The sequence below is a fragment of the Mesorhizobium waimense genome (genome assembly GCF_003601975.1).
Classification (GTDB): Bacteria; Pseudomonadota; Alphaproteobacteria; order Rhizobiales; family Rhizobiaceae; genus Mesorhizobium; species Mesorhizobium waimense.
On the sequence record NZ_QZWZ01000015.1, the window covers coordinates 108811 to 165047 of the forward strand.

Annotated in this window: 57 protein-coding genes and 1 pseudogene (2 of these 58 only partly in view); 25 read left to right on the forward strand and 33 right to left on the reverse strand. The window is 64.0% G+C overall.

Annotation, left to right across the window (positions count from 1 at the left end; genetic code table 11):
* The 3 genes and pseudogenes from D3227_RS20005 to D3227_RS20015 all read right to left on the reverse strand — a co-directional run.
* Positions 1-264, reverse strand: a pseudogene (locus D3227_RS20005) (amidohydrolase family protein) (it extends 790 nt beyond the left edge of the window).
* Between the two features lie 554 nt (positions 265-818).
* Positions 819-1292, reverse strand: a complete 474-nt coding sequence (locus D3227_RS20010) for a GFA family protein (protein WP_120016025.1) — start codon at positions 1290-1292, stop codon at positions 819-821.
* Between the two features lie 21 nt (positions 1293-1313).
* Positions 1314-1856, reverse strand: coding sequence for a cysteine hydrolase family protein (locus D3227_RS20015; protein ID WP_120016095.1), 543 nt, complete (start codon positions 1854-1856; stop codon positions 1314-1316).
* Positions 1857-2050: 194 nt separating this feature from the next.
* Between D3227_RS20015 and D3227_RS20020 the strand changes: the two genes are divergently transcribed.
* Entirely contained in the window at positions 2051-2533 is a 483-nt protein-coding gene (locus D3227_RS20020) for an Imm8 family immunity protein (RefSeq protein WP_120016026.1), read from the forward strand.
* On the opposite strand, the gene D3227_RS20025 is transcribed toward D3227_RS20020, so the two are convergent.
* From D3227_RS20025 to D3227_RS20035, 3 genes are all read right to left on the reverse strand, one after another.
* Complete coding sequence (locus D3227_RS20025) at positions 2534-4594, reverse strand: amidase (protein WP_120016027.1); 2061 nt, start codon at positions 4592-4594, stop codon at positions 2534-2536.
* A gap of 36 nt (positions 4595-4630) precedes the next feature.
* Positions 4631-4996 carry a hypothetical protein gene (locus D3227_RS20030; RefSeq protein WP_120016028.1) on the reverse strand — a complete coding sequence of 122 codons (366 nt, stop codon included), beginning with the start codon at positions 4994-4996 and terminating at the stop codon, positions 4631-4633.
* A 308-nt stretch (positions 4997-5304) separates the two neighbouring features.
* Positions 5305-6882, reverse strand: a complete 1578-nt coding sequence (locus D3227_RS20035) for a WD40 repeat domain-containing protein (protein WP_120016029.1) — start codon at positions 6880-6882, stop codon at positions 5305-5307.
* A gap of 480 nt (positions 6883-7362) precedes the next feature.
* Between D3227_RS20035 and D3227_RS20040 the strand changes: the two genes are divergently transcribed.
* From D3227_RS20040 to D3227_RS20055, 4 genes are all read left to right on the forward strand, one after another.
* Positions 7363-7458, forward strand: coding sequence for a lasso RiPP family leader peptide-containing protein (locus D3227_RS20040; protein ID WP_120016096.1), 96 nt, complete (start codon positions 7363-7365; stop codon positions 7456-7458).
* A gap of 80 nt (positions 7459-7538) precedes the next feature.
* Complete coding sequence (locus D3227_RS20045) at positions 7539-7640, forward strand: lasso RiPP family leader peptide-containing protein (protein WP_120016030.1); 102 nt, start codon at positions 7539-7541, stop codon at positions 7638-7640.
* 77 nt (positions 7641-7717) lie between these two features.
* Positions 7718-7813 (forward strand): putative RiPP precursor, encoded by a 96-nt coding sequence (locus D3227_RS20050; protein ID WP_120016097.1) that lies wholly within the window; start codon positions 7718-7720, stop codon positions 7811-7813.
* Between the two features lie 68 nt (positions 7814-7881).
* Positions 7882-7974, forward strand: a complete 93-nt coding sequence (locus D3227_RS20055; protein WP_120016031.1) for a putative RiPP precursor — start codon at positions 7882-7884, stop codon at positions 7972-7974.
* 6 nt (positions 7975-7980) lie between these two features.
* Here the strand turns inward: D3227_RS20055 and D3227_RS20060 are convergent, their stop codons facing one another.
* The 7 genes from D3227_RS20060 to D3227_RS20090 form a co-directional block, all read right to left on the reverse strand.
* Positions 7981-9180: a hypothetical protein gene (locus D3227_RS20060; protein WP_120016098.1), complete on the reverse strand. Its 1200-nt coding sequence runs from the start codon at positions 9178-9180 to the stop codon at positions 7981-7983.
* A gap of 165 nt (positions 9181-9345) precedes the next feature.
* Positions 9346-10116: an exodeoxyribonuclease III gene (locus tag D3227_RS20065; protein ID WP_120016032.1), complete on the reverse strand. Its 771-nt coding sequence runs from the start codon at positions 10114-10116 to the stop codon at positions 9346-9348.
* A 7-nt stretch (positions 10117-10123) separates the two neighbouring features.
* A complete protein-coding gene (locus D3227_RS20070) occupies positions 10124-10768 on the reverse strand; it encodes an alpha/beta hydrolase family protein (RefSeq protein WP_120016033.1) in 645 nt (214 codons plus the stop codon).
* Between the two features lie 53 nt (positions 10769-10821).
* Positions 10822-11925 (reverse strand): tetratricopeptide repeat protein, encoded by a 1104-nt coding sequence (locus tag D3227_RS20075; RefSeq protein WP_120016034.1) that lies wholly within the window; start codon positions 11923-11925, stop codon positions 10822-10824.
* A 14-nt stretch (positions 11926-11939) separates the two neighbouring features.
* Positions 11940-12845 carry a non-homologous end joining protein Ku gene (ku, locus tag D3227_RS20080; RefSeq protein ID WP_120016035.1) on the reverse strand — a complete coding sequence of 302 codons (906 nt, stop codon included), beginning with the start codon at positions 12843-12845 and terminating at the stop codon, positions 11940-11942.
* 383 nt (positions 12846-13228) lie between these two features.
* Positions 13229-15721 (reverse strand): DNA ligase D, encoded by a 2493-nt coding sequence (gene ligD, locus D3227_RS20085; RefSeq protein WP_120016036.1) that lies wholly within the window; start codon positions 15719-15721, stop codon positions 13229-13231.
* Between the two features lie 46 nt (positions 15722-15767).
* Positions 15768-15992, reverse strand: coding sequence for a hypothetical protein (locus D3227_RS20090; protein WP_120016037.1), 225 nt, complete (start codon positions 15990-15992; stop codon positions 15768-15770).
* 182 nt (positions 15993-16174) lie between these two features.
* Here D3227_RS20090 and D3227_RS20095 point away from each other — a divergent pair, with 182 nt between their 5' ends.
* Positions 16175-17182 carry an aldo/keto reductase gene (locus D3227_RS20095; RefSeq protein ID WP_120016038.1) on the forward strand — a complete coding sequence of 336 codons (1008 nt, stop codon included), beginning with the start codon at positions 16175-16177 and terminating at the stop codon, positions 17180-17182.
* Between the two features lie 25 nt (positions 17183-17207).
* On the opposite strand, the gene D3227_RS20100 is transcribed toward D3227_RS20095, so the two are convergent.
* The 6 genes from D3227_RS20100 to D3227_RS20125 all read right to left on the reverse strand — a co-directional run bounded on the left by D3227_RS20100 (position 17208) and on the right by D3227_RS20125 (position 23669).
* Entirely contained in the window at positions 17208-18098 is an 891-nt protein-coding gene (locus tag D3227_RS20100; RefSeq protein WP_120016039.1) for a ribokinase, read from the reverse strand.
* The gene (locus D3227_RS20105) at positions 18095-18970 is read right to left on the reverse strand and encodes a MurR/RpiR family transcriptional regulator (protein WP_120016040.1); all 876 of its coding nucleotides are present in this window, start codon (positions 18968-18970) and stop codon (positions 18095-18097) included. Before D3227_RS20105 ends, D3227_RS20100 begins: the two co-directional genes overlap by 4 nt.
* Entirely contained in the window at positions 18967-19881 is a 915-nt protein-coding gene (locus D3227_RS20110; protein ID WP_120016041.1) for an ABC transporter permease, read from the reverse strand. The genes D3227_RS20105 and D3227_RS20110 overlap by 4 nt, the downstream gene beginning before the upstream one ends.
* Positions 19882-19943: 62 nt before the next feature.
* Positions 19944-21485, reverse strand: a complete 1542-nt coding sequence (locus D3227_RS20115; RefSeq protein WP_120016042.1) for a sugar ABC transporter ATP-binding protein — start codon at positions 21483-21485, stop codon at positions 19944-19946.
* An 81-nt stretch (positions 21486-21566) separates the two neighbouring features.
* Positions 21567-22619: a sugar ABC transporter substrate-binding protein gene (locus D3227_RS20120; protein ID WP_120016099.1), complete on the reverse strand. Its 1053-nt coding sequence runs from the start codon at positions 22617-22619 to the stop codon at positions 21567-21569.
* 48 nt (positions 22620-22667) lie between these two features.
* The gene (locus D3227_RS20125) at positions 22668-23669 is read right to left on the reverse strand and encodes a sugar phosphate isomerase/epimerase family protein (RefSeq protein ID WP_120016043.1); all 1002 of its coding nucleotides are present in this window, start codon (positions 23667-23669) and stop codon (positions 22668-22670) included.
* Positions 23670-23997: 328 nt separating this feature from the next.
* On the opposite strand from D3227_RS20125, the gene D3227_RS20130 reads away from it, so the two are divergent.
* Positions 23998-24495: a GNAT family N-acetyltransferase gene (locus tag D3227_RS20130; RefSeq protein ID WP_120016044.1), complete on the forward strand. Its 498-nt coding sequence runs from the start codon at positions 23998-24000 to the stop codon at positions 24493-24495.
* A gap of 14 nt (positions 24496-24509) precedes the next feature.
* Here D3227_RS20130 and D3227_RS20135 read toward each other — a convergent pair whose 3' ends face one another.
* Together D3227_RS20135 and D3227_RS20140 are read right to left on the reverse strand one after the other, a co-directional pair.
* Complete coding sequence (locus D3227_RS20135; protein WP_120016045.1) at positions 24510-24755, reverse strand: hypothetical protein; 246 nt, start codon at positions 24753-24755, stop codon at positions 24510-24512.
* 175 nt (positions 24756-24930) lie between these two features.
* On the reverse strand, positions 24931-25635 hold the full coding sequence (locus tag D3227_RS20140) for an SDR family oxidoreductase (protein ID WP_120016046.1): 705 nt from the start codon (positions 25633-25635) through the stop codon (positions 24931-24933).
* Between the two features lie 120 nt (positions 25636-25755).
* On the opposite strand from D3227_RS20140, the gene gcvA reads away from it, so the two are divergent.
* Positions 25756-26649, forward strand: coding sequence for a transcriptional regulator GcvA (gene gcvA / locus D3227_RS20145; RefSeq protein WP_120016047.1), 894 nt, complete (start codon positions 25756-25758; stop codon positions 26647-26649).
* Positions 26650-26679: 30 nt separating this feature from the next.
* Here the strand turns inward: gcvA and D3227_RS20150 are convergent, their stop codons facing one another.
* The gene (locus D3227_RS20150) at positions 26680-27780 is read right to left on the reverse strand and encodes a flavin-containing monooxygenase (protein WP_120016048.1); all 1101 of its coding nucleotides are present in this window, start codon (positions 27778-27780) and stop codon (positions 26680-26682) included.
* 302 nt (positions 27781-28082) lie between these two features.
* Positions 28083-29510 carry a LuxR C-terminal-related transcriptional regulator gene (locus tag D3227_RS20160; RefSeq protein ID WP_120016050.1) on the reverse strand — a complete coding sequence of 476 codons (1428 nt, stop codon included), beginning with the start codon at positions 29508-29510 and terminating at the stop codon, positions 28083-28085.
* A gap of 169 nt (positions 29511-29679) precedes the next feature.
* On the opposite strand from D3227_RS20160, the gene D3227_RS20165 reads away from it, so the two are divergent.
* Together D3227_RS20165 and D3227_RS20170 are read left to right on the forward strand one after the other, a co-directional pair.
* The gene (locus tag D3227_RS20165) at positions 29680-29937 is read left to right on the forward strand and encodes a DUF1127 domain-containing protein (protein ID WP_245451808.1); all 258 of its coding nucleotides are present in this window, start codon (positions 29680-29682) and stop codon (positions 29935-29937) included.
* 228 nt (positions 29938-30165) lie between these two features.
* Positions 30166-31371, forward strand: coding sequence for an NAD-dependent formate dehydrogenase (locus tag D3227_RS20170; protein WP_120016051.1), 1206 nt, complete (start codon positions 30166-30168; stop codon positions 31369-31371).
* Here D3227_RS20170 and D3227_RS20175 read toward each other — a convergent pair.
* Positions 31355-31846: a LuxR C-terminal-related transcriptional regulator gene (locus D3227_RS20175; protein WP_245451809.1), complete on the reverse strand. Its 492-nt coding sequence runs from the start codon at positions 31844-31846 to the stop codon at positions 31355-31357. The genes D3227_RS20170 and D3227_RS20175 overlap by 17 nt on opposite strands.
* Positions 31847-32059: 213 nt before the next feature.
* Here D3227_RS20175 and D3227_RS20180 point away from each other — a divergent pair, with 213 nt between their 5' ends.
* The 8 genes from D3227_RS20180 to D3227_RS20215 all read left to right on the forward strand — a co-directional run bounded on the left by D3227_RS20180 (position 32060) and on the right by D3227_RS20215 (position 39661).
* Positions 32060-32368 (forward strand): hypothetical protein, encoded by a 309-nt coding sequence (locus D3227_RS20180; RefSeq protein WP_147377638.1) that lies wholly within the window; start codon positions 32060-32062, stop codon positions 32366-32368.
* 303 nt (positions 32369-32671) lie between these two features.
* Complete coding sequence (locus tag D3227_RS20185; RefSeq protein ID WP_120016053.1) at positions 32672-32887, forward strand: hypothetical protein; 216 nt, start codon at positions 32672-32674, stop codon at positions 32885-32887.
* A gap of 64 nt (positions 32888-32951) precedes the next feature.
* Positions 32952-34499 (forward strand): winged helix-turn-helix domain-containing tetratricopeptide repeat protein, encoded by a 1548-nt coding sequence (locus D3227_RS20190; protein WP_120016054.1) that lies wholly within the window; start codon positions 32952-32954, stop codon positions 34497-34499.
* Complete coding sequence (locus tag D3227_RS20195; protein WP_120016055.1) at positions 34496-35098, forward strand: DUF922 domain-containing Zn-dependent protease; 603 nt, start codon at positions 34496-34498, stop codon at positions 35096-35098. Before D3227_RS20190 ends, D3227_RS20195 begins: the two co-directional genes overlap by 4 nt.
* A gap of 183 nt (positions 35099-35281) precedes the next feature.
* Positions 35282-36364: an ABC transporter ATP-binding protein gene (locus tag D3227_RS20200; protein WP_120016056.1), complete on the forward strand. Its 1083-nt coding sequence runs from the start codon at positions 35282-35284 to the stop codon at positions 36362-36364.
* Between the two features lie 38 nt (positions 36365-36402).
* Entirely contained in the window at positions 36403-37728 is a 1326-nt protein-coding gene (locus tag D3227_RS20205; RefSeq protein WP_120016057.1) for an ABC transporter substrate-binding protein, read from the forward strand.
* 192 nt (positions 37729-37920) lie between these two features.
* Positions 37921-38772, forward strand: a complete 852-nt coding sequence (locus D3227_RS20210) for a carbohydrate ABC transporter permease (protein WP_425374531.1) — start codon at positions 37921-37923, stop codon at positions 38770-38772.
* Between the two features lies 1 nt (position 38773).
* Entirely contained in the window at positions 38774-39661 is an 888-nt protein-coding gene (locus D3227_RS20215) for a carbohydrate ABC transporter permease (RefSeq protein WP_120016059.1), read from the forward strand.
* Positions 39662-39726: 65 nt separating this feature from the next.
* On the opposite strand, the gene D3227_RS20220 is transcribed toward D3227_RS20215, so the two are convergent.
* Positions 39727-40146 carry a VOC family protein gene (locus tag D3227_RS20220; protein WP_120016060.1) on the reverse strand — a complete coding sequence of 140 codons (420 nt, stop codon included), beginning with the start codon at positions 40144-40146 and terminating at the stop codon, positions 39727-39729.
* Positions 40147-40359: 213 nt separating this feature from the next.
* Here D3227_RS20220 and D3227_RS20225 point away from each other — a divergent pair, with 213 nt between their 5' ends.
* From D3227_RS20225 to D3227_RS20240, 4 genes are all read left to right on the forward strand, one after another.
* On the forward strand, positions 40360-41565 hold the full coding sequence (locus D3227_RS20225; protein WP_120016061.1) for an MFS transporter: 1206 nt from the start codon (positions 40360-40362) through the stop codon (positions 41563-41565).
* 132 nt (positions 41566-41697) lie between these two features.
* The gene (locus tag D3227_RS20230; protein WP_120016062.1) at positions 41698-42333 is read left to right on the forward strand and encodes an ankyrin repeat domain-containing protein; all 636 of its coding nucleotides are present in this window, start codon (positions 41698-41700) and stop codon (positions 42331-42333) included.
* Positions 42334-42743: 410 nt separating this feature from the next.
* Positions 42744-43418, forward strand: coding sequence for an outer membrane beta-barrel protein (locus tag D3227_RS20235; RefSeq protein WP_120016063.1), 675 nt, complete (start codon positions 42744-42746; stop codon positions 43416-43418).
* A 292-nt stretch (positions 43419-43710) separates the two neighbouring features.
* Positions 43711-44403 (forward strand): outer membrane protein, encoded by a 693-nt coding sequence (locus D3227_RS20240; RefSeq protein ID WP_120016064.1) that lies wholly within the window; start codon positions 43711-43713, stop codon positions 44401-44403.
* A gap of 132 nt (positions 44404-44535) precedes the next feature.
* On the opposite strand, the gene D3227_RS20245 is transcribed toward D3227_RS20240, so the two are convergent.
* From D3227_RS20245 to D3227_RS20260, 4 genes are all read right to left on the reverse strand, one after another.
* Positions 44536-44838: a DUF1330 domain-containing protein gene (locus D3227_RS20245; protein ID WP_120016065.1), complete on the reverse strand. Its 303-nt coding sequence runs from the start codon at positions 44836-44838 to the stop codon at positions 44536-44538.
* A gap of 15 nt (positions 44839-44853) precedes the next feature.
* Positions 44854-45324 (reverse strand): GNAT family N-acetyltransferase, encoded by a 471-nt coding sequence (locus tag D3227_RS20250; protein WP_245451810.1) that lies wholly within the window; start codon positions 45322-45324, stop codon positions 44854-44856.
* A 494-nt stretch (positions 45325-45818) separates the two neighbouring features.
* Positions 45819-46433, reverse strand: coding sequence for a LysE family translocator (locus tag D3227_RS20255; protein ID WP_120016067.1), 615 nt, complete (start codon positions 46431-46433; stop codon positions 45819-45821).
* Positions 46434-46502: 69 nt separating this feature from the next.
* Positions 46503-48794, reverse strand: coding sequence for a cation:proton antiporter domain-containing protein (locus tag D3227_RS20260; protein ID WP_120016068.1), 2292 nt, complete (start codon positions 48792-48794; stop codon positions 46503-46505).
* A 178-nt stretch (positions 48795-48972) separates the two neighbouring features.
* On the opposite strand from D3227_RS20260, the gene D3227_RS20265 reads away from it, so the two are divergent.
* From D3227_RS20265 to D3227_RS20275, 3 genes are all read left to right on the forward strand, one after another.
* Entirely contained in the window at positions 48973-49161 is a 189-nt protein-coding gene (locus D3227_RS20265) for a hypothetical protein (RefSeq protein WP_120016069.1), read from the forward strand.
* A 295-nt stretch (positions 49162-49456) separates the two neighbouring features.
* A complete protein-coding gene (locus D3227_RS20270; protein ID WP_120016070.1) occupies positions 49457-51676 on the forward strand; it encodes a sensor domain-containing diguanylate cyclase in 2220 nt (739 codons plus the stop codon).
* A 341-nt stretch (positions 51677-52017) separates the two neighbouring features.
* Positions 52018-52749 carry a DUF2270 domain-containing protein gene (locus tag D3227_RS20275; RefSeq protein ID WP_120016071.1) on the forward strand — a complete coding sequence of 244 codons (732 nt, stop codon included), beginning with the start codon at positions 52018-52020 and terminating at the stop codon, positions 52747-52749.
* 89 nt (positions 52750-52838) lie between these two features.
* Here the strand turns inward: D3227_RS20275 and D3227_RS20280 are convergent, their stop codons facing one another.
* From D3227_RS20280 to D3227_RS20295, 4 genes are all read right to left on the reverse strand, one after another.
* Positions 52839-53573 carry an ATP-dependent DNA ligase gene (locus D3227_RS20280; RefSeq protein ID WP_245451811.1) on the reverse strand — a complete coding sequence of 245 codons (735 nt, stop codon included), beginning with the start codon at positions 53571-53573 and terminating at the stop codon, positions 52839-52841.
* 198 nt (positions 53574-53771) lie between these two features.
* The gene (locus D3227_RS20285) at positions 53772-54110 is read right to left on the reverse strand and encodes a slr1659 superfamily regulator (RefSeq protein ID WP_120016072.1); all 339 of its coding nucleotides are present in this window, start codon (positions 54108-54110) and stop codon (positions 53772-53774) included.
* Between the two features lie 18 nt (positions 54111-54128).
* Positions 54129-54689, reverse strand: a complete 561-nt coding sequence (locus tag D3227_RS20290; protein ID WP_208646401.1) for a slr1658 superfamily regulator — start codon at positions 54687-54689, stop codon at positions 54129-54131.
* Positions 54690-54691: 2 nt separating this feature from the next.
* On the reverse strand, positions 54692-56237 hold the 3' portion of the coding sequence (locus D3227_RS20295) for a SpoIIE family protein phosphatase (RefSeq protein WP_120016103.1). Its footprint extends 821 nt past the window's final position; the window shows 1546 of its 2367 coding nt (coding positions 822-2367); the start codon falls outside the window, past its right edge; the stop codon is at positions 54692-54694.

Consider the following 56237-nt stretch of genomic DNA (forward strand, 5'->3'; position numbering starts at 1 on the left):
AGGATCGTCTCCAGATGCTTCAGGCCGACCGAGCCATCGACCATGACATGGCTGCGCATGGCAAGACTGCCATTGCCGATGCAGAGCTCGAGCTGGTTTTTTGCGCGCTCCGCCATCGGTGCGGCGGCGGCGAGGTTCTGCGCCTGGATGGCGACACGCTCGCGCACGCACGTCAAAACCGTCGGTGCACGGGATGTCCGGACGCCAGGCGTCGCCATAAAACGAGGTGTCGAGATGGATGTGGCCCTCGACGAAACCGGGCACGACGAGCTGCCCGCCGAGGTCGATGGCGGCGGTGGCTTGCGTGTTTTTGCCGGCAGGCGTGATGGCGCTGAAGCGCCCATCGGTGACAGTAAGGTCGACCAGTGCGCCATCGGCCAGCCTTGCGTTCAGGAAAATCGTCTGCTCGGTCAACGGCGCTATCCATCGGTTGAAGCGCCAGTCGTCGCCGCTCGGTCGAAGGAGGTCAATGCGGGAAAGGAGAGAAAGTGTTTCTCGGTAAGGCTGGTGGCAAGCGACACAAGCCGGCGCAGCGCTTCCCTTCTCCCCTGTTGTGGGAGAAAGGAAAGCGCCAGTCGGCCCCGGCCGAATCCATATTATGCCCTCCGCATATTCCGCTTTCGCGGAAGTTTCGGCGGACCGGCAATGTGCGATGCTGTTATTGCGGCGGTACGAGCCGCCCTGGTCGACGCGAGCTCAGAGCACACCCCAACATGCGCCCCCGCAGCCGCGTCGACCACGGCAGGCCCGCGCCCCCATCAGGCAATATGTGGTGGCAACCACTCCTGCTCCGTCGGCACCGGCGCGACCAAACGCGATCAGCCGGCGGAGCCGCCCGTCACATAATTTTGGGCAAACTCGGCCGTCAGCGCCTCATACTCTTCCATCGCCGGCAGCGCCGCGTGGCTGTGCACGGCGGGTGTTGTTGCCCATGGCAGCTTCTCGTTGGTCCAGGTCTCGATAAAGGGCGTGAACCATGCTGGATCGTCGAGCATGGTCGGGCGCAGATTGACGAACCAGTCGAGCCCTTCGGGCCGCGTGAACATCCAGCTCATGCAATGCGGGCAGAAGAAATGGCGCGAGGCGCCGTGCAGGCCGCCGATTACCGGCCCGCCCTCAGTGACTTCGAAGCCATCGGAGGGGATGGCGGCGCTCAGCGAATAGGCGCTGGCCGACATCGACTGGCAGCCGGTGCAATGGCAGGCCATGGTGAGCAAGGGCGGCGCGGAGATTTTCAACCGCACGCGCCCGCAACGGCATCCGCCTTCGGCCGGCAGAGTCAGGCGTGACAAGGTGGGCCTCCTCGGGTTGCCTCAGGCGCCCGTCAGCGCCTTCGTCGTCACCAGCGAGACGCCGGCCTGCGTGAAGGCGGCGTTGTGGCGGGCGATGATCTCAGCAGCGGTCTCGCCAGGCGTGTCCAGTGTGGAATGGGCGTCGGAAACCACGGTGACGCCGAGCCCTTCGGCAAAGGCACCCTTCACCGTCGCGGCAATGCAAAAATCGGTCTGTGCGCCGACGAGCACGACCTCGCCAGCGCCCTGCCCGGCCACCCATTCACCAAGGGCTGAATTGCTGAAGGCATTACCGACGTTCTTGGCAAAGGTCGGCTCGTCCCCGGCCTGGCCAAGCGCCGGCCACACCGGCCAGCCCGGCTCACCCGGTGCCAGCGGATCGCCAGCCGGCCCGTCATGCCTGACAAAGGCCACCTTGCGCGCGCTCCGCCTCGCCCAGTCGATCAGCGCACGGGCGCGGGCAACCATGCCGTCGGCATCATGGATCGGCGGCTCGAAGCGGCCGTCGAACATGCCGGTCTGGAGATCGATTACGATGAGGGGAGCGAGCCCGGGTTCTGACATGGGCGCGAACATAGCGTGGAGGGCGGGAGGGTCAAGGACGCACGGGTGCGGATGCTGCGAGCGCTGGCAATGCAGCGTGCGAGCGCCACTTTTCGACTGAGGCTTGCGCGTCGCAACGGATGGATGGCAGTCGTCGATTGCCTGGCTGAAAATTGGTCATTACCTTGCGGCGATTGCAATTCGCAAAGACGCCCATGTCAAACATCGTCTATCCATGTCGGCTGAGATTAAGAGGCGTTAGCGCAAGGAACCTCGGCCCAGGATCGAGAAGCGGTCATTCCGTTCCGGAAAGCCTGATCCGAGAAGGCTATACCGAACAGGAAATCCACTCCGGCGCGAAAGTTTTGGATAGCGAGAAAATACTGGAACATTGGAGGCCGATAAACCCCAAGAGCTTTGCTCTGGGACTGTCCTTGGCAATCGGATGGGACAAGGATGTTGGAAGCGACTACTTCGAGGTTTACGTCATCGCCAACCAGCTCAGAGACCAGATAAATCTCGACAGTCGCGCGGTCATTTTCGCAGAAGATTTTGACTGGCCCGGTCTCAGGCAGAGCCTCCTCAACATCCTAAATAAATGCGAGGGACAAACATGGAAAGAAAGCGTCCGCGAATTACGAAAGCATTTCGAATGGGAATATGACGGAATGGCCGAATACGAGTCTTGGCTCAAATAGCTACCCAATGCCGCCGGTCACCATATAGGCACCTGCGGTGCGCCCATCCTGCAGGCACACGGTGGCGGTGACGATCGAGCCGTAGGAACCGCGCCAGACGCTGTGGAAGCCGCGATGCGTCTCCGCCGGGACCAGGACACGCCCGCTGTAGCGCGCTCGGTCTCGCCGCAGCGTCACCGCCTCGCCATTGACGTGCACCTTGACATTCACGGCTTCCAGCGCAGTGCCGCCGGCTCCGGCTGCGCCGGCATCGATGTCCAGCGCGACAGTGATTTCATCGTTGCCGCCGTGGCTCGTCTCGGCTGCAAGCGAGATGGCGAGCGGCGCCTCGCCGGGTCCGGTGACAGAGCCCCCCTCGCCCGTCCAACTGGCACCCGCCGGCGCCACGAACACATCGTCGGCCAACGCCGGCGTGCGCGGCGGGCTTGTGCGGCGGGCACCTGAGCGCTCGAAGTCGCCGGCCATGCGAAGCAGCTCCACATCGCTGCAGGCCTTGCCGGCGAAGGTGAGGCCGACGGGCATGCCGATATCGGCCATCGTGCCCATCGGAACGGTGACGGTCGGGATGCCGAGGTGACGCCAGACCAGATTGCCGTTGGCGACCCAAGTGCCATTGCGCCAGGCAAGGGCTGCCGAGGCCTCGTTGACATCGGCATCGGCCGGCCCGACATCGGCCACGGCCGGCAGCACCACCGCGTCGAGGCCTTGCTCGTCGAGCCAGTCCTCGAAGTCGATCCGCCGCGTCGCCTCCAACCACTTCAGGCCCGCTTCCAGCGTTGGGATGTCGGCGAAGGGCGTGAAGCCCAGCTTCGCCCGCTCGACATACTCCGCCAGGTCGAAACCGTCGTCGCCGTAGCGGTCCGGCAACGTGCCCGGCGGCTGCGGGAAAGTCTTCGGACCATCGACCGACGCCAGATCGGGAATGGCCGGATCGGCGTTGGCGCGCAAAAAGTCGTGCCAGGCAAAGATGCAGAGATCCCAGATCTCGCGCTCGGCGAACTCTTGCGGCACCAGCCCGCGCTCGACCATGGTTTTCGCACCCGGGCGGTCGCGCTCGTAATTGGAGACAACGGGAAAATCGACCTCGACTATCGTTGCGCCGAGCCGCTGCAGATCGCGCGCCGCCTGCTCCCAGAGATCAAGCACCGAGGCGCGGGTTTCGATCGGCTTGGTGGCTTCCATATCCCGGCCGATATACATCCTGGGCACGCCGAGCTGCTTGCCGCGCAGCGAGCCTTCCAGCTCAAGCGCGGTGTAACTTTGCGGCCGCACATCACTGGTCTTCGGTAGTGCCACCCAAGGCTGCGCGCGCCAGAAATCGCCGCGCGTCTCCGCGTCGTCGGCGACGATCACGTCGAGCAGTTCCAGCATGTCCGACACCGAGCGCGTATGCGGCACCACCACATCCATGGTCGGCACCAACGGCCAGTTGCCGCGCACCGAAATGACGCCGCGCGACGGCGTATAGGCGACCAGCGCGTTGTTGGAGGCCGGCGCCCGGCCGGACGACCATGTCTCTTCGCCGAGCCCGAAAGCGGCGAAGCTTGCGGCGGTCGCCGTGCCCGAACCGTTGGACGATCCGGAGGCGAAGGCCGCGGTCAGGTAGTCGGCGTTGTAGGGGCTTTCGGCGCGTCCATAGACGCCGCGCTGCATGCCGCCATTGGCCATCGGCGGCATGTTGGTCAGCCCGATCAGCACCGCGCCACCGGCGCGCAGCCTGGCAATGGTGAAGGCGTCCTCATTGGCGACGAGATGCTCGAAGGCAGGCGAGCCATCGGCCACCGTCAGGCCGCTGACCTTGTAGCTGTCCTTGGCGGTATAGGGGATGCCGTCCAGCGGCCCGAGGGTCGCGCCCTCGCGGCGGCGGCGGTCGGACGCAGCGGCTTCCTCGAACATTGCGGGGTTGAAGACAGGCACGGCGTTGAGCGCGATGCCATGGCGGTCGTAGTGGGCAATGCGCCTCAGATAGGCGCCGACCAGCTCGACGCTGGTGACGGTGCCGGCTTCCAACGCGCGGCGCAGGTCAGCGATCGAGGCTTCGACAAGGTGGAGGTTGGTCATTTGGAAACGCACCCGAGGATAACTGCTCACGAAACATCAAAGGGCTTTCCGCAACTGCCCTTTGCGTTCGATCCACCAGTCGTTCTGCCAATCTTCGTAGCCGAGAAGCAAGCCCTCCATTCTTTCGAGAGCCTCGCTCCAACCTGTTTGGGCGGAGACTTTCGACAAGAGCAGAAATGCGTCTATCCGCCACTCTTCTCCGGGAAGGGAAAAGAACGCGCGTCTCCATCCCTGGAAACCAGGGAAGCGAGCCCGCTCGGCCTCGGTGAACGGCGTATCGATGAGGCGATGGGTGAGCCGGCCGGATCGAACAAAAGGATCGAAGCGGCCAAGGGTTTCAGACAGCCATTGCGCCGGATAGGCGTCATAAAATACCGCCAGCGGCTTGCGGCCATGCAGCATCAGCGGCAGCTCGAAATGCGTATGAATGAGATACGGGACCTCACGGATTGGATGCCAGGACTCGATGCGGTTAAACCTCGGGTCAGGTTCGCAGGGTGGAATGCATATCGCGCCCAGCGTTTGGAGGTCTCCCGGTTCCAATTCCCATGAGCCAGATAACGGCGTGCCGTTGCCGCATTCGAGAACTATGCGAAGTTTTCCCAGATCAGGGATGTGTATCCGAGCCCTCCGCAACCGGCGAACCGATCCTCGGGTCAATCTCTTGCAAAACAAAATATCTGAACTCTGCCGTATCGCTCACGAGCCTCTCACTCCGGCGCGCCGGCAAACAGGACCACGCCGTCGCCGCCGGCTGCCGGCCAGTCGCGGATGGTGCGGTCGTAGCCGCCGGTGAGCAGCGTGCCGTCGGCGGCGAAGGCGACCGAATAAAGCGGCCCGGTGTCCGGATCGAACTCGGCAATCTCGGCGCCGGTGTCCATGCTCCAGATCCGCGCGGTGCCGTCGAGCGAGACCGAAGCCAGCCGCTTGCCGTCGGAGGACAGCGCGATTTCATAGACGGTGCCGGAATGGCCCTCGAAGCGGCGCACCTCCTTGAAGGTGTCGAGATCCCAGAGCTTGATCGCGTAGTCGCCGCTGCCGGTCACCGCATGGTGGCCGTCGGCGGTGAAGACGGCGCCATAGGTGCCCTGCTCGTGGCCGTGCCAGCTGCGCAACTGCTTTCCTGAAACGATGTCCCAGAGCTTCAACTCGCCGTCGATGCTGCCCGAGATGGCGCGCGTGCCGTCAGGCGAGACGGCCACGGAACTGACCGACCAGTCGTGGCCCGGCAGCACATGCAGCACACTGCCCTTGTCGATGTCCCAGACGATGACGCTGCCGGTGTCGTGCCCGCTGACGGCCAGCTTGCCGTCCGGACTGATCGCCAGGTTCCTGACGCCACCATTCGTACCTGAGGCAAAAACGTGCAGCACCGCCCCATCCGAAAGCTGGCGCAGCACAATCTCGCCGTCGTCGCCCGCGGTCATTGCCCGCTTGCCGTCGGGCATGAACAGCGCCGTGCGCGCCATGTCCTTGTGGATGCCGAGGTCGCGGATCAGCCGCTTGCCGTCGATGTCCCAGAGCTTGATCATGCGGTCGGTGCTGGCGCTCATGATCTCGTGCCCGTCGGCCGATACCGCCAGCCAGACCACGGCGTCGCGATGGCCGTCGGGCTGGGTGGGTTGCGGCGGCGCGGATGGTGGCGGGGGTGCCACGGTTTGTGGCGGCGGAGCGGCCTGCGGCGGCGCAGGTGCCAGTGCCGTCTTTGGCGGTTCTGTTGGCGGCGGTGCCGGAGCAGCGGGCAGCGGGGGAACCGGTGCCGGTTCGGCTGAAGGCGGCGCCTTGGCGGCTTGCTCCGGTGGCGGAGTGACTGGTGCTGGAGCGACTGGCGCCGGAGCGGGCGTGGCGGGCGGCGGGCTCACCGGCTGCGGCGGAGCGCTGGCGACGTCCTTTGGCTCGCCGGGTGCCGGCACCTCCCCGCCCGTGCGCCATGGACCGAACTGGTCGGCCAGCAGCGCCAGCACGGCGAGCATAGGCACGGCAACGAAAACCAGGCGCAGGCGCGGCCTGCCTGAAACCTGCACCTCCGCCGCCCGGCCGAACAGCGGCGCGCCGGCTTGCCGGCCCGGCCGGCCCGGCAACAGGCCTTGCCAGAACAGCAGCGCACCGAGCGCGCAGACCAGGGCCGCCGCCAGGAATGCCGCGAGCCGCAGGGACGCCGCATCCGCCAGCGGATGTGCCAGGCGGCTCAAGGCGAAACTGCCCGGGAGCAGGTACACATGCGCCAGGCAGGCCAAGGCAACGGCCAGCACAAGAAACGCCAGCAGCCTGTCGACAGACCTGTTCATCGGTTTCCCCCGCCGCGGCGGCTTGCCTCCCCCCGCGGGAAGAAAGCGACATCAACATCCTAGCCGAGCTCGGCGCGAAGGCTAGAAGCAATCCCAGGAAAAGTGCCTAGCGGTTCTCCGTCCGGAATTGCGTAAAAACAAATACTTAGAGCGGGTCGACGATTCAATCAATTCAATCAAAAGCTGAATCGGTCTAAGCGCCGGAAATTGCAAGATCGGGGATAAATATGTCTCGATCAGGGAAGCCATTGCGGGCCTGATGCTTTCGGGAAAGATCTTGGAACCACAGATCTATGCGGTCGAAGCGCGAATATCCGAATGCGCGACGCGCTGCTGCCTGTGTCTTTCGCGTCACTCCGCACCGGCGTCGAGAGCAGAAATGCCGACTTCTTCAAGAATAGAGGACAACAGCGGCCAGCATGGTTGACAGGAAACACGAGTCTGACATTATCCGCGCGGGATATTCTGGAGAGTTCGATCATGAAGAAGACCTATGAGAAGCCGGTGCTTGTCAAAAAGGGCAGGCTTTCCGCGATCACCGCCGACAACGGCGCCTCTGGTCCGGTTCCGGGCTGATCTCAGCCGGCCAGGCACTCACTCATGATTGACAGAGGGCAGCCCGACATTGTCGGGCTGGGAATCTTGGAGCGTTGGGCATGAAAAAAACCTACGAGAAGCCGGTGCTTGTCAAAAAGGGCAGGCTTTCCGCGGTCACAGCCGCCAACGGTGCTTCCGGCCCCACCGGGCCCGCAGGCTAATTTCGGCAGGCCAGACAGCATCCTTGATTGAGCGAAGATGGCAACCTGACTGCATAGTATCCTTGGAGGACCTGGACATGAAAAAGACCTATGAGAAGCCGGTGCTTGCCAAGAAGGGCAGGCTTTCCGCGATCACTGCCGTCAACGGTGCTTCCGGCCCAACGCCACAATAATCTAGGCAGCCGTGACTAACGATGACGGCAAACCGACATTGTCGGCATAGATTTTGGAGAGATCAGGCATGAAAAAGACCTATGAGAAGCCGACGCTTGTCAAGAAGGACAGGCTTTCGGCGATCACGGCCAATGGCGCGCTCTCGAACCCGACACCCTGATTGATCTCAGAAGACCAGAACCAGGTCATCCACGACAAGCTGCCAATGGTGCCTGGTCGACAGGCGAACCCGCGTCACCGCGTTGAGCAGCGGGGCGTAGTGGCACGGCGTCAGCGCCGACAGGACGATCTCGTCGCTGCGCAGCAATTCCTCCCCTAGCCAGCTTTCGACCAGCGCAATCTCTCCCTCGCATGCCAGCCACGCGGCGGTCAGCATCACCGAGTGAAAGCCGAAGGGGCGATCGCGGCCGAATTCGGCCGGATGGCCGCTGCTTGTGTAAGCGATGTGATCGCCGGAAACGTTGCCGTTGACGTAACCCTCGCTGTCCCTGGTGTTGTCACGCGACATGGCGTTGAGATTGCGCCAGTCGAGCCCAGCATGGCCGCAGGGGACCTTGCGCAGGCTGCGCTTGGTGACGTCGTCGAAGCCGATCGCCCGCAGGGCTGCGTCCGGCGCAACGGAGCCGGGCGACAGCAGACCGAGATCGGTCGGATAGGATGACAGCGCCAGCCGCCGGTCGAGGCCGCCGCCGGAGATCTCCACCGCATCGGCCCCACCTGCGAGATCGACGCGAAAGGACGTGCCCGGAGCCAGCGTCCGGCTTTCGAGAACCTCGCCCTCGTTGCCCATCACCGTAAGCGTCGCTTGCGCCGCCGCCTGCATCCTGCCCGCCAGGTGGCGGCCGGGCACAAGGCCGACCGGCGTCGGCAGGCCATCGCCGGCGAGGCCTACAAGGGATTCGGGGGCGGCGTGCAGGCGTATCGACTGGTTCTCGTTGGCACCGCTGGCCCGCCAGCCCGGCGGCACGGACACCGAAAAGCGGTACAGACCTGGCGCACGCAGCGCGGTCCGGCGCCGCTTCGTCGACATGGTGAAGTTGGCGAAGCCGCCATTGTTGCTGCGTGCCGCCTTGACGAAGACGCCACGCTCGTCGAACAGCCGCACCATGATGCCGGCAATCGGCCGGTCGGCGAGGCCGTATTTGCCGTCGCCATCGACATCCATATAGACGAAGGACGAGAAGTTGAGCGTGCTGGTGGTGCTGGGGCCCCAGCGCGTGCGCACGGCATAGTCGTTCGCGGGATTTGCCCGGCGCCGGGCGATCTTACGGTCACGCGCCTGCCGCAGCAGCAAGGCAAGCAGCGCGGCGGCGGCGAGGACCAAACCGGATGCGATGAAAATTGCGGTCAGGCCGATGTCAAGCAAGCCCGGCACCTCTCGGCGGGGATGTGTCGGATTTGGCGAATAGGCTAGGCATCGTTGCGATCCGTGGTGGCGCTTTGCCTGCAACCTAACTTGGCATGTGGCTGCTGGACAGATGGCACCTCCCCTTCTCCCCTTGCTTGTTGTGGGAGAATGGAGGCGTCTCCCTCACCTCACCTCCACCCACGCCGGGGCATGGTCACTGGCGCCATCCTCGCCTCGCACACCACGGTCGATGCCGGCGGCGGTGAGCCGGCGCGCCAGCTTCTTGGACAGCAGTATGTGATCCAGCCTGAGCCCCGCATCGCGCGGCCAGCGGTTGCGGCGATAATCCCAGAATGTGTAGAGCGTCTCCTTCGGATGCTTCTTGCGTAGCGCATCAAGCCAGCCCTGGTCGAGCAGCCGCTGGAACGACGCTCGGCTTTCCGGCTGCACCAGCGCGTTGTCGTCATAGGAGCGGGTCGGGTAGATGTCGCGCGGTTCGGGCACGATGTTGTAGTCGCCGACCAGCGCCACGGGCAGGCCGGTGTCGAACAGTTGCTCGGCATGCGCTTCCAGCCTGGCGTGCCAGGCGAGCTTGTATTGGAATTTCGGGCCGGGCTGCGGATTGCCGTTCGGCGCATAAAGGCAGGCAATGACGATGCCGCTGACCGCCGCCTCGATGTAGCGGCTCTGCTTGTCGCCATCGTCACCCGGCAGGATATCGCGGGTCAGCACCGGTTCCGAACCGCGCGCGAGAATGGCCACGCCGTTCCAGGTCGGCTCGCCCTTCCACACCGCACCATAGCCGGCTGCGGCAAGCGCCGAGCGCGGAAACTGCGTGTCGCGCGCTTTCAGCTCCTGTAGGCAGACGATGTCAGGCTTTGCCGCGGCGAGCCAGGCCAGCAGGTTTTCCAGCCGGCTGTTGATGTTGTTGATGTTGAAGCTGGCGATTTTCATCGGCGGGTCAGGAAGCGATCCGCGCCGCCCACGTCCTCGCCGTCTCCGCCAGCGTCTTCAGATGATCGGCGGTGGAAAAGCCGGAGATGCTCTTGCGCGGCTTGAGGTCGTGGTCGCCGTCCTCCAGCCACAGCACCTCGATGCGGTCGGAAAGATCATAGGTAGCGACCTCGTCCGGCGTGCCGAATTCATCGCGGGTGCCCTGGAAGATCAGTGTCGGCGTCTTCAGGCCGGCGAGATGTTTTGTGCGCAACTGCGTCGGCTTGGCCGGCGGATGGAACGGATAGCCGAGGCAGACGAGGCCCGAGATGTCGCCCTTGGCAAACATCTCGTCCGCGACCATCGAAGCGACGCGCCCGCCCATCGACTTGCCGCCGATGATCAGCGGACCGGTGACGCCCTTGGCCCGGAGGTCGGCAATGGCCTTGATGTATTCGGGGTTCACCGTCTCGGCGCGCGGCGGCGGCTTGCGATGGCCGAAGCGGCGGGCGGCCATGTAGTGGAACTCGAAGCGCGCGACGCGGAAGCCGGCCGTGCTGAGCGCCTTGGCGGCGGCGGCCATCGAGGCCGAATCCATCGGCGCGCCGGCGCCATGCGCGAGCAGGATGGTGACCGGGGCGGTGTCGTGGCCGTCTACGAGAAAATATGTCATGGGGCGCTCCAGCCTTGGTTACCCCTTCTCCCCTTGTGGGAGAAGGGAAGTCGTCACCCCGTCGTGCGCGCCAGCTGCAAATCGACAAACTGTATCCCCTTGGCCGCCATGCGCGCCCATTCGGAACTGGCGTCGAGTTCGAGATAGCGCGCCCAGTTCCGCCGCGCTTCGATAAGGTTGCCGGCATCGAACTCCAGCCGGGCTAGGTTGAACACCGCATCGGCATAGGTTGCATCCAGCGCAATCGCCTTTTGCAGATGCCGGCGCGCGGAGGCCAGTCGGCCCTCGTCGCTCATCAGGCCCGCGAGGTTGAACCAGGCCTCGACGAAACCGGAGTCGAGTTTTATCGCGCGGGCATAATCATGTGCTGCCTCGGCCATTCGGCCGGCGCCGCGCAGACAGTTGGCGCGGTTGAAGGCGGCGATGGCGTCGCTCGGGTCGATGGCGAGACAGCGCTGGTAAAGCGCGGCCGCATCGTCGTGCCGGCCCTCCTCTTCCGACGCTTCGGCATCCGCAAAAAGCTCCTCAAGCGTGTCGTCATCAGGAGACCCGAGATCGAACAGCAGCTGCCCGTCGAGTTCGCTTTGGCCGCCTTCGAGATAGATTGCATCCGAGCGCCCATACTGCGAGCCGACATTGAGCGATTTGGCGGTGAGCGAGGCGACCGGGCCGGAGCGGTGCACCGAGCGCGCGATCGCGCCCCATGACGCGCCGCCTGATATCAGACCGGCATATTTGCGGGCGAGGATGAGGTCGCGGAAAGAGTATGGCTCGCCATCATGCTCGAAAGCGTCGAAGAGCGAGAGCAGGTCGAGATCGGCCGCTCCGAGCCTGGACTGGTCGAGAAGAGACTGCCGCGACAGTGCCGAAGCCTCCGACGCCTTCATCAGGCCGAGCAGGCGTAAAAATCCATTCTCGCTGGTGAGCGCGCGGCCGGCGGCGCGCTCGGCCAGGACGCGGCGCTCGATTTCGGCGTCGCCGTTCTTGGTGGTCGCGGCCTTGGCGAGCTGCGCGCGGCCGAACACGACATGGGTTGTGCGCCGGGTGACGCCGCGCCGCAACTGGCCCTGCCGGCGCTCGACCTCGCGCGTGGCGAGCCTGAGCGGAAACGCCACCAGCGCGCCGATGGTGCCGAAGACGGCACCGGGTGGAATCATACCAGTGGGCGCCGTCACCCTTTGCTCTTGCCGACGGCCTTCAGAAGGTTGGCCTTCAACGGGTTTTCCTTGGCAGCACCTGCCTTGGCCTTGGCGGCCGGTTTCGCCTCGTCATCGGCCTTGCTCTTCGACTTGGCAGGCGGCTTGGCCTGCTGCGACAGGCTGGCCTTCAGCGCATCCATCAGGTTGATGACGTTGCCGCGCTCGGGCGCCGCCGCGATGATCGGCTTGTGGCCCTTCAGCTTCTCGCGGATCATCGCCATCAGCGCGATCTCATAGCGGTCCTCGTAGTTCTTCGGATCGAAGGTGGTTTCCTTCTGCTTGATCAGCGCTTCGGCAAGCTGCAGCATTTCGGGATCGGGCTTGCCGGCCGGAATGTTGCCGAAATATTCAGCCGTGCCGCGCACTTCGTTCGGGTTCCTCAAGGTGCAGACGAACATGCCGTTCTCGCGCGCGCCGACCGTCACCACGCGCTCGCGACTGGACAGGACAAGGCGGGCGATCGCCAGCTTGCCGGACTTGCGCATGGCTTCGCGCAGCACGGCAAAGGTTTCCTCGGCCATGGCGCCATCCGGCGCCAAATAATAGGGTGCGTCCTGGTAAATGACGTCGACCTCGTCCTCGTCGACGAACGCTTCGATGTTCATCGTATGGTTGGATTCGATCCGCACCGCGTCGAGGTCGGTATCATCGATGATGATGTACTGCTTGTCCTCGTATTCGTAGCCCTTGACCAGGTCCGAGCGCTCGACCAGGCCGAGTTCCGGATCGACCGGCTTCATGTTGATGCGGTTGTGCGTCTTCTTGTGCAACTGGTTGAAGCTGATGCGTTCGCTCGCGCTGGTGGCGGGGTATAGCCGCACCGGACAGCTGACGAGGCTGAGCTTGAGGTAACCTTTCCAACTTGCCCTGGGCGCCATGAAACACTCCTACGCGGCCATGCACTGACAGTTACTGCAGCGCTTTCGTCCGAAGGACGAATGGCACTACGGAAATCCTACACCGAGCCTCAAGATACCGGCAAATCCCTAGCGAAATCTTCCATCTCGCCTGAGGGGTCGACTGAAGGCCCGGCAGCGGAGAATAATTCAAATTGTCCAGACCGTCGATGGAGTTGGAGCAGGCCCTCCTCGCCCCCGCCAGAGCGGGGGAGAGGTGGCTCGGCGAAGCCGAGACGGAGAGGGGGAATGGCGCAAACCGATGTCCGGGTGGATTCAAGGAAACCACGGTCCATCCGCTGGCGCAGCCCCCTCCCCGTCCGCTACGCGGACACCTCTCCCCCACTCTGTGGGGGCGAGGAACCCTAGTTCTGCAAGGTGGGCAAATCCCTGGCAAACTCATCGATCTCGGCCCAGGGATCACCCGAGGTCGCAAGCAGGCCCGGCAGCGATGCATAGTTCAAATCCTGCGGCGCATCGATCGACTCCAGATCCGTCCAGCTCACCGGGGTCGAGGCCGGCAGATTGGTGCGGGCGCGCAGCGAATAGGGTGCTGCCGAGGTATGGCCGCGCGCGTTGCGGTGGTAGTCGATGAAGATGCGTCGCTTGCGGTTTTCCTTGCCCATGGTGGTGGTGAAGGTGTCGGGCGCGGTGCTGGCCAGATGGGTGGAGATGGCGCTGGTCGCCTGGTGCAGTTTCTTCCAGTTCTGCTTCTGCGTCACCGGCACCGTGATGTGGATGCCGCTGCCGCCGGACGTCTTGGCGAAGGGCACCAGCCCCAGCGCCTCCAATCCGCCCTTGATGTGCACGGCGGCCTCGACCACCTCGCGCCAGGCAATCCCCTCGCCCGGATCGAGGTCGAACACGATCTGGTCGGGCTTGTCGAGTTTCGTGCGATGCGTGCCCCAGGTGTGGAACTCGACGACGCCGAACTGAGCCAGCGCCAGATAACCCTTGGCATCTTCCACCGACAGATAGGTTTTGGTCTCGCCCTCTGAATTGATCGACTCGAACACAGCCACCGAGGGCGGCATGCCGGTGAAGGCGTGTCGCTGGAAGAAGCAGTCTTTTGGCAGGCCGGTCGGGCAGCGCACCAGTGACACCGGGCGTCCGATGATGTGCGGCAGCATGAAGTCGCCGACCAGCGCGTAGTAGACGGCGATGTCGAGCTTGGTCGGCCCGGTCTTGCCGAACAGCCGCCGCTCGGGGTTGGTCACCCAGATGGTGGCGAGGTCGGCTTCCGAGATCAGCAGCTTGCGCTTGGCCGAGACCGGCGTCGACAGGCCGACATCCCTGAGGCCACGGAAGACACCGTGGCGCAGCGCATTGTCCGCCGTGCGGTTGGCGTAGTGGATGCGAGCCGACAGCAGCGGCCGCACCCAGTTCATCTCGCGCATGATCTCGCGCGGCACGCCCTCCGGCGGCGTGGCGCCTGCGGTGAGCGGCTCCAGCCGGGCGAGCAAGTCTCGTGCCGTCTCGGCATCGAAGCCGGTGCCGACCTTGCCGCGATAGTGCAACTCGCCGTCCTCGAATTCGGCCATGCCCAGCGCGGCCAGCCCCTCGGCCGCATCGGAGGTGGTGTAGCCGGCAATGATGAAATCGCCCTTTTGCAGCGCCTTGACCTTGGTCCAGCTCTTGGTGCGGCCGCTCTGATAGGTGGCGCTGGCGCGCTTGGAGACGACGCCTTCCAGCCCAAGTTCGGAGGCTTGGGCATAGAGCCCCTGCCCGTCGCCCTCGACATGGTCGGAGAACTGGATGGCGGAGTTGGCGCCGAGGCCGGCGAGCAGTTGCGCAAGCAGCGCCTTGCGCCTGGCGAGCGGCGCTTTCCTGAGGTCCCAGCCGTCGAGATAGAGCAAATCGAAGGCATAGAAATGCAGCTTGTTGCCGGCGCCTTCAGCCAGCGCATCCTGCAGCAGCACGAAACGGCTGATGCCCTTGGCGTCGAGCACGACAATCTCACCGTCGATGATGGCATCGCGGCACGGCAGCTTTGCGAAAGCGTGCGGCAGGTCGCCATAGCGCTTCGTCCAGTCGATGCCGCCACGGGTGATCAGCCTGACTTGCCTGTCCGCCAGATGCGCCGCGGTGCGATAGCCGTCGAATTTGATTTCGTGCAGCCAGGCCTCGCCAGTGCGCTCAGCAGGATCGTCGCTGCCAGGCGGTTTTGCCACCTGTGTCGCCAGCTGCGGCTCGATGCGCGCAGGCGCCGGCCCCTGCACGGCGCCGGGCAGCGCGCCGGGTTTCAGCAACAAGGGCTTTGCGGGTTTGCTCACCGGCTTCGGCACCGCCACCAGTTCCTCGATGCGGCGGCCGGATTTGACGCTTTCCGGCCGCTCGCTGAGAATGTCGAGCCTGGTGTCGGCGGCGAGGTCTCGCTCCTTGAACAGCAGCCAGTTTTTCTTGCCCTCGTCCTCGCCGGGCTTGGGCTTCAGCCTGGTCAGCATCCAGCCGCCATTCAGCTTGTCGCCGGCGAGGCGGAACTTGAAGGCGCCGGTGTGCAGGCTTTTTTCGACATCGTCCATCGGCGCCCAGGTGCCGGTATCCCAGACGATCATCGGGCCACCGCCATATTCGCCTTCGGGGATGACACCTTCGAAGTCGATATACTCGAGCGGATGGTCCTCGGTCTCAATCGCCAGGCGCTTGTCGGCCGGATTGAGCGAAGGCCCGCGCGGCACCGCCCAGCTCTTCAGGACGTCGCCGACCTGTAGGCGCAGATCGTAATGGTCGGCGGTCGCGTGGTGCTTGTGGACGACAAAGCGGTTGCCTTCGCCCGAGACTAGCCCGCCCGCCGGCTCCGGCGTTTTGGTGAATTCGCGCTTGGCGCGATAGGCCCTCAGTTTCGGCGGCGTGGTCATCCGGGCATGCTAGGCGGGATGCAACGGCTGCTCAATCGCCAGCGGCTCAATCGTCGGTGGCCGGCGTCAGTTCGAGTTCGGCAGGTGACAAGCCCCTTTGCAGTTGGCTCAGCCGGAACTCGTCGACCCAATAGGCCTCGCCGTCGACCAGCACGCGCGCCTGATAGGTGCCGCCGGAAAAGCTCTGCGCGGTGACGTAGACCTTGTGGCGATCGAGCGCCTTGCGCACCGCGGCGCGCTTGGATTTCTGGGCAGTGACAGGACTTGCCATCGGCTCACTCTTCACACGCGGCCGCCATGGGCGGTCTCCATTAGGATGGCGGAGAGCGGCGATTGAGTCAATTTGCGAGGCGGCTACGCGCGATCTCCCCTCTCCGCGCCTTCGGCCGGCTGGACGCCAGGCAGGCGGCCCCTATAGTTTTCACCGAGATACTTTTCTCCGGAGACAAGCAGATGACCCTCGGCACACACAAACTCGGCAGCCAGGGGCTGCAGGTATCGGAGATCGGCCTCGGCTGCATGGGCATGAGCCAGTCCTACGGGCCGGCCGACGAGGCGGCGTCGATCGCGACGCTGCACCGGGCCATCGAGCTCGGCTGCACCTTCCTCGACACGGCGGAAGTCTACGGCCCCTATGCCAATGAGGAACTGCTCGGGCGGGCACTGAAGGGCCGTCGCCATGAGGTGACCATCGCAACCAAATTCGGCTTCCGCATAGAGAACGGCAAGCAGGTTGGCACCGACCGCGACAGCCGGCCCGAGCATATCCGCGAGGCGGTGGAGGGCTCGCTCGGCCGGCTCGCCACCGACCATATCGACATTCTCTACCAGCACCGCGTCGATCCGGATGTGCCGATGGAGGACGTGGCCGGCGCGGTCGGCCAGTTGGTCGCCGAGGGCAAGGTGCGCTTCTTCGGCCTGTCGGAGGCGGGCGCGGCCAACATAAGCCGCGCGCACGCCGTGCATCCGGTGTCGGCGGTGCAGAGCGAATATTCGCTGTGGGAGCGCAACCTGGAGCCGGAGATCATGCCGCTGCTGAAGAACCTCGGCATCGGCTTGGTGCCGTTCGCGCCGCTCGGCCGCGGCTTCCTCGCCGGCGACGTCAAGCGCGCGGAGGACTACCCCGAGGGCGATTTCCGGCGCGGCGACCCGCGCTACCAGGGCGCCAATTACGACGCCAATATCGCGGCGGCCTCAACGGTGCGCGACATCGCCGGTGTAAAAGGGGTCAAGCCCGGGCAGATCGCACTGGCCTGGCTGCTGTACAAGGGCGATGATTTCGGCATCGACATCGTGCCAATCCCCGGCACCAAGCGGCGACAATATCTGGAGGAAAACGTCGCGGCGGCCGCGATCGAACTCGATGCCACAGAAATGCTGGCACTCGACGTGGCGCTGGCGCCAGGCAAGGTGGCGGGACCGCGCTACGGCGAGCGGACCATGACGATGATCGATCGGTAGGATCAGGCGAGCGCCGCCCAGTCCCTTACCGCTCTCCTTCCGGGGTCGCCACGAGCCGCGCCGCGGCTTCATTGGCGGCAGTGATCGCTGCTTGCACAGGTTCTCCACGAGCAAGTGCCGCCGCAAACGCGCCAACGAACTCGTCACCGGCGCCATGGGTGCTGACGACCTTCACCGGAATGCCTGCCAGCGCGTACGCGCCACCGGTGCGGTCGCAATAGGCGACCCCCTCCCCGCCGGCGGTGACGATAGCGGCCGGGTAGGCGTCGACCAGCCGGTGTGCCGCTTGCGCCGCGCCGTCCAGCGTGTCGACGACCGGCACGCCGGCCAGGAATTCCGCCTCGATGGCGTTGACGATGACGATGTCCAAAAGCGCGATCAATTCGCCCGACAGTTCGCGGGCCGGGGCGGCGTTCAGAACGATACGGCCGCCGGACGATTTCACGGCGCGGGCGGCGGCGACGTTGGCGGCTTCCGGTACCTCGTTCTGCAACAGCAGCACCGAGGTTTCTGCAATCGTTGTGCGGGCGGCGGCGATGTCCTGTTCGCCCAAGGTGAGATTGCTGCCCGAGACGATCACCGCGCCATAGTCGCCGCTTGCGTCGAAGATCGCGACGCTCATGCCAGAGCCGACGCCGGGCGCGGCCCGCACGAAGCGACGGTCGACACCGGCGCAGTCGAGATTGGTGAGGAGCGCCTTACCGAAATCGTCATCGCCGACGGCGCCGATCATCGCCGCGCACACGCCGGCCCGCGCCGCCGACACCGCCTGGTTGCCGCCCTTGCCGCCACATTTTGGCTGCCAGGCGTGGCCGGTCATCGTCTCGCCCTTGCGCGGTCGGTCGGGCGCATCGACCATGATGTCGTAATGCAGGCTGCCGAAGACGGTGACCAAAGGCGTTGTCGACGGCGTCATGTGCCCCGGTCTTTTCGTTTCGATGTCACTGCCGACATGGTGCGGCCGAGATTGCGCTCCGCCGCCTGGTAGTCGCGCTGCGCGACCGCGACGAACAGCGCGTCGAGGATGTTGAGCTGGGCAATGCGCGCGGCCGCGTTCTCGCCCATCAGCGGCGAGCCCTGCGCCGTCGAGCACAGCACGATGTCGGCAATCTGGGCCAGCGGCGAATTGTCGTAATTGGTGATGGCCAGCGTGCGGGCGCCGCTCTTCCTGGCAAGCTGGATGGCGTCGATGACAGCTGACGTGTTGCCGGAATGCGAGAAGCCGACGGCGATATCGTCGGCGCCGAGCAGCGAGGCCGACATCAGCATCATGTGCGAGTCGTCGTAGACCGAGGCGCGGATGCCGATGCGCAGGAATTTGTGCGAGACGTCGCGCGCGATTTGCGCCGAACCGCAGACGCCGTAAAAGTCGCGGTTCTTCGCGCGGTAAAGCAGATCGGCGGCGCGGTCGAAATCCTCCATGTCGAGGATCGCCAGCGTTTCCTCCAGCGCCTGGATCGAGGTGCGGAACACCTTTTGCACGATCTCGGCCGAGCTGTCGTCGGCCGACAGCTCCTGATGCATCTCGGCGGTCGGTAGGCGGCTGTACTCGTAGACGGCGGTACGGAAGTCGCGATAGCCGGAAAAGCCGAGCTTCTTGGCAATCTTGACCACCATCGCCTCCGAGACGCCTGCCTCCTCGGCAATCTGCTTGAGCGGAATGGTGTCGTCGAAGCCGCGCCGGCCGAAGACAGTCTCCACCACCTTCGCCTCCAGCGGGGTGAGATGCGGCATCATCATGCGGATGCGCGGTCCTACTGCTTTCAGATCCAAGCTGCTCAAGGTCATCCACGTCCCCTCGTCACGCGATCGATAAGCATCGCGGCGAGGATTATAAGGCCTGTTGCCAGGAGCTGATAGAAGGACTGGACGTTCATCAGCGTCAGACCGTTGCGCATGGTGCCGAGGATGACGGCGCCCAGAATGGTGCCGACGACGCTGCCCTTGCCGCCCATCAGCGAGGCGCCGCCTATTGCCGCGGCGGCAATCGCGTCGAGCTCCCAGAGATTGCCGAGGATGGGCTCGGCTGCACCCAGCCGTCCGATCAGTATCTGCGCGGCAAGGGCCGCCAGAAGTCCCGATATCATGTAGGCGGCGATCTTGGTGCGGGCGATCGGCACGCCGGCGATGTAGGCGGCCTCCTCATTGCCGCCGACGGCAAGCAGATACTCACCGAATGGCGTCTTCTTGAGGATGATCCAGGCGATCAGCGCAACGACGGCAACGATGATGACCGCCAGCGGCAGACCGAACAGCGAGCCGTTGAAGATGGCGCGGAAGCCGGCAGGCAGACCAAGCACCGGATTGCCGCCGGTGTAGATCAGCGCCAGCGCCCGGTAGGTGCTCAGCGTTCCCAGCGTGACGATGAAGGGCTGCAGCCCGACATGGGCGACGAGCACGCCGTTGAGCAGGCCGCAGGCAAGGCCGATGGCGAAGCCTGCGGCGATAGCGAGCGGAAACGCCACGCCGGCGACCAGCATCGAGGCCGAGATGACGGCCGAAAGTGCCGCCGTCGGCCCGACCGAAAGATCGATGCCGCCGGAGATGATGACCAGCGTCATGCCGAGCGCCAGGCAGGCGTTGATGCTCGACTGCTGCAGGATGTTGATCAAATTGCGCTCGGCGAAGAAGCCCGGCACCAGCGCGCCGAAGACGGCGAGAATGACGATAAGGCCGATCAACGTGCCAGCGTCGCGCATGGAAAATCGGTGCAGGAAATCCGCCTGGGCCGCGTTGCTGTATTTTCCGATATGTCCGTCATCTACTGCCTTGCCTGCGGTCCGGCCGAGCTGCCCGCATGGACCTGGCCGTTCTGCATTTTCGTTTGGGGTATGGCGTGCGCCGCGATCGCCTGTTCGCTGAGGCTTGCCCGGTCGAGCTCGGCGGCCACCGTGCCGTCGCGCATGACCAGCACGCGGTCGGCAAGCCTGATCACCTCGGGAAGCTCCGACGACACGACGACGACTGAATGGCCCTCGGCGGCGAGTTCCTCGATCAGGCGGTAGATCTCCGCCTTGGCGCCGACATCGATGCCGCGCGTCGGCTCGTCGAATAGAAGGATGCGGGTCCCTGCCGCGAGCCAGCGGCCGATGATTGCCTTCTGCTGGTTGCCGCCACTGAACAGGCGGATCGGCCGGTCGAGCAGGAACGGCCTGAGATTGACCCGTTTCATCTTCTCGGCCGCCACCCGTTTCAGGCGGCGATGATCGATGACGCCGCGCGGCGCGAACACGCCCATCGAGGCCAACGCCATGTTGCTGGTGATGGAGCGCAACGGCACGATGCCTTCGCGTTTGCGCTCCTCCGGCACCAGGCCGATGCCGGCGGCGATGGCGTCGCGCGGGCCGGAAAACCTGACCGCCTTGCCGTCGATCTCGATGGTACCGGACGACGCACGGTCGGCGCCGGCCAAGAGCCGCAGCAGCTCGGTGCGACCCGAGCCGACCAGGCCGGCAATGCCCAGCACCTCGCCGCGATTGAGGTTCAAGGACACGTCGTGCACCTTGGTCGCCGAGGCGAGCCCGCGCACGCTGAGCCTGACAACGCCGGTGGCGTGAGCTCGGTGCTGTTCCTGGGCAAGCTCGCGGCCGACCATCATGGCGACGACGGATTTTTCCGACACTTGCGCGAGATCGACGGAACCGACCACCGCACCATCGCGCATGATGGTGGCGCGCTTGCAGATGCCGAACACCTCGTCCAGCTTGTGCGAGACATAGACGACCGCGACTCCCTCACGTGCAAGCCCGGCAATGACCTTAGCCAGGCGCTCGAATTCGCTCGGCGTCAGGCTCGATGTCGGCTCGTCCATGGCGACGATCCTGGCGCGGTCGAGCAGCGCGCGGGCGATCTCGACAATCTGCCGCTGCGCCACCTTCAGGCTGCCGAGCGGGGCTGCCGGATCGATCGATGGGTCTATTGCCGCAAGGGCGGCGGCGGCGCGGCGCTCCTGCTCGCTTCTGGCGACAAAAATGCCGCCGCGCGTCAGCGGATGGCCGAGAAACATGTTCTGGGCGACGCTGAGGCGCGGCACCTGCTGCAGTTCCTGATGGATCATGGCGACACCGGCGGCGCGCGCCGCGACCGGGTTGTTCAGCGTCACCGGCTGGCCGTCGATCAGCACGCTTCCCGCTGTCGGCCGGTAGACCCCCGACAGGATGCGCAGCAGCGTCGACTTGCCGGCGCCGTTCTCGCCAAGCAGGCCATGGATCTCGCCGGCGCCGACCGAGAAGGACACGTCGTCGAGGGCCCGCACGGCAGGAAACAGTTTGGAGATACCTGCGAATTGCAGCCGGGGTGACATTGGTCCATTCTCCGGGCAAAGGTATCAGCCGAGCGAAAATGCTCTGGCCGACACCCCGCCGCCCTGCCCTGTCTTTTTGTGCTACTGGCCGACGGCCGCGTCCTCGAGCAGTGCCTTGCGTGCATCGGGGCCGGAATAGCGGTCGGCATTGTCCTTGGTGATCAGCGCCTGCGGCGTGGCGACGACGCGCGGCAGCTTCTGCCCAGCGACGAGACGCAGCGCCGTTTCCAGCGCCACCTCGCCGGTCAGCACCGGGAAGCTGTCGACAGTACCGGTCAATTCGCCGGCGCGGATCGAGGCATAGGCGTCGGAGATGCCGTCGGTGCCGAACACGGCGACCTTGTCCTGCAGGCCGGCGGCCTTGACCGCCTCGACGATGCCCAGCGCCATGCCGTCATTGTTGGCGTAGAAGCCGATCAGGTCGGGGTGCTGCTGCAGGATGTTGGTGGCCGCATCATAGGAGGTCTGGCGGTCCCAGTTGCCGGGCACGCTGGCGACGACCTCGAACTTGCCTCCTTCGGTAATGGTGGTCTTGAAGCCGTCGGTGCGCTGGACAGAGGCATAGACGCCGGCCTGGCCCTCGACGATGGCGACCTTGCCACCATTCGGCCGGTTCTTGATGAACCATTTGGCGACGCGCACGCCATTGTCGCGCTGGACATTGCCGACATAGTGCTCGGCCTGCGGGATGACGGCGTCATTGACGTTGACAACCGGCACATTGGCGGCCTTGGCCTGTTCCATGATCGGCTGCAGATTGGAGTCGGTCTGCGGCGAGACGAGCAGCACATTGTAGCCCTGCGTCACCAGGCCCTCGGCGATGGTGAGCTGTCCGAGCTGGTCGCCCTCGCTTTGCGCCGCCTGATAGACGACCGGCACGCCGACGCGGTCGCCGAACACCTTGTAGCCCTCGCCCAGTGAGCGCCAGTATTCGTTGGTCAGCGTCTTGGAGACGGCACCGGCCTTGGTGCCGTCGGGCAATTTGGGGAACGCGCCGAACTTTGCTTCCAGCTGCGACCAGTCGATGCGGTCCTTCTCGGTATCGGAATTGAGCGGCGCAAGGTCGGCAGCAATGGCCGAGCCGATGGACAAAGCCATCAGGGCAGCGGTGGCGGCGGCAAGCAGAAGTTTCATGGTCATTCCTCCCTTGGTGAAAAACGGCGTATGACGACGCCGGGCGCTTCAGGTGACTCCGGGCGTGTCGCGCCCAAGCATGGCTTCCTGGACGATGGCCTGCGAGGTGACGGCATCCTGGCTCGCGACGGCGGCGGACAGGCGGTTGTCTTTCTCGAGGCGCTCGACGACGCCGAGCATGCGCTTGACGGTGGCGATGTTGACCTCGCACTCACGCACCGGATCGAGCCCGGTCATGTCGGGGAATGTGTCGAAATAGATGGCGCCGGCGTAGCCGTCCCGATGGATCTGACGCAGCAATTCGATCGTCTGCAACGTGTGCACCGCGCCGACCATCAGGCCGTCATCACGCTTGGCGTAGCCGTCGTTGAGGTGAACGCCGAGCAGCTTGCTGTGGCGGGCAATGAGGGCGGCGGCGAAGGCCGGCTGTTCGTCGGCATAGAGCACATGGGCGAAGTCGAGCGTGACGCCGAGATTGGCCAGGCCGACATCGCGGATCGCCAGCAAGGTCGTCGCAGCGTCCGGCATCAGCGAGTAGGAGCGCGGCTCGTTCGGCTTGTATTCCAGACTGATCTGGCAACCGGGATCATGCGCCGCCACTTCACGAATCCCATCGATTTCGTGTTGCCAGAGCGTCGCATAGTCGGCCTGGAAGGCATAATCGAAGCCATCCTGCCCGAGCCACAGCGTCATCAGGCTGGCGCCGGCTTCACGCGCTGCGTCGATGCCGGCCTTGGTCAGGTCGATGGCTTCGCGGCGCACCGCCGGGTCCGGATTGGTGAAGGCGCCGAGCTTGAAAGCCGGATTAGAGTAGTAGCGCATGGCGAAGCCATTGATGGAAAGCCCGATATCGCCCAGTTTCCGGGCAATTTCTGTTGGCTTTTCACCGACATGGTCGGGAAAGTTGAGGTCGAGGTCGGTGAGCCCTTCGACCTTGGCCGCGCGCGCCGCCATCTGCATCAGCGACGGCTTGCCGGCAAGGCCGGGCCATTCTGCCTCGGGCCGCGAGGCAAAGGAATTCAGACGAGTGGCAAAGCGGTTCGATGTCATGGGTGGCCTTTCGGTTGCGATGCTTCACATAGTTACGGATTTTTGTAAAGTATTATTTCGAGAGACGCGAACGGCATGCACCCCGCGCTATCCCCTCTCGGGGAGATTGGCAGATTCGGCGCTGTGCGGCTGTGGCCCCACGGTTCTTGCGAGATCCCCTGCCCCTGGCTAGCATCCCCGGGCTGACGTCGAGCGGAGGAGAACATCGCGGCGAACCGGGCGGCGTTGCGTCCTACACGCAAGGCATCTGATCCTCATCTTCGCCATCGCTGGCTGACGTCGCGCGTGCGGCGGTGAATTTCGAGGCGACCCGAGACAGGAGCTGGCAATGAACCGGATCAGGGCGATGACCGAACAGGACGTGACGCCGGTGTCGCGGCTCTTGGGCGACTCCTGGCGGCGTACCTACGCGCCGATCATGGGCGCCGAGACCACGGCACGGCTGTCGGACGACAAACATGCGCCGGAGCGACTGGCGGCGGAACTCAAGGACGACAACAAGATGTCCTTCGTGGCGGAACGGCCCGACGGCTCGATCGCCGGCTACGCGATGGCGGCGATGGACGAAAAGGGCGACGTCATGCTCGACCGGCTGCACGTCGACAAGAGCGAATTCGGCTCGGGGCTGGCGACAGACATGCTGCATGCGGTGCTTGCCGCCCATGCGGGTATTGCGAGCATTGCGCTGGAGGTGATCGAGGGCAACGACCGGGCGGTAGCCTTCTACCGCAAGCACGGCTTCGAGATGGTCGAGAAGCGGGAAGCTGCGCATGGCGTGGCCGGCCATGCCTCGCTAATCATGCGCAGGCCGTTGTCGAGGGCGTAAGGCCGCCCACTGCCCTACTCAAACCCCTGTGCCGCCGGTGCCATCGGCCCATCTTCGTCCTCCGGCACTTCGAGAATCTCTATCAGCCGCGCCACCCTGGCGTCCGGCAAGGGATGGCCCTCGTTGACCAGCGCCTCGTCGGCGCCGATCCAGGCGAAGGCTTCGCGCAATTCCTCGAGACTGGCGCCGGTCAGCGCGATGTCGGCGATGACGGCCTCGTCCACAGGCCCCAGAACCGAAATGATGTCGTTGCGTGTCATGGTGTCCTCCGTGTCCGATGCAAGAGTGCCGGTTACGACGCCATGGTGCGCTCCAACCGGAGATCGGCATCGGGATAGATCTGCCACGGGATGGAATCTGGGTCTCGGTTTCGGGCCGACAACCACCAATTCGATATTTGCCGGTTTGCCGAACCGAACCGGCGGGCCGAAGCCGTCAGACCGCGCGGATGATGCCGCCGTCGACGCGGATGTTCTGGCCGGTGATATAGCCGGCGCCGTCCGAGGCGAGGAAGGCAATCGTCGCGGCGACCTCCTCCGAAGTGCCGTAACGCTGCATCGGCACACTGTCGCGCCGCTCCTCGGTGGCCGGCAGGCTGTCGATCCAGCCGGGCAATACGTTGTTCATGCGCACATTGTCGGCGGCATAGGTGTTGGCGAAGATCTTGGTGTAGGCAGCAAGGCCGGCGCGGAACACGGCCGAGGTCGGGAACATCGGGCTCGGCTCGATGACCCATGCGGTCGAGATGTTGATGATGGCGCCGGCCTTCTGCTTGACCATATGCGGTGCGACGATGCGCACCGGCCGGATGACGTTCATCAGATAGACGTCGAGGCCGGTGTGCCACTGCTCATCTGAAATCTCGAGGATCGGCGCGCGCGGCCCGTGCCCGCCGCTGTTGACCAGCACGTCGATGCGGCCGAAGCGTTCGAGCGTCAGGTCGGTAAGGCGCTGCAGATCTTCGTTCGACTGGTTGGAGCCGGTGACGCCGAGGCCGCCAAGTTCTTTCGCCAGCGCTTCGCCCTTGCCCGAAGAGGATAGGATGGCGATCTTGAAGCCGTCCGCGGCCAGACGCTTTGCCGCCGCCGCGCCCATGCCGCTGCCGCCGGCAACGACCACTGCCACTTTTTCTACACTCATTTTTCCGTCCTTCCTGAGCGGCTCGCCGCGATATCCTCGATGTCTCCGCCATGATATATCCGGTTTTCGCCTCTGGCTCGAACCAGAAAGCCTGAAATCAGACTGTAGAAAAACTGCTCGATGCCCGAGGCCTTCCTTCGCCTGCCGCCGCTCAATGCGCTTCGCGCCTTCGAGGCGTCGGCGCGGCATCTCAACTTCCGCCTCGCCGCGCATGAACTCAACGTGACGCAGGGCGCGGTTGCGCAGCACATTCGCGGGCTGGAGGCCAGCCTCGGCGCAAAGCTGTTCGAGCGGCTGCCGCGCGGCCTGGCGCTGACCGACGAGGGCCGCGCCTATGTGCCGAACATCCGCCGCGCCTTCGAGCTGATCTCGGAGGCGACGGCGCTGCTGCGGCCGGAACCGGCGCGGCTGACGATCAGCGTCACGCCGAGCTTCGCCACCAAATGGCTGATCCCGAAACTGCCGGAATTCGTGGCGCACAATCCGATGGTCGACCTGCGCATCCTGGCCAGCGAAAGCCTGTCGAGTTTTCAAGCCGACGGCGTCGACATCGCTGTGCGGCAGGGACAGCCGCCCTTCGGCGCCGGCCTCATCGTCGACCTTTTGTTCCCGCAGCAGATCGTTGCCGTGTGCAGCCCTGCCCTGTTGCCGCCCGGTGCCGGCGAGATCGTGCCGGCCGAGATCCAGCATCACGTGCTGCTGCATGATGCGCACAATCTGTGGCCTGAGTTCATGGAACGGGCGCTCGGCCTGAAGATGACGGTCGAGGCCAAGCGCATGCGCTTCAACCAGACCGGCCTTGCCATCGATGCAGCCATCGCCGGCCAGGGCATCGCGCTGGCCAGCCGCTTCCTGGTCGCGGCCGACATCGCAGCTGGCCGGCTGGTCCAGCCGGTCAGCGCGGACATGCGCGGCACCTATGATTTCCACGTCGTGGTGCCGAGAAAGCAGCGTCACCCCGAGCCGACGCAAGCGGTGCGGCAGTGGCTGCTGCGGGAAGCCGGCGAGGCTTGAGCCGCGCTGGGCTGTCGACGGTGTCTCCGGTCAGCCCCGCCGTTCGATGTCGGCCACCACCGCGGTCGCCTCGCGGCCTATCTCCCGTAGCAGGCCGGTGACCGGGTTGTGGAAGCCGACCAGATAGAGGCCGAGGTCGGAAGCGCGGGGATTGACGCCGCTTTTGGCCGGCCGCAACTCCGCCGGCAGGAATTTGTCATAGGCCGGCCGGTAGCCGGTAGCGAGGATGACGGCCTCGAACGCCTCCTGCCGGCCGTCGGTGAAGGAGGCGCCGGGCTCGGTGAAGCCGGCGATGTCGGGCGCGATGCTGATCTTGCCCGACTTGATCGCCGCCACCGTGCCGACATCGATGACCGGGATGCGCCCGGCGTCGACCTGCTTGAGGATGCCTTGCTTCGGCCTGACGATGCCGTACTTTTCGAGCTTGCCCAGCGCAAAGTCGAGGATGATCGGGAACATCCAGTCGTTCAGCGCCTGCGGCATCGGCCGGCTGGCGATGCCGACCATCTGGATCGGCACGCCGAACAATTGCCGCGGCACGATATGGACGCCCTTGCGCACCGACAGCGTCGGATGGGCGCCGGACTCGGCAAGGTCGAGCGCGATCTCGGCGCCGGTGTTACCCATGCCGACGATCAGCACCTTCTGGCCCGCAAAGGGTGCTGCTTCGGTATAGTCGGCGCTGTGCAGCCGCTTTCCCTTGAAAGCCTCTATCTGAGGAAGACTGGGGACGATCGGCTCGGCATTGTTGCCGCTGGCGATGACCACATGGCGCGATGTCAGCCGGCCCGACCCGGTCTCGACCAGGAAGCCATCGCCGTCGCGCAGGATCGCCGTCACGGTCTCGCCGAAGCGCGGCCGGAGCTCGAAACGCTCGGCATAGGCGTCGAGATAGGCGACCACTTTTTCGCGCGGCACGTAGCGCGGATGATCGCGCGGGAACGGCACGAAGGGCAGCGAGGAGAACGCCTTCACCGTGTGCAGATGCAGCCGCCGGTAGTGGCGGCGCCAGGCCGACGCCACCTCATGGGCCTTTTCGAGAATGATGAAGTCCACCCCCGCCCGTCTCAGGCAGGCGCCGACGGCAAGACCCGCCGGCCCGGCGCCGACAATGACGACATTGGTGTCCAAGCGACGGTCCCTCCTCCCCAGGCCATGCTAGGCTATGCCGAGAGGCGCGTGAGGGGCAAGTGGGGGCGGCGGCCTTGCCAATGCTCTGAGGTTGGCGCCCTACGGCGCCCCCCTCTGTCCTGCCGGACATCTCCCCCACGAGGGGGGAGATTGGCAGCCTTAGCGCCTCGCGCACGCCCGCGACGTTAGCGATTGGCGAAAGGCGCTGCTCTCCGGCGACGGCAACCCGGCGTAACGATGGCTGCGGCCGCAGCGGTTTGCGGGTTGGACGTAATTCCCTCGGCTTTCAGAACTGCGGAATCTCAGCCGAGCTTCGCCAGCCCAGCGGCGTGGCGAATGGCGAGCGCGGCGTCCGGATTTGTCACGGGATAGCCGGCGATGAAGCGTTCGACCGAAAACTCGGGAAATTCGGCATGCAACCGGGCCGTCAACCCGGCCGCCTCCGAGCCCTCCCCAACCGCCGCCTGGGCCAACGCCAGGAACATCAGCATGTTGGCGGAATTCGGGGCGCCCCTATGTAGCGATGCGATGGCCTCACGATGCCTGCCGGCGGTGAACAGGATGCGACCCTGCAGCCCGAAATACCAGGGTGGCGCCAGCGGATTGAGGCGCATGGCGCGCTCGATGAGCGGGATTGCCTCGGCCGGATCGCCTGCGACCAGCGCTCTGCTGCCGGCCAGCAGCGCCAGCGTGTCGGCATGATTGGAGCCGTATTCGAAGGCGCGCCGATAAGCACGCTCCGCCGCTTCGAGATCGCCCAGGCATCCCATGAGATCACCCAGGCAAGTTTGAACGCTGCCATCCATCGGGTCGAGCCGAAGCGCATTTTCGACCGCCGCCCGCCACCTCTCGATCGCTCCCTTCAGATCGCCACCGAAGCCGTGACAGGCCTGAATCGAATAGGAATAGGCGAGCTCGATCCAGGCCCTGGCGAAGGTGGGATCGAGCTCGAGCGCGCGTGAAAACAGCCTGATCGCTTCCGCATTGCCGGCGCGGCTAAAGGTGTTGTGCTGTTCGACGCCAAGCAGATAGAGATCGTAGACGCGCAGGCTGGCCGGCGGCTTGCGGCGAACCGCGTTGCGCCCGACCGTAGCGATCGCTCCGTAGCTGCCGGCGATAACATTGATGACGCTTTCGGTGAGGCTGTCCTGCAGCGTGAAGATGTCCTCGGCCGGGCGGTCATAGCGCTCGCTCCACAGGCTGACGCCGCTGCGTGCGTCGGCAAGCTGGATCGTCAACCGAACCCGTCGGTCGTCGGCGCGCAACTGGCCCGAGACGATATAGGTGGCGCCGAGCGCAATGCCGTCGGCGGCGAAATCGGCGGGCTCGCTGCCCAGCGATTTCATGGTGTGGAAAGCGATGACCGGGAAATCCGCGTAGCGCGCAAGGTCGATGGTGATGTCCGACGACAGGCCGTCGGCGAAGCGACGCCAGCGCTCTTCGGAACTCAGGCATTCGATCGGAAACATGGCGAGCACCGGCAACGCGTCGGCCAGCGAAGGAGCCAGCCCCATGCGTGCGGCGCCATTGATGTGCGATGCAAGCGCGATCTTGTTGTTGACGCCAAGCTTTTCGTAGATCGCGGCGAGATGGGTGCGGACGGTCGAGGGGGCGATGAACAGTGCCTCGCCAATCTCGCGATAGGTCAGGCCCGAGGCAAATCTTTCCGCCACCGCGCGCTCGCGGTCTGATAGCGAGTCAGCCGGTGAAGACGTCGCGATGCGGTTCATGAAGAAACTTCCTGCCACCGGATAGGCACGGTTTCAACTGTTGCCGACGCAGAATACTACAAATGCGGGACCCCAAACACCGCATCTGTCCGATGGCGCGATCGCCGTCCGAGGCGGAAGCTTCTCGCATGCCCTCCGAACACGGCCATTCATGCCGAGGAGCAAAGCGATGAAAACCATGCTGACCACCGTATCCGAGCTTTACGATGCCGTGCAGCTCGACCTTCGCCAACCGCCGGCCAGCGCGTTCAGCCGCCCTGAGCGCCAGTCGGGCCTGATCGGCCTGATTGAAACGTGGTTCGATCGCGCCCGCTTTCGCGAGGAGCTGGCGCTCATGGCGAGAGACACGCCGGAACGGATCGACGACATCGGCCTGACCATGGAACAGGCCAGGACGGAGATCGCCAAGCCGTTCTGGCGCCGTTGAGAGCCGGAGCGAAACCGGCAACAGGTCTTCACTGAGTGTTGCCTGCCGCTGGCCTTGAAACCACGGCCGGCTCTTCCATCTAATCTAAATATAGATAGCGCGCGATTTTCCGAACGAGGAAGCGCGGCACTACTGGCCTGGACAAATTGGAGTGACCGCCCGTCGTCGTTTTGGCGGGCAGAATCCGAGCGTCTTCCTCGTCGTTGTCAGACGAAGGGAGATACGAAAATGGCAAAGGTCGTTTGCGTCCTCTATGACGATCCGGTCGACGGCTATCCAGCAAACTATGCACGGGATGGCCTGCCGAAGCTCGACCGTTATCCCGGCGGCCAGACACTTCCGACGCCGAAGGCCATCGACTTTGAACCGGGGGTGCTGCTCGGCAGCGTGTCGGGCGAACTCGGCCTGAGGACATTTCTCGAAAGCGCCGGGCACAGCCTGGTTGTAACCTCGGACAAGGACGGTCCCGACAGCGTTTTTGAACGCGAGGTCGTCGACGCCGAAATCGTCATCTCGCAGCCGTTCTGGCCGGCCTATCTGACCGAAGAACGAATAGCCAAGGCAAGCAGGCTGAAGCTTGCGATCACGGCCGGCATCGGATCCGACCATGTCGATCTTCAGGCCGCGATGGAGCGCGGCATAACGGTTGCCGAGGTGACCTATTGCAACTCGATCAGCGTCTCCGAGCATGTGGTGATGATGATCCTGGGGCTGGTGCGAAACTACATCGCCTCCTGCCAGTGGGTCATCAAGGGAGGCTGGAACATCGCCGACTGTGTCGCGCGCTCCTACGACATCGAGGGCATGCAGATCGGGACCGTCGGCGCCGGCCGGATCGGCAGCGCGGTGTTGCGTCGGCTGAAGCCGTTCGACGTCAGATTGCACTATACCGACCGCCACCGTCTGCCAGAGGCGGTCGAGAAGGAACTTGGCGTCACTTTCCACAAGGACCCCGCCTCCATGGTCGGGATCTGCGACGTGGTGACGATCAATGCACCTCTGCATCCGGAGACGGAGAACCTCTTCGACGAGGCGATGATCGCCAGGATGAAACGCGGCGCCTATCTGGTGAACACGGCGCGTGGCAAGATCTGCAATCGCGACGCCGTCGCCCGCGCGCTGGAGAGCGGTCAACTGGCAGGCTATGCCGGCGATGTCTGGTTCCCGCAGCCGGCCCCTAAGGACCATCCATGGCGGTCGATGCCGCATCACGGCATGACGCCGCATATTTCGGGTTCGTCGCTCTCCGCCCAGGCGCGCTACGCCGCAGGCACCCGCGAAATTCTGGAGTGCTGGTTCGAAGGCCGGCCGATCCGTGAGGAATACCTGATCGTCGATGGCGGCAAGCTCGCCGGCGCGGGCGCGCATTCCTATAGCGCAGGCGACGCCACCCGCGGCTCGGAAGAGGCGGCGCGCTTCAAGGCCAAGACCTGATCCGGGGGTAATCGGCCGCAACGTGCCGATCGACGTTGCGGCCAAAGTCGCATAAAGGGCAACATGGTGGTTGGCACACGGTCGTCCCCGCGCCCAGCGCCTTGCCGTCGGCCACGAAATCGGCGGGCTTGCTGCCCAGCGACTTCATGGTGTGGAAAGCGATCACCGGTAGATCCGCGTAGCGTGCGAGATCAATGCTGATGTCCGAGCCGTCGGCGAAGCGACGCCAGCGCTCTTCGGAATTCAGGCATTCGATCGGAAATATGGCCAGTACCGGCAGGGCGTCGGGCAAGGGCGACGGCTCGTCCGGCGCTACGCCCGGGGCGCGGTTGATATACGCGGCAAGCGCTACCTTGTTGCGGACGCCGAACTTTTCATAGATCGCGGCGAGATGGGTGCGCACCGTCGACGGCGCAATGAACAGCGCCTCGCCGATCTCGCGATAGGTCAGGCCTGTCGCAAACTTCTCCGCCACCGCGCGCTCACGCTCGGACAGGTGAAGACGTGGCCGGTGTCGCGTTGTGGTTCATGCCGGTCCCCTGCCCGCGGACAGGCACATCATCAACGCCTGCCGCAGCAAAATACTACAAATGCAGGAGCCAAAACACCGCATCTGGCCGATCCCACCGCAGGCGCACAGGGCGCAAGCTCCCCTTGCAGCAACAGGCTGCAATCAAGGGAGGTTTCCATGCGACGTGTTTCCATAGTGCTGGCATGCGCGATTCTGGGTTTGTCCGCCGCACCGCCGCCGTCTTTCGCAACCGGATGCAGGCAGTTGCTGGAGTCGGACGTGAAAATCGCCAGCATGCGCCTCTATGCCGACATCCTGGCTAATGCCGCCCGCAACGGCTGGAACTACGCACCTGAATCGATCGTCAGCGGCTCAAAGCGGCATTTCGACGAGATGAAACTCCAGCTGATCGCCACCGGTTATGAGATCGTCCCCCTCGGTCCCCGGCCGCATTGCCCCTCGTTGGAAAAGCTGGCGAGCGATTAGCGACCAGCGATCCATCCCTGCGACAGGCTTTGCCGAGACATCGATATGACGAAGGTGCAGGCAAACTTGTCTGCTTCTGCCGCCGAGGAGCGGACTGGATCATCTCGACCGTGGCTCAGTCAAGGCTGAGATCGCCAAACCCGTTCTGGCGGCGGTGAGAGGGCGAAGGCGGGCCGAACCGCGATTTCAGCAAAAAATCAGCGGCGTTTCAGGACGCGGAGGTGCCGGTTCGGCGATGCTCACGCAATACAAGACCGACGAGCATTGCCCTTGGCGCCCTTGCTCCAACCTTGGAGGCCGATCATGCATCTAAAGGCTGACGAATCCTTTTCACCGTCGACGATGGCGCGGGAAGAAATGCACCGGATCCTGTCGACCGGCAGCGTCGAATCCTGCGGCGGCGAGGCCATGCAGATGCTGGCCTATCTCGACGGACTGACGGCGCACGAAGCAGCCATTGCCGAGGCCGGTATGCGATCGGGGCCGTGGGAACGCCTTTCCCTTATCTTTCGCACTTGACCTTGCCGGATTTCTGCCGCTCGGATGATTACTGCGCAATGACGCGCGGCGATGGTGCAGGGGCTTGGCACTGCGGATCGGCAACTCGGTGCTCGATATCGAGCGCGGCACGCTGCGGCGCGACGGCGAGATTGTGCCGGTCAGACCGAAGACTTTCGAGCTGCTCGCCTTCCTGGTGCGCAATCCAGGCCGCGTGCTGAGCAAGGACGAACTGTTCGAGGCGGTGTGGCCGAACACCATCGTCAGCGAGGATTCGCTGACCCAGTGCATTCGCGATGTGCGCAGATGCATCGGCGACGAGACGCAGTCGCTGGTCCTCACGGTGCCCCGGCGCGGCTACATGTTCCAGGCCGCTGAAGCCGGCCCGCCCATTTCCCAACCGCCAGCCGCCGTCGCGGCGGAAGCCCGGCGCGCGGCCGAGCCGATGGTCGCCATCCTGCCGTTTCGCGTCGATCCTGCCGATGCGAAGGCAAAGCCGCTCTTCGACGGCGCGGTCGAGGAGATCACCAACGCGCTCTCCTACTTCAAGACCATCGCGGTGCTGGCGCGGCACTCGGCCTTCGCGCTTGCCGAACACTCCGCGCAGGACATTTCGGCGACTGCCGGGCGTCTCGGCGCGGACTATGTGGCGGAAGGTAGCGTCGAGAGCGCCGAGGATGGCTATAGCGCGCACGTCAAGCTCACGGAAACAGCGTCCGGCTGCCGCGTCTGGGCGCAGACCTTTGCGTTCAGGACAAACGAGATCTTCGCCTTTCAGAAAATTGTGGCACAGCGGATCGCGACGGCGCTGGTCGCCAACATCGAGAGCGCAGCCATGCGACGCGCACCGCCCGCGCCGGCCGCCAATGTCGAGGCCTATTTCCACATTTTGCGCGGGATAGCGCTGCTGCGCAGCTATGGCGAGGGCGTCAACGAGGAGGCGCGCCAGCATTTCGTCAAGGCGCTGGAACGCGACCCCGGCTCGGGCCTGGCGCACGCCTATCTTGCGCTCGCCGATCTGATCATCGGTCGCTATTCCGCAGCGCCGCGCGCGGTGCTCGACGAGGCGCGGGACCGGGCGTTGCACGCAACCGCCCTCAGCCCCGACGAAGCACGCTGCCACAGGATTCTCGCCGTTACTCTGCTCTACAGGGGTCGCGACGAATACGACGCCGCCGAAAAGCATTTCGCGCGCGCGCTCGACCTCAACCCCTATGATGCCGACACGCTTGCCCAGACAGGCTTCTTCCAGGTATTGCAAGGTAATGGCGAGGCCGGCCTGGCGCTGCTCGACCAGGCCGTCCAACTCAACCCGATGCACCCTGCGTGGTACTATTTCGACCGGGGCGAGGCGCTGCTTGTCCTTGGACGTTACCGGGAAGCGGCGGCATCCTTTTCCTGCCTGCCGCGCAAGAATGCCTGGCATTGGGCGCGGCTGGCGGCATGCCATGCGCTTGGCGGCGACATCGACAGGGCCAGGGCCTGCGTCAGGGAGGGGCGTCAACTGGATTCAGCTTTGACCGTGGAGGATATCGTTGCGGACTTTCACTTGAGACGTCCGGAGGACGGGGAGCGCCTGCGCTCCGGCCTCGAACGCGCCGGCTGGGACGATACAGGCATGGTGGGTCCGTGAAGCCAGCCATCCTCCTCGCCACCCTGTTGCCGTCTGTGTCGGCACTGGCCCCCGACTGGAAGCCGGTCGAAAAGGTCGAAACCTATGCGATCACCGGGCAGACGGCGCCTGAACTTTACGGCTCGATCGGCGAGCGCGGACCGCTGATCGGCAAGGACGTCGTCGGCAACAAGGTCCGCGTCATCGCGCACACCAACTTCAAGCTGACCTGGACCAGGGACTACCGGCCCGAGGGCGGTGCCTGCGTGCTCAAAACGGCCCGGCCGAAGCTGATCATCACCTACACGCTGCCGAAGCCCGCCGGCCCTCTGCCGGCGGCCGAGAGCAAGGGCTGGGAGGTGTTTATCGCCGGCCTGGCCGCCCACGAAAGGGTGCACGGCGCGCAGATCGTCGACATGGTGCGCAAGATCGAGGCGGTGAGCGTCGGCCTCACCGTCGCCGATGACCCCGGCTGCAAGAAGATCCGTACGGAGCTGACGAACAGGCTTTCCGAACTCTCGCAAGCGCAGCGGCAGGCCAGCCGCGACTTCGACCGCGTCGAATTCGGCCCCGGAGGGAATTTGCAGAGGCTGGTGCTGGCATTTGTGAACGGGAAATAGTGCAGTCGGATTCACCACATGGGCGACGAAGTTAAGCACTTGCCACAGCGCGGGTTTACAGGCCGCTTTGGTAGCGCTACCGTCGCTGAGTCTGTCGCGTGACCAGAGGGGACTGGAGGCTGTCGCGGGCGGACTGGAACGGTTTCCTCAGGGGCGTCGGGAAATCGTTGGGAGGAGTCATAAATGGCGTCTGTCGCAATTGGCGAAGTCTATAAATCATTCGGTACCGTCGAGATCCTGCACGGGGTCAGCGTCGATATAGACGACGGCGAGTTCGTCACTCTGGTCGGGCCGTCGGGCTGCGGAAAATCGACCCTTCTCAGGATGATTGCCGGCCTGGAGAAGATTTCGCGCGGTCAGATCGCGATCGGCAAGCGTATCGTCAACAACGTCGCGCCCAAGGAACGCGACGTCGCGATGGTGTTCCAGAACTACGCGCTTTACCCGCATATGACAGTCGCGGAGAACATGGCGTTCTCGCTGATGCTCAAGGGTGTTGCGAAAGCGGAGAGCGACGCCGGCGTCCAGCGCGCGGCCGAAATCCTGGGGCTGGTGCCGTTGCTGGCACGCTATCCGCGCCAGCTTTCCGGCGGCCAGCGCCAGCGTGTCGCCATGGGCCGTGCGATCGTGCGCGATCCCGCGGTTTTCCTGTTCGACGAGCCACTCTCAAATCTCGACGCCAAGCTGAGAGTCCAGATGCGCGCCGAGATCAAGGAACTGCACCAGCGCCTCAAGACCACGACGGTCTATGTCACCCACGACCAGATCGAAGCTATGACCATGGCCGACAAGATCGTGGTCATGCATGACGGCATCGTCGAGCAGATCGGGCCGCCGCTGGAACTCTACGACCGGCCGAACAACCTCTTCGTTGCCAGTTTCATCGGCTCGCCCGCCATGAACATGCTCAAGGGCGAAATCGCGTTGGACGGCACGCCGTCCTTTCGAGGTGCCGGCGGGATTTCGGTGCCGTTGGCAAGGCTGCCTTCCACCGGCAAGGGTGAGCCGGTGGTGCTGGGGATACGGCCCGAGCATCTCAGGCTGTCCGACCAGGGCATTCCGGTCACCGTCGTGGTCGTCGAGCCGACCGGGTCGGAGGTGCAGCTCATCGGCCGCACGCCCGGCGGCGAGGACATCGTCGCGAATTTCCGGGAACGTCATTCCTTCACGCCGGGCGAGACCGTGCGGCTCACCGCCGAACCTGGCCTCATCCACCTGTTTCACGGCGAAACCGGGCAGCGACTGGAAACCCGCGCCGGGCAGTAGGAATTATACATCGAGGAACATTAGAGGAGGAAACGACCATGAAATTCACCAGACGCGACGTGATCCGCACGACTGCCGGTGTGGCGGCGGGAGCCTTGGGAAGCCGGTTCGTCGGTTCGCCCGCCTTCGCCCAGGAGGGGCTGAAGTACAAGCCGGAGGACGGCGCCAAGCTCAGGCTGCTACGCTGGTCGCCCTTCGTCCAGGGCGACGAGGACCAGTGGCTGAAAAACACCAAGCGGTTCACCGAGGCGACGGGCGTCGAGGTCCGCGTCGACAAGGAAAGCTGGGAGGATATTCGCCCCAAGGCAGCGGTGGCCGCCAATGTCGGCTCCGGTCCGGACCTCATGTTCGTCTGGTTCGACGACCCGCACCAGTATCCCGACAAGCTGCACGACGTGACGGAACTGGGTGAACATCTGGGCACAAAATACGGCGGCTGGTACGACGGTCCGAAGCAGTATGCGACGCGGGAAGGCAAGTTCCTAGGCCTGCCGCTGGCCACCATAGGCAATGCCATCGTCTACCGGGAAAGCTGGGTCAAGGAAGCCGGGTTTTCGGAGTTTCCGAAGGACACGGCAAGCTTCCTCGAGCTTTGCAAGGCGCTGCAGGCGAAGGGCCATCCGGCCGGCTTCACCCATGGCCATGGCGTCGGCGACGGCAACAACTACGCGCACTGGCTGCTGTGGAGCCATGGCGGCCAGATGGTCGACGAGAGCGGCAAGGTGACCATCAACAGCCCCGAGACGCTGAAGGCGATCGAATACGCGCAGGCGCTCTACAAGACCTTCATTCCCGGCACCGAAAGCTGGCTCGACGTGAACAACAACCGTGCCTTCCTGGCCGGCGAACTCGGCGTCATCGCCAACGGCATCTCCGCCTACAACACCGCCAAGATCAACAAGGACAATGATCCGAAACTGGCTGAAATCGCCAAAGACATCCGCACTACCAATCTGCCGATCGGCCCGGTCGGAAAACCCGTCGAGCTGTTCCAGGTGACCACTGCCGTGATCTTCGACTACACGCCCTACCCCAATGCGGCGAAGGCCTATCTGCAGTTCATGTTCGAGGATCCGCAGATGACGGACTGGATCACCTCGTCGGCGGGCTATTGCTGCCAGACGCTCAAGGCGTTCGACAACAATCCGGTGTGGACGGCCGATCCGAACAATGCCGCCTACGCCAAAGCCTCGGCGACACTGCGTCCCAATGGCTATGCCGGACCGCTCGGCTATGCCTCGGCGGCGACCATGGCCGACTATGTGCTGGTGGACATGTTCGCCAAGGCCGTGACCGGCCAGGCGACGCCGCAGGAGGCGATGGAAGAGGCGGAAAAGCGCGCCAACCGCTACTACCGCGTTTGAGCGCACGACCGAGCCGGGCAGCCGCCACCATGCTGCCCGATCCGGTTCCTGAAATAGCTTGGCGGCCGCCCGGGCCGACCAAGGAGCCTCCTGAGGAATTGTCCCATGGCCGTGTCGTCCGTCGCCGTCCAGCCGCGTCCGTCGATCCTTTCGCGCCTGTCCGAAAGCCACAATGCGCTCGGCTTCGGTTTCATGCTGCCGGCGGCGGCGCTGCTTTTGGTTTTCCTGACCTATCCGCTCGGGCTCGGTGTCTGGCTTGGCTTCACCGATGCCCGCATCGGCCGTCCCGGCATCTTCATCGGCGTCGAGAACTACGAGTATCTGTGGAGCGACGGCGTCTTCTGGCTCTCCGTCTTCAACACGCTGCTCTACACGGCCAGCGCCTCGCTGCTGAAATTCGTGCTCGGCCTCTGGCTGGCGCTCATCCTCAACCAGAACCTGCCGTTCAAATCGTTCTTCCGTGCGATCGTCCTGCTGCCGTGGGTGGTGCCGACCGTGCTGTCGGCCATCGCCTTCTGGTGGATCTACGATTCGCAGTTCTCCATCCTGTCGTGGGCGCTCCAGCAGATGGGCCTGATCGACCACCGCATCAATTTCCTCGGCGATCCGACAAACGCGCGCGCCTCGGTGATCGCGGCCAATGTCTGGCGCGGCATTCCCTTCGTCGCCATCACCTTGCTCGCCGGCCTGCAGACCATACCCCAGTCCCTCTACGAGGCCGCCACGCTTGACGGCGCCAGCCGTTGGCAATTGTTCCGCTATGTGACGCTGCCGCTGCTGACGCCGATCATCGCGATCACCATGACGTTTTCGGTGCTGTTCACCTTCACCGATTTCCAGCTGATCTATGTACTGACCCGCGGCGGGCCGGTGAATGCCACCCATCTGATGGCGACGCTGTCCTTCCAGCGCGGCATTTCTGGAGGCCAGCTTGGCGAGGGCGCCGCAATCGCGGTCGCCATGATCCCGTTCCTGCTGGCGGCGATCCTGTTCAGCTATTTCGGCCTGCAACGCCGCAAATGGCAGCAGGGCGGCGCAGACTGACATGGCCACCAAAGCGAAACGTCCGGAAATCGACGAAGGCGGCATGGGCTACCTGCAGAGCCTGCCGCGCCGCGTGGTGACGGTCTATCTGCCGTTGCTGGTGTTCGTCATCGTGCTCCTGTTCCCGTTCTACTGGATGACGATCACCGCAGTTAAGCCCAATCTGGAGATGACCGACTATCAGAATTTCAATCCGTTCTGGGTCGTGCATCCGACATTGGAGCACATCCGCTACCTGCTCTTCGAGACGTCCTATCCGGGCTGGCTGCTCAACACGATCATCATCTCGACGGCCGCCACTTTCCTGTCGCTGCTGGCATCGGTGTTCGCCGCCTATGCGATCGAAAGGCTGCGGTTCTCCGGGGCGCGGCAGGTCGGCCTGGCGGTGTTCCTCGCCTATCTGGTGCCGCCATCGATCCTGTTCATTCCGCTGTCGGTGATGGTGTTCAACCTTGGGCTCTACGACACGCCCTTTGCGCTCATCCTCACCTACCCCACCTTCCTGGTCCCGTTCTGCACGTGGCTGTTGATGGGCTACTTCCGCTCCATCCCGTTCGAGCTGGAAGAATGCGCGTTGATCGACGGGGCGAGCCGGTGGCAGATCCTCACCAAGATCGTGCTGCCGCTATCGGTGCCGGGCCTGATTTCCGCCGGCATATTCGCATTTACCCTGTCCTGGAACGAGTTCATCTATGCGCTGACGTTCATCCAGTCGTCGGAAAACAAGACCGTGCCGGTCGGGGTTCTCACCGAGCTGGTCCGCTCCGACGTCTATGAATGGGGGGCGCTGATGGCGGGAGCGCTGATCGGCTCGCTGCCGGTCGTCGTGCTCTATTCCTTCTTCGTCGAGCACTACGTTTCCTCGATGACCGGCGCGGTGAAGGAATAATCCTGCAAGCAGCGCGCGAACGCGGCGACAATGGCCGCCTTGTGCCAAGATCACCGATGGCCGGCCTAGAAATTGATCTCCACCGAAGCGGCGCTGCGCTTCGCCTCACCATGGAACACCGCCTCGATGTTGTTGCCGTCGGGGTCGAGCAGAAAGGCGGCGTAGTAGCCGGGGTGGTAGGGCCGCTCGCCTGGCGCGCCATTGTCCTGGCCGCCGGCCGCGAGCCCGGCCTTGTGGAAGGCCTCGACCATGGCGTGGTCTTTAGCCTGGAAGGCCAAATGGTGGCGCCCGGTCAGCTGCCCCCTCGCCGCTCGGCTGTCGGCGCTGGAGATGAACAACTCGTCTGCCCAGAAGTAATCCTCGGCCTCGCCGCCGACCGGGATGCCCAGCACCTCGAACACCGCGCCGTAGAAGCGCCGGCTCGCCTTCAGATCGCGCACGACGAGCTGGATGTGGTCGATAAGACGGCCCCGATGAAGCTCCATTGTCTCACTCCTCCTGATCGCAATGGCTTCAATCTAGGTTAGGATAGCGTCGGGTCAATTCGCTGGACCTGCCGCGCTTCGCTGCGGCGCAAACCAGATAAAAAATGCAACCGGATTGTCGGATTCGAAGTCGTGCCAGCGTCCTTCGCACGTAAGCGGGCGATAAGGCACGAAAAACGTCGCGCCGCATCGAACTGATTTCGGGAGCAAATCATGAAGCCTTCTTATCGTTGGGTCATCGTCGCGGCTGGCGCGCTGATGAGCTGTGTCGCCATCGGCGTGATGTTTTCGCTGGCGATCTTCCTGGAGCCGATGGCGCTCGACACGCAGTGGTCACGCGCCGGCATATCGAGCGCCATGACGCTGAATTTTTTGGTGATGGGCCTCGGCGGCTTTGCCTGGGGCGCCATCTACGACCGCGTCGGCGCCCGCCCCGTCGTCTTCGCCGGCACGCTGCTGCTCGGGCTGGCGATGGTGCTGGCCAGCCGCTCCGGCTCGCTGCTGGCGTTCCAGCTCACTTATGGCGTGCTGGTCGGGCTCGCGGCCAGCGCCTTCTTCGCGCCGATGATCGCGCTGACCACGGCCTGGTTCGACACCAATCGCAGCCTTGCGGTGTCGCTGGTCTCGGCCGGCATGGGTGTGGCACCAATGACGATCTCGCCCTTCGCGGGCTGGCTGATCACCGCCTATGCCTGGCGCACCGCCATGTTCGACATCGGCGTGATGGCCTGGGTGCTGCTGTTGCCGGTCGCCTTCCTGGTGCGCCAGCCACCTGTCCCTGTCGCCGACGGCAGCGACGCCGCCCTCGCCGCCGACGACCCCGGCATTTCGGTCGGCCAGGCGCTGCGCTCGCCGCAGTTCATCGTGCTCGGCCTCACCTTCTTTGCCTGTTGTGCCGCACACTCCGGCCCGATCTTCCACATGGTAAGCTATGCCATGCTGTGCGGCGTAGCACCCATGGCAGCAGTCACCATCTACAGCGTCGAGGGTCTTGCCGGCCTGGGCGGTAGGCTGCTCTATGGCGTGCTTGCCGACCGTATCGGCGTCAAGCCGGTGCTGGTCGCCGGGCTGGCGATCCAGGCGGTGGTGATTGCCGGATATCTCGCCGTCAGGCAGCTCGAACAATTCTATATTCTGGCCGTCATCTTCGGCGCCACCTATGGTGGCGTCATGTCGCTCTACGCGGTGCTGGCGCGCGACTATTTCGGGCCGCGCATCATCGGCACGGTGCTCGGCGCCGCCACCATGCTGTCCAGCCTCGGCATGGCTTTCGGACCGCTCGCCGGCGGCATGGTGTTCGATGCCTATGCCAGCTATTCCTGGTTGTTCATCGGCTCGGCCGTTGTCGGGCTTGGCGCGGCAGGAATTGCCATCGCCTTCCCGCCTCTGCCGCGCAAGTCAGCGCTGCAGCCGGCATAGCCGTGCCAAAGCAATGGCCGCTCGCGCGAGCGGCCATTGCTTCCAGGGTTTGTCGCCGATCCCGTTGCGGAAAACCACCGAAACCGGCACGATGTGTGGTATTCTGGGCAAGGCGCATCAGGAGCCACAGCATTGACCAAAAGCTTGGAAGCCGAAGAGGCCAGGGGGTGGTCGAGCCTGCTGGTCGCCGCCGAGAAGGGCGATGCGGAGGCCGTGCAATCGGAGCTGGCGGCCGGCGCCGATATCAACCAAGCGGATGAAGGCGGCTGGTCGGCGCTGCATCTTTCGGCCCTCAATGCCCACACGGCGACGGTTGAAGCGTTGATCGAGCACCCCGAAATCGACGTGAACTCCCGCAACAAATGGAAGAGCACGCCGTTGAGCCTGGCCGCGGCCAAGGGCCATTACGCTTCCATCTCGGCCCTGGTGAAGCATCGCGCAATCGATATCAACGCACGCGCCGACTATTACGGCCGCACCGCACTGATCGAAGCCGCCAAGAACGGGCATCTGGACGTCGTGAAACTGCTCGTGGAGCATGGCGCCGACGTCAATCTGATGGACAAGACCGGGCGCAACAATGCGCTGATCGAGGCCATCAAGGGACGGCATTTCGACATCGCGGAATATCTGCTGGAGACCAGGAAGGTGAACTTCCTCAACCGGGATATGCGACTGAACGCCATGATCTGGGCGGGAAGCTGCCACAACCCTCAGTTCATCGAGAAGCTGGAAGCCGCGATCCGCAGTTTCTTCGACGGCAAGTGAGCGCGGCGGAGCGGCCTCCAAAGCCGCCCGAGGCATCACCTTTGCCTGTGTGTACATTGTCGAAATTATCGCGACGCAGCACCGCAAGGAGGCGCAGCTCGAAGTGCCAATCAAGCTTCGACCGTGTGCTGTCGCAGCCCTCCCTCCGTAGCCCGAGTGACGAAGGGGCCGGCGCGACGGTTTCTCAAACCGAGTCGCAAGCCTGCTGACGGAACGTTGAGGTCCTACTTCATTAGCTAAATATAATGCGCAATATATTTTAAATTGTATTTCTATACATCGAAACTATCTGCAATATTTATATATATAGCTCTTTATATCAGCAGCTTTGGCGAATTCGCGTTGCAATTTGGCCATACCGGATTCCGACATCAGCATGATATGCAACCGTATTGCTGTCGGGGGACACAATGAATTATTTTGATCTGAGCAAGATTGCGCTCGCTGCTGCGTTTCTGACGTCGGCGTCATATCCTGTCATGGCCGGGGACTGGTCGGGCGTCTATGTCGGCGGCGGCGTGTCGTTCCGCAAGAACAAGGAAGACTTTCCGAACGGCACCGACCGTCTGACAATGGACGACAGCACGGCGCCAGGCATCGCGCATTTCGAGAAAGTCCCGGACCTCGAACATGAGGGCAATACGATCGGCGGGCACGTGCTGGCCGGCTACATGTTCCAGAAGGGCCGGTTCGTGTTCGGCGCCGAGGCCGATTATGAGTTCGGACCGTCTTTTTCCGACGGCCGTAGTCCCGGCATCCCGACTTGCGGCAACCCGCCCATTATCACTCCTGGCAATTTCGGCTGCGTCGGCCTCAGCACGTTCTTCGAGGACGTCAAGACACTCGGCCATGTGCGCGGCGTGGTCGGCGTCGAGCTAACGCCGACGCTGCTTGCCTTCGGACCGGCGGCCTTGCCGTCGGCAAAAGCCCGGAGCTTATTTGCGCATCGGCAGGCGGATTTATCGCGGATTCGCCGAGCGCGCCGCTTGCCGGCGCCGCGACCGTTACCCGCGGCGACATCGGCGAAACCATATATGGCCTCACGGTCGGCGGTGGCCTGCAGGTCAAAGTCGGCCACGGCCTGATGCTGCGCGGCGAATATCTTTACGACAGATACCCGGGCCACGACATCGCCGTCGGCGGCGCCGGCTTCGGCGGCACGATCGGTGAGGTGACGACCAATTCCTTCACCTCCCCCGGCAACCGCGTCGACTATTCGAGCCATACCGTGCGGCTTTCCGCCATCTACCAGTTCCAGCAGGACGACGAGCTGGCCGAACACCCCGCCTATCTGCAGAGCGACTGGGCCGGTGTCTATTTCGGCGGCGGTGAACCGCCAGAAGGTTCGGCTTCCCCGACGCCACCAACTTCCTGCATATGCAAAACAACGTCACCAACGGCTCGCTCGACGTCACGCCGTCCAATGAATTCGAGGGCGATTCGACGGGTGGTCACCTCGTCGCCGGCTACGCGCATCAGTGGGGGCGCGTCGTGCTCGGCATCGAAGGCGACTACGAGCTCAAGAACGGCTTCAGTCGCGACAGGACGATCGGCGGCCCGGAATGTCTGACCCCGCCGATCAATTTCGTCGAGCTCGGCGTCGGGCACTTCGAATGCATCGGCACCAGGCTGTTCTTCTCCGAAGTCAAGACGATGGGGCATGTCAGGATGACGGCCGGCTACGAAATCACGCCGGCGCTGCGCGGCTTCGTCGCCGGTGGCCTTGCCATCGGCAAGAGTTCGGACACCTATGGCGCGAGCATCTTCGGTGTGGTCGCCGACTCTCCGAGCGCGCCGCTCGCCGGCGCCGCCACGGTCACACGCTCAGGCGTTTCGAAAACCGTCTATGGTTTTTCGATCGGCGGCGGCGTGGAGCTCAAGGCCAGCGAGCACCTGCGCCTGCGCACGGAATATCTCTACGACCAGTACAAGTCGGTGGACATCGCTGTTGGCGGCGCCGGTTTCGGCGGCACCATCGGCGACATCACCACAAATTCCTTCGTCAGTCCTGGCAGCAAGGTCGAGCTTTCCAACCAGACGGTTCGGCTGACCGCGATCTACCAGTTCTGACGCAGCACGGCTGGGTTCAGGCGTCCGGCGCAATGCTTCTAGAGCGTTTCACGGAAACGCCGAACCGCTCTATCTGTTTGTTTTGACGCAATTCCGGACGCAAAACCGTTTCACACTTTTCCTGGAATTGCCCTATGTCGGCGACAAAGTGATCCCTTCGACTGCCAGGATGCGTGTCCTGGCGCTGCGAAAACGGATCTCCTTCAAACGCTCGTATTCCGGCGAGTCATACCAGGCTGAAAGCGACGCCATGTCGGGAAACTCGATGATGACGAGGCGGTGCGGATGCCAGTCGCCCTCGAACACCTTAGTCGCGCCGCCGCGCGCGAGATAGCGGCCGCCGTAGCGCTCCTCGGTGGCCGGGACCTCACGCCTGTATTGTTCGAACACGGCCGCGTCGGTGATATCGACATCGGCGATAAGATAGGCCGCCATTGGCATTCTCCCCTTTCAAATCGTCTTCCACATCTTCAGGATCGGAACCGGCGCGCCGCCGCTGTCGTCGAAAATTTTTTCGCCCGGCTGGTAGCCGCAGGCCCGATAGAGCGGCTCCCCGGCCAATGTCGCCGCCAGCTCGACACGGCGAAAGCCTTCCTCCCTTGCCGCGCTCTCGCAAATGGCCAGGATCAGGCGGCCGATGCCGCGGCGGACGAAATCGGGATGCGTATACATCGCCCTGACGCGCGCCGCGTCCTTGGCGGGATCGAGCAATGCCGCGTTGCGTCCGTGCGACTGATCGGCACCATACAGCGTCGCGCGCTGACTCCAGCCGCCGCAGCCAGCAAGAGCCCCACAGCAGGTCACGATAAAATAGGTTCCATCATCGATGAGCTGCGTGTCCAGGCCCATGATCGTACGGCTGGATTCGATCTGGGCGTCGTCGAGGAAGGGCTTCTGCAGCTCGGCAATCGCCAGCGCCATCAGCGCCGAAATCCCCGCGATGTCGTCGCGTGTCGCTGTCCGGTACTGCAACTCCTGGCCAACCATCTGGGAAATCCCAAGGGCCGTTGGACACGGCAATAGTATATTAGAAATAGCTCATATTAAAGCCAAACCCGGAAGACGGAGCTTTCAGAATTTGGGGTCCCGGTCTATGGGAGTGGAGAGAGGAACAGGCCTCAAACGCTGATCGGCGCCACAACCCTTGCGACCATCCAGCGCTGCTTGCCGATCTTGCGGGCGCTGAAAACCCCGGCGTTCGAACATAGGCCAGCGTGCCATTGTGCAGGAAGGCGCCGGCGACCGAGCGGCCTTCCGCATCCTCGGGGGTAGCTTTCCACCATCGAGAGGTTTTGCGCTGAAGCTCATCGTCGGCTCCTCCTCGGTAACGAAGAATAGCCGATCTGGCGCAACTTTGAAGCGAGGCGTCGAAGCTGCAATCTCCCCTCTCGTGGAGGAAATCGGCCGACGCAGCCTCAGTTCCTGAGCGCAATCGTCGCCGCGGCGCCGCCCATGCACACGGCGGCGCCGCGGTTGAACAGGCGCGTGGCGCGTGGCGACTGCAGGGTGTGGCGGGTCCTCGCCCCGGCAATGGCGAACGGGAACTGCACCGCCGTCAGGATGATTGCGGTGATGGCCAGCAGGACAGGCACGTCGAGCGGCGACAGCGTGCCGACGTCGACAACCGTCGGCAGGATGGAAATGTAGAACAGCACGGATTTGGGATTGCCGAGCGTGACCAGGACACCGGAAACGAACGCGCTTTTGGCGCCGCCGGCTTTGCCCGCGCCAGTCACATTGAATGTCTCGCCCGAGGTCCAGAACTGCACCGCCAGATAGCAGAGATAGGCGACACCTGCCCATTTGATGGCGATCAGGAGAAAGCTGAAAGTCTCGGCGATGACGGCCAGGCCAGCGAGCACGGCGGCGAGATAAAGCACGTCGCCCAGCACCATTCCGGCGGTCATCCAGGCCGCCTGCCGGTAGCCGCTTTTCAGTGCCTGCGCGACGATGGCGACAATCTGCGGACCCGGAATGATGGCGGCGATCGCCAGCGCGCCGGAATAGGCGGCAAAGCCAGACAAAGTCATTCTTGTCTGCCTTTCGATGACCAGAGGTGAAAACGGAAGCACCGACAATCGGAGCGCGGGACGGCCCTGTCAACCGGTGCCGGAGCGCGATGGCGCGCGGGCGGCGTCGTCGCGGGGCACCCGCTCGTCGGAAAGTAGCACCACCGGGCAGCGGCAGCGCTGCAGCACATCGCTCGTCGTCTCGCCGAACATCAGTTCCTCGCCCGGGCGCCGCGCCACGCCCATGACGATCAACACCACCCCCCTGCCAGCCTGGCGGGCAATGGCATCGGCGGCGGCGGCCCTGCTGCGGATGGCGGTCTCGACTTCGACGCCGTAGCGGTCGGCAAGCGCGACAATGTCCTTCAGCACCGCCTCCCTGCGGCGATGCGAGACCGTGTCGCGCGGCTCGTCGCGGCCGACCCGCGCAACATAGAGCATCTTGACCGGCGCGCCGGTGACGCTGGCAATGGCAAGCGCCAGCTCGGCGCCCCGGCGGGCGACCGACGTGCCGTTGACCGGCACCAGGATCCGGCCCGACTCGGGGCCGAGCCTCGGCATCTGCCGGCCGGCGGTGGCGGGTTTCAGCACCAGGCATAGCGGACCGTCGAAGGCGCCGGCTATCTCGTCGATACGGCGGGTGAAGCCGCCCTTGGTGGTGAGCGCGCGGCCGAGGCCGACAAGCAGCATGCCATAGCCCTTGCGCGCCTCCTTCGCCACCGTCTCGGCCGACACGGGCGTGCCATGCCGGCGGGTGACGGGAGCCCTCGCGGCGGGCTGCTCGGCGGCCACCTTCGCCGCCTCACGGTTGTCCTCGGCGCCCTTCTCGATCTCCTCCAGCTTCGACCCCACTCCCGGGTCGGACTCGTTCTCGCCGCCGGCATGCAGCACCGTCATCGGCTTGCCAGCGCCGATCACGCCGGCCATGTAGGCGGCGAAGCGGCCGACGACGCCCTCGTCTGCCACCACCAGCAGCCGCTCCAGATTGGCAACGAAGCCGCGCTGGTCGATCTCCTCGCGCTCCAGCCTTTTCTTCTCGGCCTCGCCGATCGACAGCCGGCCAAGCGCCCAGCGAAGCGTGGGCGGCATCGCCAGCGTGGTGATGACGGCCATGGTGACGATCATGGTGAAGAGGTTGTGCGAGAGCACGCCGACCGACAGGCCGATCGAGGCGACGATGACCTCGGTCGAGCCGCGCGCATTCATGCCGCAGCCCACCGCGACCGCCTCGCGAAACGACATGCCGGCCAACTCCGCTCCGATGAAGGCGCCGCCGAACTTGCCGAGGCTGGCAATGGCGACAAGCGCGACGGTGAGCAGCGCCAGTTGCGGGTCGACCAGCACGGTGAGGTCCGCCGACAGGCCGGCGACGCCGAAGAAGACCGGCATGAAAAGCGCCGTGATGACGCCGCGCAACTGGCCTTCGATGTGGCGCGACAGGATCGGCGATTCACCGACAAGGATGCCGGCGACGAAGGCGCCGAGCACGGTGTGGACGCCGATCAGGTCGGTGATCAAAGCCATCGCGCACATGATGACGAGGATGACGGTGACGACGGCGAATTCGCTGCTGAAGCTGTCGTTGGTCCAGCGGATGGCATCGAAGACGATGCGGCGGCCGAGCGTGAAGGAAAACACCATGAAGGCGGCGACACCGGCCAGCGTGACGACGAGATTGCCGATCTCGATGCTGCCCTTGGTCGCGATGCCGATGGTGATGGCGATGATGACCCAGCCGATCGTGTCCTCGATGATCGCCGAGGAGACGATAATCTGGCCGAGGTCGCGGCGCATGAAGTTCATCTCGCGCACCACCATGGCGACGATCTTGACCGAAGAGATGGAGAGCGCGGTGCCGAGGAAGAGGCCAGCGACGACGCGCTCGCTGCCCGCGGCGAGCAGCGAGGCCGGCATGGCCTGCGCGGCCGCGAAGCCGAGCACGAAGGGGATCGCCACTCCGGCGGCGGAGATGGAAAAGCAGGCGCGGCCGACCCTGCGCACCAGTCGGAGGTCGGTCTCCATGCCGGTGAGCAGGAGCAGCATAAGCACGCCGAGCTGGGCGATGGCATTGATCATGCTCTTTTGCGAGGCGTCGCCGGAGAAGACCACCCGCTCCGCCTCCGGCCACAGCCAGCCGAGCAGCGAGGGCCCGAGGAGGATGCCGCCGATGAGCTGGCCCATGACGGCCGGCTGGCCGATGCGTTCGAGCAGTTCGCCGAGACCGCGCCCGACGACCAGCAGAAGGATGATCTCGAGAACGAAGATGCCTTCGCTCGACATGCCGGTCTTGTCCGCCGGCCAGGCCGCGGCCGGGGCCAGGAACAGGGCCGCCGCCGCGATCCCGACTGGCCAGCGCCATTTGTGCAGGAACGAAAGAATCATGCACCCCTCATTCTGTCGGAAACAACGGCCGCAGGCGATATCGGTTGCACAGGTTGCTCCCCGTGCAGCGCGCCCGACGACGTCAGGACAATTCAATTCAAATGCGGCTGTGGATGTTTGCTTTCGGGTAAAGCGAGTCGCGCATGTTCGTTGCACGGCGGGCAATAAGGAGAAGCTAATGAAAAGCGACTTTGCCGCCGCTCGCCTGCATCTGGAGCGGGCCTGCCACTATCTGCGCGGCGACGACGAAACGAGCAGCGAGGCCGTTTCGGCACTCGACCTGTTGATCGAGGCGATCGTTGCTGCTCAGTACACACGGCCGGCGGCGGAAGTGGTGGATTTTCCACGGTCGGCAAGGCTGCGGTAGTCCCACGAAGCCCGGACCGACGACACTGTCGGTGACCAGGCACTCCCAAAGGCCGTCACGCACGGCCGCAAGCGACATGGCAGAACAGCGAGGCCGCTTCGGACGGGAGCGGCCTTTGTTATCGGACGCGGGTCGGCAATCACCCATCTTTGATCGCTCATGAAAACGCTGCGGGACAGGTTTCGGGCTTGGTCGCCGTTAGTACGTTAATAAGCATTTGGTAATAAAAGACCGACAATGAAATACAGGCTCGATCCAGCGCACAGGATGCCGGCATTCCCGGCGGATTCGTACCATGCGCATTAGAAGCCAGATCATCCTCACCATGGTGAGCGCGGCGGCCTTGATCGGGCTGGTTGGCGGCGTCGCCATCTTCACGCAGATCGCGGCGACCAAATATCTGGGACTGACCGAAGCGACCAATGTCGCGCAGGAACTGGCCGACACGATCGTCTTCAAATCATCCGACGGGACGCCTTCACTGTTCGAGCGGCCTGAGGCGCTCAAGCAATTCATGCAGCACCAGCACCGCCGCATGCATCGGGATTTCCTGGTCCTCGACCGCAACAAGATCGTCGTCGCCCATGCCGCCGACGAAGAGCACCATATCGGCGACAAATTCGATCACGACCCCGGCAACGAAATCGGCCAGACGCTGGACGACGGCGTCCCGCGCAGGTTTGTCGACCCGGAGGAAGTGAACGCCATACTCGCCGTGCCGATCGAATATCCCGCGGATACGATCATCGGCGCCGTGCTTCTGGAATATGACCCTGTTCTGCATGCCGCCGAACAGCGCACCAATAGCCTGCTCTGGCTGGTTGGCCTCAGCGCGGCGGCGGCCGTTCTGGTCGCGGTGGGGTTTGCATGGATGCTGCTCAGCCGTTTCGGCGCCGGTCTCAACGATATGATACGTGGCATGGAAGCGCTGGCGAAAGGCAATGCCATGACGCGCATCAGCCATGCCCGCAAGGATGAATTCGGGCAGCTGGCCGATGGGTTCAACACGATGGCGGACCAGCTTGCATCGGCGCGGGCGCATGTCGAGGATATCGTCGAGACGGCGGCCGAAGGCATCGCGGTACTGGACGGCGACGGCCGCATCGCCAGCGCCAATCCGGCGGCGGCAACGATGATCGGGCGGCGCGCCGACAAGATCGTCGGGCAGCAATGGGATGCGGTGCTGACGGTGTGCGACCCGAGAGGCGGCGCGTTCGCGGTCGGCGCTTCTCCCGTCGAAATGGCTTTGGCCACAGGCCGCCAGCACCAGGGCGAAGTGCGCCTGACGAGATCCGACGGCTCGCATCTGCCGGTCATCGCCAGTTGCAGTCCGCTCAGCCGATCCGACGGTGGCCTGGTCCTCACGCTCAACGACATCAGCGAGCTGCGCCGCGCCGAAGGCGTCGTCAACGAGCGTGCCGATCAACTGGCAATCCTCAACCGCGAGCTGCACGAGAAGTCGGAAACCACGACCCGCCTGGTGAAGCTTGGCGAGCTGTTGCAGGCCTGCGTGACCTTTCCTGAAGCCTTTTCAGTGGTCGGCACCGCCATGACAGAGTTCCTGGGCGGCTTGAGCGGAACCGTGCATTTGACCAGCGCCTCGCGCAACCTGGTCGAGGAAATGGCGTATTGGGGCGACGTCCGGTCGAGCGTCACCCAGTTTGCCCCGGAGGACTGTTGGGCGCTGCGGCGCGGCCAGGAGCATGTCGCCGGCCCTGGCATGCTGACGCCGCGCTGCGCCCATATCACCGAGAACGGCAAGAAGGGCTATGTCTGCATGCCGCTGGCGGCGCAAGGCGAGACGCTGGGCATCCTGCATCTGTGCGAGCCGAATGCAGCCGACAAGCCGCAATGGCTGGCTGAACGGCAGCAGATCCTGCGCGGCGTCGTCGACACGCTGGCATTGGCGCTGGCCAATCTGCGCCTGCGCGAGACGCTGCGGCAGCAGTCGATCCGCGATCCGAACACCGGGCTGTTCAACCGGCGCTATCTCGAGGAAACCAGCAGCCGCGAACTGCGCCGGATGGAGCGCTCGGCGCAGCCGCTGACAATCCTCATGCTCGACGTCGATCATTTCAAGCAGTTCAACGACACGTTCGGCCACGAAGCCGGTGACCTCGTGCTGAAACAGGTCGCCGCGACATTGATCGAGCACGCCAGGGACAGCGATGTCGTGTCGCGCTACGGCGGCGAGGAATTCGCAATCGTCATGCCGGGATGCTCGATCGAGGAAGGCGCCGAGCGGGCGGAAGCGCTGCGCCAGTCGATCAGGCAGCTTCACCTGACGCATCGCGGCCGCACGCTGGGCACCGTGACGGTCTCGTTCGGGGTCGCCGCCTACCCCGAGCATGGAGCGGGCTGGGCCGAAATCACCAATGCCGCCGATCACGCGCTCTACGATGCCAAGGGCGAAGGACGCGACCGGGTCGTCGTCGCCAAGACCAGCACCCCCAGCGAGCGACCCACGATCCAGCTGGTAGCGGCCGCGAAAGCGAGTGCGGACGTCAAGGGCTGAAGCACTTCGCCTTAAGCGAGAGCGACAGAGGAAGACAAGCAGCGAGTCCGAGCGACTACGAGCCGCGTTCAGGCGTTCCGGAACTGGCTGACAGAGAAGGGCTGTTCTCACAGCCACGCCAATGGCATAATGGGGTTAGGGCCTACACTTTCTTCATTCCATGGCCCCCTGTCCTGGGTGACCGGCGAAACCCACCCCCCGCTCGTCGGTCGCCCTATCTTTTCCAAGCCAGACATTCTGAGCCGCGCTGGAACATTTCAGCCCACCGCGCGTTGCATCTTTTGGGGTATGGCCGGCGTCGTTTCGGCTGGCCATTGCGTTCGGGAGGCGCATGGCAGGGGATGTCCCAGGTCCAGACCGTGAAATCCACCGAGGCGGCAGCAGCGCCGCGGGCGTCGGATGCGTTCGCGATGAAGCTCACGTCGTCGGAACTGGCAACGACGATGTCGCATTTCCATCGCGCCGAGATCGGCCGCATGGCCGGCTGGCGCGACAGGCTTGACCGGACCAGCAACTGGGCGATCACCGTCGTCGCCGCCATGCTGTCGGTGTCGCTGTCGACGCCCAGTGCCCATCACGGCGTGCTGCTGTTCGCCATGCTTTTGATCACGCTGTTGTTGTGGATCGAGGCGCGGCGCTACCGCTTCTTCGACGTCTACCGGGCCAGGGTGCGCCAGTTCGAACGCTATTACTTCGCGCAAATCTTCTCGCCGCAGCCGGACTACGCCTCCAACTGGCTGGCCATTGTCGGCGAAGGCTTACGCTCGCCGCGTTTCCTGATCTCGCAGCGCGCGGCGCTCGTGCGGCGGCTGCGCCGCAACTACATCTTCATGTACACGATCCTGATGCTGGCCTGGGTGCTGAAGATCACGACGCCCAGCCTGCAACGCGAAGGATCGCCGATCGGCTTCGGCGCCTCGTTCCTCGACGCGATGCGGGTAGCATCGCTCGGCCCAGTGTCCGGCATCGTTGTCGCGTGCATTGTGGGGTTCTGCTACGCCGCGCTGGTTGCCGCGGCCTTCCTCGTCAGCAGCGAGGAAGGCGAGTTGTCGCATGGCACCGTGCATGTGTGAGCGCGGCAATCCGCCATCGCTCCGAAACGTTCGGTTCCTGTTTCAGCGACATTGTCGAGCGGAAGTCCTTGGCGCTGTTGCGGTTGGGATCAGGGCTGGTCCGGCACGGCAGGCCGAGATGGCGCAGAATATTTGGCCTTCAGCCATGTGTTCGATGGTCCGCTCCTGTAGCGGCTGTCGGCACGCTTCGAGATGATGCCCTCGAGCCCCCTATTCCCGATGGCGCGGAAGATCGCTAGCGCACTGCCCTCGAAATGCTCGCTGTACTGGATCTTGCCGAGGCCCGGCTCAACCAGTTGCCACAGCGCCTGCTTGCGCTGCAGCAGGGGCAAGGGGGCAAGATTGCGACCGTCGAGATGAAGGATGTCGAATGCGACGAACACCAGCCGGCTCGGCGCGTTCCAGATCGCGGCTTCCAGCGCAGGGCAATCCGGAGTGCCCTGGTCGCCGGTTACAATCACCTCGCCGTCGAGAATGGCAGCCCTGCACGGCAGCTCGACTGCCAGGGCGATGGGCCAGTATTTTGTCGTCCAGTCGTGGCCGTTCTTGCTGTAGAGACGCACGCCGCCTTTATCGATGATGATCTGTGTCCGGTAGCCGTCGAACTTGACCTCGTGAACCCATCCCTCATCTTCGGGCGGGTGCTCTACCGGAGTCGGGATCTCCGGCGGAATGAACTCCAGCCGGCCGCCGTTGACCTTGGCACGCTTACTCAATGACGCCACCTTTGACCGTGCAGCGGCGACCGACCGGCACAGGCAGCCGGACATCCCCCCAACCTGAATGCCTGCCGCCTGTGCCGAGCCCCCGCCGAGCCATTGCAAGCATCTACGCACGAGGCCGGATTGTCGTTAGCTTCGCATCCAAATACTTGTCCTGGCGTACATATCTCGCGGAGGCGCGGCGTTCCTGCACCGTTCTCACTATCGGTGCGGGGCTCCCGCATCGTTCCCCGGCTGCCCTATGCTATCTCGGGTTGCCGCAAGCCCACGCAGTCCCCCGGCAAATTTCGGGCGACCTGGTTAGTCCATCAAAAGCACCAGAGCGGGATGCAGCTTCTTCAGATTCGGCAATGATTTCGATTGCCAGGGTATGTCGGGCGTTCCACGCACGGTGAATCGAACATCGGGATGCTTGCGCACCTCGATCGTAAATTTCGCCAGCAGGTTGATGCCGGAAGAATTGAGAAACTGAAGATCCTTTAAATTGAGCGTAACGGAAGAGGGATTTGAGGCAAGAACACTGATCGCCAAAGCCATGATGGGTGCACCAGCCTCGGAACTGGCAAGCCGCATTGCGCCGTCGAAAAAGATATCGCATCCCTCAATCCACACGCGGTAGTCGTCTGTCTTGATTTCCATAGCCTGGCTTCGTTTCATCTAGTTGTGAGTTTGCGAGATCGGAATGGAGGCATATGTCTCCAGGCAAATCCGATCGCTTTCGTCGGCAGAGCTGAATATCCAAGCCAAACGCGCGTCATAGTCGCTCATCAACGTCAGCAATCCGAGTCCGGAGCGTACCACGTCGGGGTTCGCAGCATTCGCTTCAATTCGCTGTATCAGCAGGTCTTTGGGGTCGCCAACCGTGATGTCCGCCAGGAGACTTTGGAACTCGGACGCGTTTTGACCATCGAGGTCATTCGACACCTTGAGCTTGAAGCACTCCGAATCCATCGACGCCTCGATCACGATTTCGCCCGGTGCGCGAAACTTGACGGCATTTTCGATGAGCTCGTTGACCAGATATCCGATGCTGTGCCGCACTTCCCTGTAGTCATTGCGGGACGTCTGAAAGCGCAATGCGAAAAGATCGGCGATGAAGTCCGAAGTCGTCGCACAATGACGCCAACTCAGGTCGAGAGGTCCGTCGAACAGCCGCACCCGGCTGACGCTTTCCATCATCCCGATAGCAAGGTCAGGGGTACCGAACAGCGTGGTCATTCCTATGTGTGCCTTATGATTACGAGGGTGATGTCGTCGTGGATCTTCTGGATTCCGATATGGGCCATAAGATCCTCAATGATCCCGGTTTTGATTTCCTCTGCGCTCCTGCCATAACGTTTTCGTGCGCTCTGGCAGAGGCGCTCGAACCCGAACAGTCTTCGGTCCTGGTCTTCCGCCTCGGTCACACCGTCCGTGTGCAGCACGATCACGTCGCCACTCCCGAACAGGATGTCTCGCGTGGCAATGAACTGCGAGATGTCATGCTCCAGACCAACCGGTAGACCAAGATCAAGCGTATCGATGCGTTCGACTTCCCCACCCGCACGGACGACGAGAACGTCCTCATGCTGACCAGATAGCGTTACCTGCCCATCCTCAAAGTCAAGAAAGGCCAGCGAGAGATGCTTATCGGTGTTTGTCCGCTCGATGTTCTTGTAGATCGCTCTGTTCAGCCGATTCAGAAACTGGTGCGGATCCCCTTCGTTGGTCTCCTGCAGCGCGCGTGCAACGGATTGGACCATCAGCATCAGCACACCGCTCTCGAGGCCATGACCGGTCACGTCGCCGATGCCGATCTTGACCCGTGACCCGTTCTGCAGGACGTCGTAGTAGTCACCGCCGACCTCGTCGGCCGGCCGCATGTAGGCTGCGATCTCGAGCCCTGGAATCGCTTCGAGTTCGAATGGTTTCGGCAGGACCATCATCTGGATCTGCCTGGCAACTGCGAGCTCGGCACCGAGGCGAACGTTCTCGTCCCGCAACTTTTCGTTGAGTGCCGATATCTCCTGATTTGCGTCCCCGAGCTCTCTGGTTCGGTCGTCGACGAGTTGCTCGAGGTTTTCCGTGTGAAAGCTGATCTGCTCAGCCATCCGGTTGAAAGCGATCCCTGCCGCTCCAACTTCGTCGCGCGTCGGAATGCTCACGCGGACTGAATAATCTTTGGACTGGAGCCGCTGGGCGGCGCTGGCAAGCGCCCTGAGGCCCGCGGTGATCCGTTTCGAAATTCCGAGCACGGCCGCAAAAACAATCAGAAGCGAAACGACGATCGCGGCGATCTGAAACAGCAGGATACGATTGGTTGCGCGAGAAATACTCTCCTGCGCGGCGAACAGGGCCGCAAAGATCTCCCGTTCGGGAACGACGATACCGACCGACATCGTTTCGGACTTGATCGGTCCTGAACTCCACAGATTGGTCGGCTTCAATCTCTTGAGGACAACCATGTAAGGTACGCGTTCGCCCTTGTTGTCGAGCATGATATGCTGAATGACACCGTCATTGTTCTGGTCGAGAGGCAGCGACGCGATAGCCAGCTGCGTGCTTCCCCGCAGGGACCTCTCCAGGCCGGTGACGCCCTGCGTGCCCGCATCGCTTGACGACGTCAGGCCGATGATCGCCTGGCCTGACGGATTGATCGCCACCACGTTGCCCGTCGACATCGTCAGGAAGCCGAACCCGGTTTCGGCGATCTTCACGCGTTCGACGACTTCCGCAAGCTGGTCGAGAGTGATGTCTGCCCCGGCAGTACCAGCGATACCGGTGCGA

Coding starts and splice junctions, on each gene's coding strand:
- D3227_RS20015 (WP_120016095.1), bottom strand. CDS start 1,856: ATGTCAGAACCCGGGCTCGCTCCCCTCATCGTAATCGATCTCCAGACC.
- D3227_RS20020 (WP_120016026.1), top strand. CDS start 2,051: ATGTCAAACATCGTCTATCCATGTCGGCTGAGATTAAGAGGCGTTAGC.
- D3227_RS20025 (WP_120016027.1), bottom strand. CDS start 4,594: ATGACCAACCTCCACCTTGTCGAAGCCTCGATCGCTGACCTGCGCCGC.
- D3227_RS20030 (WP_120016028.1), bottom strand. CDS start 4,996: ATGCTGCATGGCCGCAAGCCGCTGGCGGTATTTTATGACGCCTATCCG.
- D3227_RS20035 (WP_120016029.1), bottom strand. CDS start 6,882: ATGAACAGGTCTGTCGACAGGCTGCTGGCGTTTCTTGTGCTGGCCGTT.
- D3227_RS20040 (WP_120016096.1), top strand. CDS start 7,363: ATGAAGAAGACCTATGAGAAGCCGGTGCTTGTCAAAAAGGGCAGGCTT.
- D3227_RS20045 (WP_120016030.1), top strand. CDS start 7,539: ATGAAAAAAACCTACGAGAAGCCGGTGCTTGTCAAAAAGGGCAGGCTT.
- D3227_RS20050 (WP_120016097.1), top strand. CDS start 7,718: ATGAAAAAGACCTATGAGAAGCCGGTGCTTGCCAAGAAGGGCAGGCTT.
- D3227_RS20055 (WP_120016031.1), top strand. CDS start 7,882: ATGAAAAAGACCTATGAGAAGCCGACGCTTGTCAAGAAGGACAGGCTT.
- D3227_RS20065 (WP_120016032.1), bottom strand. CDS start 10,116: ATGAAAATCGCCAGCTTCAACATCAACAACATCAACAGCCGGCTGGAA.
- D3227_RS20070 (WP_120016033.1), bottom strand. CDS start 10,768: ATGACATATTTTCTCGTAGACGGCCACGACACCGCCCCGGTCACCATC.
- D3227_RS20075 (WP_120016034.1), bottom strand. CDS start 11,925: ATGATTCCACCCGGTGCCGTCTTCGGCACCATCGGCGCGCTGGTGGCG.
- ku (WP_120016035.1), bottom strand. CDS start 12,845: ATGGCGCCCAGGGCAAGTTGGAAAGGTTACCTCAAGCTCAGCCTCGTC.
- ligD (WP_120016036.1), bottom strand. CDS start 15,721: ATGACCACGCCGCCGAAACTGAGGGCCTATCGCGCCAAGCGCGAATTC.
- D3227_RS20090 (WP_120016037.1), bottom strand. CDS start 15,992: ATGGCAAGTCCTGTCACTGCCCAGAAATCCAAGCGCGCCGCGGTGCGC.
- D3227_RS20095 (WP_120016038.1), top strand. CDS start 16,175: ATGACCCTCGGCACACACAAACTCGGCAGCCAGGGGCTGCAGGTATCG.
- D3227_RS20100 (WP_120016039.1), bottom strand. CDS start 18,098: ATGACGCCGTCGACAACGCCTTTGGTCACCGTCTTCGGCAGCCTGCAT.
- D3227_RS20105 (WP_120016040.1), bottom strand. CDS start 18,970: ATGACCTTGAGCAGCTTGGATCTGAAAGCAGTAGGACCGCGCATCCGC.
- D3227_RS20110 (WP_120016041.1), bottom strand. CDS start 19,881: ATGCGCGACGCTGGCACGTTGATCGGCCTTATCGTCATTCTCGCCGTC.
- D3227_RS20115 (WP_120016042.1), bottom strand. CDS start 21,485: ATGTCACCCCGGCTGCAATTCGCAGGTATCTCCAAACTGTTTCCTGCC.
- D3227_RS20120 (WP_120016099.1), bottom strand. CDS start 22,619: ATGAAACTTCTGCTTGCCGCCGCCACCGCTGCCCTGATGGCTTTGTCC.
- D3227_RS20125 (WP_120016043.1), bottom strand. CDS start 23,669: ATGACATCGAACCGCTTTGCCACTCGTCTGAATTCCTTTGCCTCGCGG.
- D3227_RS20130 (WP_120016044.1), top strand. CDS start 23,998: ATGAACCGGATCAGGGCGATGACCGAACAGGACGTGACGCCGGTGTCG.
- D3227_RS20135 (WP_120016045.1), bottom strand. CDS start 24,755: ATGACACGCAACGACATCATTTCGGTTCTGGGGCCTGTGGACGAGGCC.
- D3227_RS20140 (WP_120016046.1), bottom strand. CDS start 25,635: ATGAGTGTAGAAAAAGTGGCAGTGGTCGTTGCCGGCGGCAGCGGCATG.
- gcvA (WP_120016047.1), top strand. CDS start 25,756: ATGCCCGAGGCCTTCCTTCGCCTGCCGCCGCTCAATGCGCTTCGCGCC.
- D3227_RS20160 (WP_120016050.1), bottom strand. CDS start 29,510: ATGAACCGCATCGCGACGTCTTCACCGGCTGACTCGCTATCAGACCGC.
- D3227_RS20165 (WP_245451808.1), top strand. CDS start 29,680: ATGAAAACCATGCTGACCACCGTATCCGAGCTTTACGATGCCGTGCAG.
- D3227_RS20170 (WP_120016051.1), top strand. CDS start 30,166: ATGGCAAAGGTCGTTTGCGTCCTCTATGACGATCCGGTCGACGGCTAT.
- D3227_RS20180 (WP_147377638.1), top strand. CDS start 32,060: ATGCGACGTGTTTCCATAGTGCTGGCATGCGCGATTCTGGGTTTGTCC.
- D3227_RS20185 (WP_120016053.1), top strand. CDS start 32,672: ATGCATCTAAAGGCTGACGAATCCTTTTCACCGTCGACGATGGCGCGG.
- D3227_RS20200 (WP_120016056.1), top strand. CDS start 35,282: ATGGCGTCTGTCGCAATTGGCGAAGTCTATAAATCATTCGGTACCGTC.
- D3227_RS20205 (WP_120016057.1), top strand. CDS start 36,403: ATGAAATTCACCAGACGCGACGTGATCCGCACGACTGCCGGTGTGGCG.
- D3227_RS20210 (WP_425374531.1), top strand. CDS start 37,921: ATGCTGCCGGCGGCGGCGCTGCTTTTGGTTTTCCTGACCTATCCGCTC.
- D3227_RS20215 (WP_120016059.1), top strand. CDS start 38,774: ATGGCCACCAAAGCGAAACGTCCGGAAATCGACGAAGGCGGCATGGGC.
- D3227_RS20220 (WP_120016060.1), bottom strand. CDS start 40,146: ATGGAGCTTCATCGGGGCCGTCTTATCGACCACATCCAGCTCGTCGTG.
- D3227_RS20225 (WP_120016061.1), top strand. CDS start 40,360: ATGAAGCCTTCTTATCGTTGGGTCATCGTCGCGGCTGGCGCGCTGATG.
- D3227_RS20235 (WP_120016063.1), top strand. CDS start 42,744: ATGAATTATTTTGATCTGAGCAAGATTGCGCTCGCTGCTGCGTTTCTG.
- D3227_RS20240 (WP_120016064.1), top strand. CDS start 43,711: ATGCAAAACAACGTCACCAACGGCTCGCTCGACGTCACGCCGTCCAAT.
- D3227_RS20245 (WP_120016065.1), bottom strand. CDS start 44,838: ATGGCGGCCTATCTTATCGCCGATGTCGATATCACCGACGCGGCCGTG.
- D3227_RS20250 (WP_245451810.1), bottom strand. CDS start 45,324: ATGGCGCTGGCGATTGCCGAGCTGCAGAAGCCCTTCCTCGACGACGCC.
- D3227_RS20255 (WP_120016067.1), bottom strand. CDS start 46,433: ATGACTTTGTCTGGCTTTGCCGCCTATTCCGGCGCGCTGGCGATCGCC.
- D3227_RS20260 (WP_120016068.1), bottom strand. CDS start 48,794: ATGATTCTTTCGTTCCTGCACAAATGGCGCTGGCCAGTCGGGATCGCG.
- D3227_RS20265 (WP_120016069.1), top strand. CDS start 48,973: ATGAAAAGCGACTTTGCCGCCGCTCGCCTGCATCTGGAGCGGGCCTGC.
- D3227_RS20270 (WP_120016070.1), top strand. CDS start 49,457: ATGCGCATTAGAAGCCAGATCATCCTCACCATGGTGAGCGCGGCGGCC.
- D3227_RS20275 (WP_120016071.1), top strand. CDS start 52,018: ATGTCCCAGGTCCAGACCGTGAAATCCACCGAGGCGGCAGCAGCGCCG.
- D3227_RS20285 (WP_120016072.1), bottom strand. CDS start 54,110: ATGGAAATCAAGACAGACGACTACCGCGTGTGGATTGAGGGATGCGAT.
- D3227_RS20290 (WP_208646401.1), bottom strand. CDS start 54,689: ATGACCACGCTGTTCGGTACCCCTGACCTTGCTATCGGGATGATGGAA.